The organism is Psychrobacter sp. AOP5-GZ1-6, from assembly GCF_052376345.1.
GTDB lineage: Bacteria > Pseudomonadota > Gammaproteobacteria > Pseudomonadales > Moraxellaceae > Psychrobacter.
Genome location: NZ_JBQSVP010000012.1, coordinates 1 through 45,339, shown reverse-complemented (window position 1 = coordinate 45,339; position 45,339 = coordinate 1). Strand labels below are relative to the sequence as shown.

Genomic DNA, 45,339 nt, shown 5'->3' with positions numbered 1-45,339 from the left:
AATCGTAAATGTATTAACAATCATGAAATTCATCCCACTCTCTATGACCCCTGCTGTCAAATCCGTATAGTTGAACTTGGGAGATTTTGATGACGCAGCCTGACGATAAAAATCAAACCACACCGGTCTTAGCGATCTATATCTCAACAGAACCAATCATTTTACTCTTTAAACCTGTTAATAGACCACTTAAAATAGACTGCTCTAATAGAAATACTTATAACAGACTGCCCCAGTACTATCAAAGATCAGCATGCTGAGACAATACGATAGCCTTCATTCGCTTTATTCTGCCAGTTAGATAAGGTTTGCATGGCTATGCCTAACTGCTTTGCAGTCGCTAAGATATTGTCATTCTTCTCTAGAATTCCTTCAGCATAGCTCAATGTCACTTTTGACAAATAATAAACAGCTTGCTATGATAAAAAACATCGTGGGTTTACGGCTACTTCCAGCGCGATGAAAAACAAAGACTGGTAAAACGCACAACTCCTTTTTGCTCTGTAAGGTGACTGTGTCGTTTCAATTTGACACAGACAGAGCAACAGGAGATTTCTTTATGACTACTTCTAGTCAATTACATCCAAACTTTAAACCTCTCAATCATTTTCCTCATACTCAGCGACTGAGCCTTATGAGCGCTTTCTGCTATTCCGCTTTTTTAAGCAAACCCATAAAACAGCTTCATAAACCTTTATCAGTCTCAGTCACTGATAGTCCAAGCTTTGTTAAAAATATGGCTTACCTTGGTCTTATTACTGTGCCCAACTGCTCTTAAGTTTGACACATAGCAATAAGACTAGCTAAGAATTTGAATGCACTCACCTCATTTAACCATCATTATTTAACAGGTAACCTTATGACAGCATTTACCGATAAAACCAACCAAGATGACAACACTAATAGCAAGCAAGATACGCACGTTGAAGACTGGATGATAGAGATATGGGACTGGATTGACAACCATAATATAGCAGGCAGCTCTGACAGCACCGTCCCTCGTGAACCTGAAGCGTTGCGCCAGTTAGAGCGACTGGATTTGGGATATGGAAAATCAACGAGTTATAGTTATATTGATAATAAGTCAGTATTACAAAGCGAAAGTGAGTCTACTGAGCCATTACCTAGCGCTATCGGCCATTTAAAAAATCTAAAGTACCTTAGGCTAAGAGGTTTTAATGAACTACCAGAAGAGATTGCTCAACTAGATAGCTTAGAGACACTGGTTTATATGAACTGCGCTTTCACTGAATTCCCAAAGGTATTGTGTAAACTAAAGAATCTTAAAGCTCTTAAGATTTTTTCAAAAAGCTTAGAGAGACTTCCTAATGAGCTTGGCAATCTATCATCGCTTACCCATTTTGATATGAGAGGAACGCAGGTTCAGGAGTTACCAGACTCTATTGGCAATCTAAGCAAGCTTACTAGTATTGAGCTGTATGCCAATGAATCGTTGAAAGCTTTGCCTGATAGTATTGATAATTTAATAAACCTTGAAAAACTAGAGATACGTGCTTCTAATTTCAAAACCCTGCCAAGCTCGATAGGCAATCTAAAGCAATTAAAAAGTCTTGGGCTCTATCATAATGGCCTACAAAGTCTGCCTGATAGTGTTACCAATCTAAAAGCATTGGAGCAGCTCGATGTCACGGAAAACTCTCTCTCGGATGTATCAGAAGCTGTCAGTCGATTTATGGCTGGTGTTGATGGTAAGACATGTTAGAAAGAAATACCACACAATATCGCAAGCTCAGTTTGAGGCTATTGCTCAGTCATTGAAATAAACTTCAACCGTCCAAGATTTGGGGGTAGGTTTTTTGATAACCAAAAAGCCTGCACCATTAGTCAAAGAAGTTTCCCATACTCATTTAAGCTACTATCGACTTCTCACGACAACAGATGACGTATAATACTCTAATGCTATTCAAATAAACTTCTTATTTATTTATACTTAATCCAAACTAGAGTCGACAAATACCAATCCTAGATGTTCGTGTATATGACAAGCAAACAAGCTGTAATGTGATACCATTCTTCGATAAATTTTTCATTCAATAAAACACTATCCAATCATAAGACTTATAACTATGGCACTTAAGAAAACCGAGATTTATTCTACCCTTTGGGCAAGCTGTAACGAGTTACGTGGCGGCATGGATGCGAGTCAATACAAGGACTATGTATTGACCATGCTATTTATGAAGTATGTGTCTGATAAATATAAAGACGATGTCTTTGGCGATATCGTGGTACCGGAAGGTGGTAGCTTCGATGATATGGTCGCGCTGAAAGGTGATAAAGAGATTGGTGAAAAGGTCGATAAAATTATCGCTAAGCTGGCGGAAGCCAATGGTTTGCGCGGTGTCATTGATGTTGCGGACTTTAACGATGAAGAAAAACTCGGTACAGGCAAAGAGCATGTCGATCGCTTATCGAAGCTGATTGGTATTTTTGAAGGATTGGATCTATCAGGCAACCGTGCTGATGGTGATGACCTACTAGGCGATGCTTACGAGTACCTCATGCGTCACTTCGCTACTGAATCTGGTAAATCAAAGGGTCAGTTTTATACGCCATCGGAAGTATCACGTATTTTGGCCAAGATTATTGGTGTTGACGACAATACGCCACTGGACGCGACAGTATATGACCCAGCCTGCGGTTCAGGCTCTCTACTGCTTAAAGTTAGCGATGAAGCACCACACGGCTTGACTATCTATGGTCAAGAGATGGACTTTGCGACTACCGCATTGGCAAAGATGAATATGATTTTGCATGGGGCAACAGGTGCTGATATCTATAAAGGCAACACTCTATCCTCTCCGCACTTTGTAGAAGGCAGTCAGCTCAAAACGTTTGATTTTATCGTAGCAAACCCGCCGTTTAGTAATAAAAACTGGACCAGTGGCTTAAACCCAGAGTCGGATGAGTTTGACCGCTTTACTTGGGGTATTCCTCCAGAGAAGAATGGTGATTATGCTTTCCTTTTACACATCATCAAAAGTTTAAAAAGCACGGGCGTTGGCGCAGTGATTCTACCCCATGGCGTGCTGTTCCGTGGTAACGCTGAAGCACATATCCGTCAGAACTTAATCAAACAAGGCTACATAAAAGGTATTATCGGCTTGCCAGCCAACCTATTCTACGGTACGGGCATCCCTGCTTGTGTCATTGTGATAGATAAAAACACAGCAGAGAGTCGAGCCAAAGGTGACGCGGGTCTGTTTATGGTCGATGCCAGTCGCGGCTATATGAAAGATGGTAATAAAAACCGTTTGCGTAGCCAAGATATTCATAAAATCGTCGATGTCTTTAATTCTCAAATCACTCTGACAGGCTATAGCCGAATGGTTAAGTTGGATGAGATCATTGATAACGACTATAACTTAAACATCCCTCGCTATATCGATGCCAGTATTGATGAAGATCAGCATGATCTGACTGCGCATTTAAAAGGCGGTATCCCTGTTGCCGACATCGACTCTCTAGAGTCTTATTGGCAGGTATTACCAAACTTACGCCAGACGCTATTTTCTGATTTGCGTGATGGTTATCGCGAGTGTCTCGTGGCATCGACTGAGGTCAAAGCGGCAGTATTGGCTCATCCTGAGTTTATTACCTTTGCTGAGCAAAGCTTAACGCCATTCAATGACTGGTGGCAAGCTATCCAGTTAAGTGAAATCACCAAAGGCGATAGACCTAAAGCGCTTATTCATAAAATTAGTGAAGACCTGCTAGCACGTTATGCTCATGCCCCACTGTTAGATAAATACGATATCTATCAAATCCTGATGGACTACTGGAGTGAGAGCTTGCAGGACGACATCTATGCTATTAGCCAAGATGGCTGGCAAGTAGGCGCACAGCTGCGCAAGTTGGTCGTGGCTAAGGGTGAAAAGCTTAAAGAAGAACCTGACCTGATTATCAATAAGGTCAAGTACAAAGCCGAGCTTATCCCGCCAGCGCTTATCATCGACCGTTACTATAACGATGAGCAAGCCCATATCGATGCGCTACAGGCTGAGCTAGACACCATCTCAAGTACCATAGCTGACTACGTTGAGGAGCATGGCGATGAGGAAGGCTTACTAGCAGATGCTGCTACGGACAAAGGTAGCTTTACTAAGTCTAGTGTCAACGCCCGTCTCAAGCTCGCCACCGATAGCGATGAAAAAAATGCACTCCATCAGTTGCTTTCTTACTTCGATACTGAAGCCAATACAAAAAAGGTATTAAAAGAAGCACAAGATGCGTTAGATCTAGCGGTATTTAAACACTACCCAACTTTGGATGAAACGGCTATCAAAACGCTATTGACTGATGATAAATGGCACGCCACGCTACAAGGGCGTATCGAAGATGAGATTGAGCGCATCACTGCCCAACTTGCCAATCGTATCAAAGAGCTGGATGAGCGTTATGCTGAGCCGCTATCGCAAATCGTCGATGAGGTGGAGACGTTAAGCCAAAAAGTACAAGCGCATCTGCAAGCGATGGGAGTGGCGTAATGAGTGAGGTTAGAATACCTGAGGGTTATAAACAGACTGAGGTTGGCGTTATTCCTCAGAATTGGGAAACAAAAAATATCGGTAAGGATGCCACCCTAAAAGCTCGTATTGGCTGGCAAGCATTAACAACAAATGAATATCAAAGTACTGGTAATTATTATTTAGTGACAGGTACTGACTTCAATGCAGGAGAGGTTCAATGGGATACTTGTTGGTATGTTGACGAATGGAGATACAAGCAAGATTTAAATATTCAGCTAAGAATAGATGATGTTCTAGTCACTAAAGACGGCACTATTGGTAAAGTCGGATATGTAGATGAGTTACCTAAACCTGCTACTTTAAATAGTGGGGTCTTTGTTATCAGACCTAAATACAATAGCTTTGTACCTAAATACTTTTTTTATGTATTAACATCAAATTTATTCAAAGAGTTCATTAGGAATATTACAGCTGGCTCTACTATTACGCACTTATACCAAAAGGACTTTGTAACCTTCAATTTCCCAGTACCACCAAAAAAAGAACAAACCGCCATCGCCACTGCCCTATCCGATGTCGATAATTTAATCGGCTCTCTAGAAAAGCTGATTGCGAAAAAAGAAGCCATTAAAACAGGCACGATGCAACAACTACTCACAGGCAAAACTCGCCTACCTGAGTTTGCTACTCGTGAGGATGGTAGTGCTAAAGGGTTTAAACAGACTGAATTGGGGCGGATTCCTGAGGATTGGGATTTAGTAGAGCTTAGGGATTTATTATCTTATGAGCAGCCTACTAAATATATTATTGATGGCAATGAATTTCTTGAAGATGGTACTACACCTGTCTTAACAGCTGGAAAGTCTTTCATCCTTGGTTACACTGAAGAAGCACATGGAATCTATAGAAGTCTTCCAACAATCATATTTGATGATTTTACAACTGCCACACAGTTTGTAAACTTTCCGTTCAAAGTTAAATCATCTGCAATGAAAATTCTAAAACCAAAGTCTACTTCTGTACCAATTCAGTTAATTTACTTATTGTTATCGAATATCGACTATAAAGTAGGTGATCATAAACGACACTGGATCAGTGAATTTAGTTCGTTGAAAGTTAGATTGCCTAATAGCTCAATTGAACAAAACGCCATTGCCACTATTCTCTCCGATATGGATGCCGAGATACAGGCATTGCAGCAGCGCTTAGAAAAAACCCGTGATATTAAACAAGGCATGATGCAGCAGCTGTTGACAGGCAAAGTGCGGTTGGCGCATTAAATTACATCGAACCTCATCCCGATTAGATGAATAAAAAACAAATACAATGAATAAGAAGGACTCTTCAAGCAATGACTACTTTTGACTCCACCAAAATACTCCTTAGCCAACTACTAAACGATATCAAGCTTGGAAAAGTTCAACTCCCAGACTTTCAGCGTGGCTGGGTATGGGATGATGATCATGTAAAAGACTTGCTAGTTAGTATTGCCCGCTCCTTCCCAGTAGGTGCCGTCATGCTCTTAGAGACTGGTGGTGAGGTCAGATTTCAAACTCGCCCTGTCGAAGGTGTCGAAAACTTAATAGATAAAAGCATAGAGCCGCAAAAGCTCATACTCGACGGCCAACAACGTCTCACCACTCTTACCCAAGCGATAGGGCTAACGACGCCAGTACAGACCCGCACTAGTAAAGGTAAAAAAATTCAGCGCCATTATTATTTTGATATTCGTAAGGCTATCGAGTCCGAGGACTATATCGAAGACGCTATCGTCGCCGTCGATGAAAACAAGCAAATCAAAAGCAACTTTGGACGTGATATCGATATAGATTTATCCACTATTGAAAAAGAATGCGAGCACATGATGTTCCCTTGTGATCAGATATTCAACTCCAATGTGTGGCAGATTGAGCTGAGTAAATACTTGACTATGAACACTGACAAGCAAAGCGATATGTTTGTATTCATGGAGTTTTTGACCAAGATCATTCACCCATTTACTACCTATCAGTTGCCCGTTATTGAGCTAAAAAAAGAATCTACAAAAGAAGCGGTATGCTTAGTTTTTGAAAAAGTAAATACAGGCGGCGTTCAGCTGTCGGTGTTTGAGCTGATCACTGCAAGCTATGCCGCTGAGGGTTATAACCTGCGTGATGACTGGCTTGGATCAAAAGATCGCAATGTAGAGTCGCGTAAAGCTCGCATTGGCACGCAGTTATTGCTAAAAGGCACTGAGGCCACTGAAATACTACAAGCTGTGACTATCTTGCATACCTTTGATTTGCGAAATGCTGATATCGACGCAGGTAAAACGGGCAAGCAACTACGCCCTGTGAGTGCCAAGCGCACCGATATGCTTAAGTTACCATTATCTGCATGGCAGCAGTACGCCGATAGTGTCGAGCAAGGCTTTAGACAAGCAGCCCAATTTTTACGCAAAGAGTATTTTTATGCTCGTAGTGAGCTGCCATATAGCACGCAAGTCGTTCCTCTAGCAGCAGTGATGACCAAGCTAGGTAATCGCTGGCTTGAGCCGAGAATCTATGAAAAGCTGGCTCGCTGGTATTGGTCAGGCGTGCTTGGTGAGCTATACGGGGGCGCTGTCGAAACTCGTATCGCTAATGACTTTGAAGAACTGCTACAGTGGTTTGAGGATGATAGCAAACTACCACGCACAGTGAGCGATGCTTTTTTTCAACCAGAAAGGTTACATAGCTTGCGCTCGCGTAATAGTGCAGCTTATAAAGCCATCAATATCCTGATATTACGTGAAGGTGCCAAAGACTGGTTTTGGAATGCCACTATCCAAGAGCTAGATGCCCAGCAGGAGCTCGCGCTCGATATTCATCATATTTTCCCAAGAAAATGGTGTGATGAGCGTAATCTAAATAGAGATATTTATGACAGTATTCTAAATAAAACCAGCATCTCGTATAAAGCCAATCGTAAAATTGGTGGCGATGCCCCTTCCGTATATTTACCTAAAATTCAAAATGAAAAACAAGTTGGCTTAGCAGATGAAGAGATGGATAAGCTACTTGCCAGCCACTCATTATCACCTGAGCTCCTACGTGCGGATGACTTTGACGGTTTTATAGCAGATAGACGCAATCAACTGATTGGACTGATCACTAAAGCGATGGGCAAAGAAGTTGAAGAGCAAGGTGAGTATGAGTAACTCTATGGAAGAGTCCCAAAAAGAGTGTCAGTACAAAAGTGAATCGCCTCACAAATTACATCAACAGATTATATCTGTAGCGAAACTGTTGAATGAGGACTCACTTACTATCCCTGAGTATCAGCGCCCTTATAAGTGGAATCAGCAAAATATTGCCAGTCTATTCAACGATATCAAAACCCAAAGTGACAAGCCTGCCTATCGACTGGGTACTATCGTACTGCATAGTTCTGAAAACGATGAGGGCAACATTGTTCTTAATATCGTCGATGGTCAGCAGCGCACCTTAACGCTTATGCTGACGGTCATGGCGATTATCAAATATTATAATCTTGATGACTCAAGTCAGCCTGAATCTGAGCAAACGATTCGCGAGGTATTAGGTAATCTTACTCAGAGCGTGCCAAAGCTGGCTGAACATCAAAAGTTTGCCAGTGATATCTCTGTCTATAATCTGCATACAAACTTTCAAGAGATACTACGCGTTATCAGCCGTGGTGAGCTGAGTATCGACCATATCGACTTTTTGCTACATAAGTGTCAAGTCGTCATCTTTATCTTAGAAGATGAGTCAGAAGCGTTTCAGTTTTTTGACTCACAGAACTCCCGCGGCAAAGAGCTTTATCCGCATGACTTGCTTAAGGCGTTTCACTTGCGTGAGTTTAGCGCTTATGATGAACAGCTTAATCCAAATATTAAAGCGCAAACGGTCGCTCATTGGGAAGGCCTAGCAGATGAAGATTTACATAGGCTATTTGGTCAGCATTTATTTCGAATTAAGCACTGGATAGATCATAAGCCTGCTCACAAATTTACTAGCCGTTATGTCGATAGCTTTAAAGGCGTATCATTACATAAACAAGATTTACCACATTATGCTAAAGCTATGATGATCACTCATCATTTCATCGATGACTATAATAGCAATATGCACCGTCATATCGATGCTCAGGAGATGAGCTACCCTTTTCAATTAGATCAAAAGATAGTCAACGGTCGGCGCTTCTTTGAGATGATTGAATACTACGATACGCTTATCACGCAAGCTAAAACGATTCATATAGATCGCATCTCAGATGACGAGGAAAGCGCTATTATCGCAACTATAAAAGAGCAAAAGTTAAATGACCGAGCTTCTAAAATTATTCACTTATTAGAAAATTATAGCGATAAAGGACGACAAGGAGATAAATATGCCCGTAACTTGTTTGATAATGCGCTGATTTATTATATCGACAAATTCGGTATGCAAGATTTATCACAGATTATAGAAATTGTGTTTATTTGGGCGTTCAAAATACGCCTAGAGCGCTATGCAGTAAAACTTGCAACGATGGACAACCGTGCGGTGAACGGTATGTTATTTAAACGTATTAAAGACGCCACCTTGCCTAAACAAGTCTGGCTTAGTGGTATTAGCCCATTGAAAGATAAAGATATACAACAGTCTAATAAAAAATCTGATAATAAGATTTACCAGTTGTTCAAGAATCTTAACTATTTGACAGATATTTAGAGAAAAAAATATAAATATGACAAACCATAATCAAAGCACAACTGAGCAAGTGACAGCACTCACGCCAAAACAGATGCTAGACGGTACAGCGCACTACCTTATTCCTATGTATCAGCGTAATTACGCTTGGGGTAATGAAGAGATTGAACAACTTATTGTCGATATCATTGATGCTCAAATTAACTCACAAACCTCAAGTAATCATAAAAACTATTACTTAGGTACTTTAGTAGTCTTCGAAAGATTACAACCGTCCTCAAAGCATAAATTATTTGAAGTCATTGACGGTCAACAGCGCTTTACTACTTTAAGCTTACTGGTTATATATCTGAAAAATCATTTTGAAGCTTTGGATAGCGACTATGATATGACATGGTATAAAGACAAAAATATCGAGTTTGAAAGCCGTCCAAAATCTACTGAGACTTTGGACTTGCTACTAAGCGACAACCTACAGAATTTTGGGCACCTCCGAGAGGATAAACTAAACCCTGCTATTATCAATGGCTATAACTCTATTAAAGAGGTGATGGAAAATAAATTTAATACCACCTCTTTTAACGAAAATCAAAAACCTAAAATCAGTATCCAAGAATTTTGTGATTATTTATTTGAATATGTGCAGATCGCTCGGGTCCCTGTACCTGATGAAACAGATTTAAATCATTATTTTGAAGTCATGAATAACCGAGGTGAGCAGTTAGAGAAGCATGAAATTATCAAAGCGCGCTTATTATCAGTAGTCGAAAAAGCAAATACAAATGAGATAGATGCTGTAGACAAGCAACCTATGAAAACCTTAATTCATGATACTTGGGAAGCTTGTGCCAACATGAATAAGTATGTGCAGTACGGATTTAGCCCTACCTTACGCGCTGAGATATTTACAAATAATTTGAACGTTTTAAAAACTAATAATTTCGAGGAATTACTAGATGTCTATAAGAAGTCTGCAAGTCAAATAGAGGATTTATCAAATACTGAGGAATCTTCTGAAGACTCGGAAAACAACCTAAATGTTAAGCCGAAGCTTCCCTCTCTTTTTGACATCCTTAAGGATAGCTTCTCCAATCCACCAAATCCTAATGATACTGCTGATAAAGATGATGATGACGGCAATAGCGAGACTTACTATAGCTTGGTCAACTTCTCAAGCTTCCTTCTACATACGTTAAGAATCATGATTAATATGCAATCATCAAGCCAACAAGATATTGCGCTTGATGATAAACAGCTGCTCACTCAGTTTGAAACCTTTATTATAAAACCATCAGTTTTACAAACTAATCAGAGCTTAGATGCTAATCAAGTTCTACATATTGATCAAAGTCTACAGAACAATAATAAGATAACGCCTTTGTCACAAGTAAAGACTTTTATATATGCTTTGCTGAAAGGTAAATTTATCTTTGATCACTTTATAATCAAGCGCAATATGCAGGACAGCAAAGGTCAGTGGACACTTAAAAAAATGACCAAGCGTGATGATAAAAATAATGGTTACTATATAAATAGCTTTGAAAAAGAGAATAATGACAAACTAGTCATGCTACAAAGTGCTTTTCATGTCTCAACGCCTACTACAAACTATAAGCACTGGCTCAATGCTGTTTTATATTATGCTTATGAAAATTATAAGCACAATGAGATTGGACTCAATAGCTTAGACTATTTGCATCATATAGAAACAATAGCTCGCGCCTTTATGTTAAGACGTTATTTAACAGATGAACCAGATGATTATCATCAAATCATTTATCAAACCTCAGACTTTAGCCAAATTTCGCTAAAAAATGATGAAAGTGACTTGTATCTTGATAGTCCAGTTATACAAATTAAGCGATACCTTAGATATGGCAGTATTCGGAATATTTTCGTATTCAATTATTTAGATTATCTACTTTGGAAAAAGGGTAACGGGCCTAAGTTTATATTTACTGCTCGAAGCTCTATAGAGCACTTTTATCCTCAAAATAAACGAGATGATAAAGTTTTTATAAATGACAAAAATACAGAGGATACGCTGCTCCACTCATTCGGTAATTTATGTTTGATTAGCCATAGCCTTAACTCACGTGTCAGCAATGATATGCCTGATGTTAAAGTAAAATATTTTTCGGATGGTAGAGATATTAAAGCTGGAAATATCGATAGCTTAAAACTACTCAAAATGATTCAGCGCATTGATAACAAAAAAGAAATTTGGGATAAAACAATGATCAAAAATCATGAAGATGAAATGTTAGAGGTTTTGATGCAAGGTCTTAATCTAATTTCAGAGGACGCTGAATCATGAGTAACGTCAGCGACATAGAAAGACTCACACAAAACCGTGTCGTACGATTCTTTACCGACACACTCGGCTACCGTTATCTAGGCGACTTCAAAGACCGACCTAATAACAAAAACATTGAGTCCGAGATTTTAGCGGCGTGGCTAAGCTCACGTAACGTCAGCCGTACGCTGCAAAATAGAGCCATAAAAGCTCTAGAAAAAGCAGCCGCTATAGGCAGTGGCGTTAAATTATACGATGCCAATAAAAAGGTCTATGAACTACTGCGCTATGGCATTAAGGAAAAAGAAGGTACTGGTGATCATAAAGAGACCGTCTGGTTGATTGATTGGGACAACATAGAGGTCAATGACTTTGCCATTGCCGAAGAAGTCTCCATCAATGGCGAAAATAAAAAACGTCCCGATATTGTCCTTTATGTCAACGGTATTGCACTGGGCGTGATCGAGCTTAAACGCTCAACCATCAACGTCACCGAAGGCATTCATCAGAACCTAGACAACCAAAAGAAAGAATTTATTCGCAGCTTCTTTAGCACTATTCAATTGGTTATGGCAGGTAATGATACCCAAGGTTTACGCTATGGCACGATCGAAACGCCTGAGAAGTATTATTTAGAATGGAAAGAAGCCAACCCCAATCATACGCCCCAGTCTGATTCTAGCGTACCGACGCATCTTACTTTAGCAAACGCTAACTTCACCGATCAGCCCTTAGACTTCTATCTATATCATATGTGCAATAAGCACCGATTTTTAGACATCATCAATAACTTCATTGTTTTTGATTCGGGTGTCAAAAAGACTTGCCGACACAATCAGTATTTCGGGATACAGGCGGCAAAAAAACACATTGCTCAGCGCAAGGATGGGATTGTTTGGCATACCCAAGGCTCAGGCAAAAGCTTGACCATGGTTTGGCTGGCTAAATGGATACGGGAGAATGTTACCAATAGCCGTGTACTCATTATTACTGACCGTACCGAGCTTGATGAACAAATTGAGAAGGTCTTTTTTGGTGTCGATGAATCAATATATCGCACCAAGAGCGGTGCTGATCTTATTAGCCAGTTAAATCAGCCTAACCCTTGGTTGCTCTGCTCCTTAGTTCATAAATTTGGTCGCGGCGGTGATGATGATAGCCATGACAGTAAAGACACAGACGACTTTATAAAGGAAATTCAAGCCAGCTTACCGTCAGACTTTAGCCCTAAGGGCGATTTATTTGTCTTTGTTGATGAGTGTCACCGCACTCAGTCTGGCAAGCTGCACAGCGCTATGAAGGCATTATTGCCAGAAGCGATGTTTGTCGGTTTTACCGGCACGCCACTACTCAAAAAAGATAAGAAGAAATCTATCGAAGTATTTGGACCCTTTATTCACACCTACAAGTTCGATGAAGCAGTTGCTGACGGTGTGGTATTGGACCTCCTGTATGAAGCACGTGATATCGATCAACAGCTTACCTCCTCTAAGAAAGTCGATGAATGGTTCGATGCTCATACTCGTGGCTTAACCAATATTGCTAAAAGCCAGCTTAAGCAAAAATGGGGAACCATGCAGCGGGTTCTGTCTAGCCAGTCGCGCATAGAGTGCATCGTCAATGACATCTTGCTCGATATGCAGAAAAAGCCAAGGCTTATGGATGGTCATGGCAATGCCATGCTTGTGTGCAATAGTATTTATCAAGCCTGTAAATCTTATGAGGCCTTTGATAACTCTTTCTTGAAAGGCAAAGTGGCAATTGTGACCAGTTACTTACCGACTGCAGATAGCATCAAAGGTGAAGAAACTGGCGAAGGCATGACAGAGAAGCTTTTTAAATATCGAATTTATCGCAGAATGATTGCTGATTATTACGATATCAGTGAACAAGAAGCAGGCTCTAAGGCAGAGGACTTTGAGAAAGCTGTTAAAAAACGCTTCATCGAAGAACCAGGTCAAATGCGACTGTTGATCGTTGTTGATAAACTATTGACTGGATTTGACGCGCCCTCTGCTACCTATCTCTATATCGATAAGAAGATGGCTGATCACAACCTCTTTCAAGCCATTTGCCGTGTTAACAGACTCGATGGGGCGGAAAAAGACTATGGATATATCATTGATTATCAGGATCTATTTCAGTCGTTAAACAGTACTATTTCTGATTATACGCAAGGCGCATTTTCAGAGTATGAAGATGAAGATATTGATGGGCTGTTAAAGAACCGCTTAAGTGCGGCAAAACAAAACCTAGATGATGCTCTAGAGATGGTCAGAGGACTTTGTGAGCCTGTTAAGTACCCTAGAAATACACAGGACTATGCCGCTTACTTTTGCCCTAGTGAAGATGTGACCGAAGCTGATAAAATAGAAAACGAACAACTGCGCCTCACATTATATAAAAGCGTCTCCAAGCTGATACGTTCTTATGGTAATATCGCCAATGAAATGTCTGAAGCGGGATATAGTGACCAAGAGATCAAACGCATCAAAGATGATGTAAAGCACTTTGAGTCCGTTCGTAATAACATCAAGCTTATGAGTGGCGACCATATCGATATGAAAAGCTATGAACCGACCATGCGTAGGATGTTAGACACTTATATTCATGCCACCCCTAGCGAGACTGTTATCGACTTTGAAGATTTAGGACTCATTGAGTTAATTGTCAATCAAGGGCCTGAAGCTTTAATCAAAGCCATACCTAACGATATAGCGAGTAACCCTGAAAACGTCGCGGAAACCATCGAAAACAACGTTCGCAAAACGATTGTCGATGAAAACCCCATCAACCCAAAATACTACGAGCATATGTCTGCCCTACTCGATGAGCTCATTGAGCTACGCCGAAAAAAAGCCATTGCCTACGCTGAATACTTGCAAAAGATACGCCAGCTAGCCTCTAAAGTAATCAATCCGACTGGCACAGCAAGTGGTGACTCGTATCCTGAGACTATTAACACTCCTGCTAAGCGCGCACTATATGACAACTTGGATCAAAACGAAGAATTAGCAGATAAAGTAGATGCTGCTATCCGTCTCCATAAACAGGCTGATTGGCAAGGTCATCTAATTAAAGAGCGGCGAATCAAGAATGCGGTACATCAGACCATCTCTAAGTATCAAGTTGATATCGATATCGAAACGTTAATTAATTTGGTGAAAGCACAACAGGAATATCAGTGATTGTTAAGTCAGCGCTTATTAAGATTGGTGAGTTAGATATACATTTAACTCGCAAAGATATTAAAAACCTACATATTAGCGTGATGCCACCTGATGGACAGGTCAGAGTATCTGCGCCTGATGCTATGACCGAGACGGCCATTCGGATGGCTGTCATCCACCGTATACCTTGGATTCGACGGCAACAGGCGGCGTTTGCCAAGCAAGAGCGCCAATCAGCCCGAGAAATGGTAAATGGAGAGACGCATTATCTTTGGGGCAGACGCTACCGACTTGAAGTGATTGAGAGCGATACACTCAAATCTCAGACGGTCAAACTAAAAAGCGGTAAGCTTATCCTAACCGTAAATAAAGGGCTATCTGATGAAGTAAAACTTAAGCTATTGACTGAATACTATCGTGGCCGACTAAAAGCTAGAGCACCTGACCTTATCAATAAATGGTCGAAGAAAACTGGTGTCACTATCAGCGATTGGCAGATCCAAAAAATGAAAACCAAATGGGGCAGCTGTAATATAGAAGAAGGAAATATACGGCTTAATTTAGATTTAGCTAAAAAGCCTATGCCCTGTTTGGAATATATCATTTTGCATGAACTGCTACACTTCAAAGAAAGGCAGCACAACGATAGATTTAAAGCTCTGCTCGACATTCACATGCCAGACTGGCGATCTAGACGAGATTTACTCAACCAAATGCCATTAAATCAGGAAAACTGGAAACATCAGAAATAGTACTTCAACTAAAGACGAATACTTAGGCTCCGGACCTCTACCTACCCTTCAGCATATAACGCCTTTAAACGAAAACAGTGTGGCTCATCAGTCATGCTTGAGCTGTAATATATGAACTTATCATCAATAGATAACAAATTTTCAACAGCTGCTGTTATATATGAAAGGGTATCTAGCGAAGGGCTTTCGATACTCTCTATGGTAACTAACAGTCCCTTAGCATGACGAGCTTTTATAAGTTGACTAACTAACTGCTGTGTAGCTGCCTTTACTGATTTCGATATAGATTCACCTGTGGCACTTGCTTGAATGAACTGGAATGAATTGCCACACTCAAACAGACTTTTGATATCCACAACATCTATACCGATGATGGTACTTGCAGAGTTTACATCAAGTATTCTAATGACATTATCTACTTCATCAGGCTGACATCTAATAACGCCCTCTATAATATCTAAGCGCTTAAATTCACTATCATCTATTTGCAAGCCTACTAAAAACCAAGCCTCTGACTTCTCTTTTAACTCTATTAGCGCCTCCTCATCCCAAGCATCACTGATGATAAAGCAACCAATAGCAGACTTTGGGTAATGATCCATGGTTTGTCGATATAGAACAGCACTAGGTATATCATCTCTATACGAGTCATCAATCTGATACTTCATGGTTATGCTCACTGATCATTAAGGAGTTTGAAGGTAGTCAAAAGTATCAAGCTTTGGCGAGATTTGACGGCAGTAGCGCGCTTGCACAGTCTCTAAGATATTTATCATCTGGCATAATTCGTTTATTGAAGTTTAATCCTCACTAAGGATTACATCATCTTTTAGGGTCTCGTTCGGTTTTATTCACTTAGATTGCTGATCATTGATTTGCTTTAACATTCTGATGGTATTTATATCGTAATTACCTGCGTAGAACTGATCCAAAAGCTCATTAAAAACTGAGCTATGCTTAAGAAACCGTAGAGATAAACTTGGTAAACTAAGCGTATTAATCGGCGTTTACCATGACTAAGAAATTAGGAACCTACAGCGACTAATTTAAAGCCGAAGCCGTCAAGAAGATAGCGGATAATAACGGTAATATCTCAGCGACTGCAAAGCAGCTTGAAATTGCGATACAAACGTTATCTAACTGGCAGAACAAAGCCAATCAAGGCAAGCTTGTCGGTACAGAATAATATGATCCTAATATTATGACTGCTCTTCAAGAAATAAACCAACTCAAGCGACAACTTAAAGTTGCCGAAGAGGAACGATAGATCCTAAATGAGGAGGGATAAAGCGAAGCACTGCTTTGGCCCGACGCAAGATGAGAGCTATGCTCGAATGAGGCCACGGCGTACTTTGCAAAGCACAGTTAGTCAGGTAAGCCTTTATCAAAGATAACCAGCACTTCTTTAGCATCACCACTATGTGCCGCATGCTAAGTGTCAAGCCATCAAGCTATTACGACTGGATAAATTGTGATATCAGTGACCCAGATACATCGTAAGCATTGTGAGCGACTGCATGCAAAGCTAATAGAGCAAGGCCATGACATTAGCTTGCACATATGGTCAGGCGTACTAAAGAAGAACATGGCATCAAATGCCGTCGCCACAAACGTTTTAAAGTCACCATGGACTCGAACCATAATAAAATGGTTTACCCAAACGTGTTGGATCAGCAGTTTGATGCTAATCGTCCTAATGAGTCTTGGGGTTTCTATTTATAAAATTTTTTTATTTCAAATCACTATCTTTTTTTATTTAGACCTAACATTTTCAATAGCACTCATTAATCTACGATTCGTTTCAAAGGTATCAATGAACATTATAGAGTGGCTAGAATCTAAGGAATCGACAGTTTGCTTTAGTTCTGCACTCATATCCACTACATCCCAAAAAGGATGAACAATAACAAATGCTTCAGAGCTAGGCCCACTGGAGTTATGCAACACAACCGGAAGGTTTAATGGACCTACACTGATAATATCTCGTTTATACGGATCTAGGCGTTTGATATCATGTGCAGCAATTTTAGCAAGCTCAGGCCAATCTTTAAGCTCAGAATACTTCGTGAAATCTCCATCTAAACCCACTCGATGTGTAGGATCAAATAAACATCTTAAAAAACTGAGTCCTAATCGCCAATCTAGTAGACCATGGTATCCCCTATTACCATAGCGTTGAATGCAACGATAGCAAGAGCGATGACATTCCTCACGATGCTTACTTTCAAAAAAACTGCCAACCATAGGGTCTGATAAATCATTTAACATTGAGTCTATAAGTTCTACAACTAGAGGTGATTTTCCCTCTATATTTTTTGTTAATCTTTGACAGAAACCAGCGCCATTTACCAATGTATCAGCTATCTGCAAGATGGGCCTCTCTTCACGAAGCCTAGGCTCAAGAGGTTCGAACTCATCTGGTGATATATCTAAAGCTAGAGAAGCCCTCTGAACTATAAGCTGTGTCGCACTAATAGCCGCAGCCCTTAAGCTTGTCCCTGAGCGTTCTAATTGAGGTCCCAGTCTATCCATAGATAAACCATCCGCGATTGACAACATGCTAAGGTTTAGAGCATCTGTGCGCTTTTTTGAAAATAGCTTTACTTTTTGTACTTCAGGTAATTCTGGTTGTACCTGCCAAAGCTTTGAATATTTTTGAGCTTTATCTAATAATATCGCTTGATTTGGAACCTTATCAATATTTAATTTAGAATTTCCTTGGCAATATACCTTATTCTGAATTCTGTGAACCATCTCGTAGCTTTTAGAGTTTCCATCTACATCTAAAACCCCTCTATTTCTTCTGATAATATAAGCTTCTTTACCAGTTGCAAGTGATAAGTTTGTTCCTACAACTTTTTCCATCTGCATAGGTGCAATAATCGCTCCAGTTTCCCGTCTTATCATAGGATGAGGAGGTTCAGTGCCGTCAGACACTCGCGGTCGAAAATCAGTTCTAAATGCACTGGGTGAATAGTAGATACTAAAAGCTTCTTGGGGTATCTGTTGTTTACAATCGTCACATTTGATTCCATTATCACTTTGGGCAAGTAGCTTTAGTGCACCACACGTAGAGCAGTCAGCAATGCTCACTTTATCATTCCACCACTCTGCTTTAGGCTCAGGAATGAGTTTAGCACCACCACGCCTTAGCTGGACAAAACCTAATTGATCAGTAAAGCCGATACTTTCATGAATTTGTTTATCTCGAATCACCACTTGTCCTGGAGAAAACTCATAAATAGCGATATCAATTTCGCGATCGACAGAATCCCATTCAGACTCATTTTCACCAACTGACTCTAAATTCAAATATAGATTTCTTACTCTGGTCGGCATGCCAAACATTGGTAACAATCCGTTCTCAGCTAAGAATTGAGCCAGTCCCATTTCACGATTGCTACCTTCTTTTTCTAAGACATTGATCTCATCGATCAGTTTATCAGTTGTTAAGTAAGTTAAAAGATCTTGCTCTCGATTTACTACCCCCTGACCTAGAGTATTAGCTAGTTTTTCAGCGATTGGCTGGGTCTCTCTAAGTGCAATTGTTAAGCGTTGCTTCCAGCCTTTGACTTCGTCGTAGTAGTCAGTCGTTAGGATAAACTCTCCATGTATATCAGATTTCATATTATCACCTGGATAATTGCTATCATCTTCCCCCCTTAATAGTTTGAAAGCTTCTGTAAGCCAAACTTTTCTCAATAAACGCAAGCTAATATCTATGTGCTCTACTGTTAAGAAAGGCGGTGGTGGAGCATCTCCTGTGATTGCTTCAGGATGGCGAAAATAGTGCATATCATGACTACGACCTCGGCACAATGTCATTGCCAGAGAAAATGCTTGTCTACGTCGTCCAGCACGTCCTACACGCTGTTGATAATTAAAACGTTGAGGCGGCATGTTAGCTTGGTATACAGCTTGTAATGCACCGATATCAATACCAACTTCCATTGTTGTAGTAACTGAAAGCAAATCAATTTCTTGAGCTTTCTCTTTGATTGGATTGCTGTTATCATCAATCGAAATACCCCGAAAGCGCCGTAATCGCTCTGCGGGCGATCTTGTTTGTCCTGTCAACTCCTCGCAACGCAATCTAAATACAGACTGATCATCTGCAAAGGCTTTATCTAATCTTTTAGATATGTAGTTGCGTTCCCTAAGCTGCTGTGATTTGAGATTAGGTTCAGTAGGCAAGTGTTGGTGACAACGCGTACATATACCTGTACCACGATGTAAATGAGCTCTATTACAGGTAGTACATTCATAAACTGGATCTTCAGGTTTAGCAAGTTGAATAAATAAACTTTCGATTCGTATAATGCCACCTCGATGATTAAGCTTTTCCATTTCTTTTAAAATATCAGTCATTTTATCTTCACTGATGCCAGAGGCTTGTAGAAAATGCTTCACTCTTCTACTACTTATAGAGTAACCGCTCACCCACTCTTTAATTGAGTCCTGCTTCACCCATTTGTTGGCTAATACACGATAATTATCTGCAAAAACCCTTAAAATCGCATTAAGCTCATCTGAGTTCTGTTGATGTTGAGCTTCAAAACAAGCGTAACCAATTCCTGTTTCTTCCAAAGCAAAATAGTTACGCGCAAAAATAACATCTTCAATCAAAGTTTGTTGTGCTTTCGCCACTGCATTTTTTGCATCTGTAGTTTTCGTACCGTCAATCTTGTCATCCCAATAGATTGTTCCGTCCTGCTTCTCTTCAAAATAACTAAACCACTCATTGTGATTAATTTTTTCTACGCCGGTGTCATCTGTAGGGTGCACACCTATAGCAGTCATCCCCGCAAGCAGTGGCTGAGCCTTAAAACCTGTCTCGATAATACCTTTTTCATTTGTCTCTAAAATTGCTGCTAATGGGATACGATCAGGACTTAACTGATTTCTTTTAATTTTCTTTATTTTGTTATCAATTTCATCTGCTAAATCATAGTCCCCTTTTTTTTCTGCTTCTTCTCGCCTGGCTTTTAGAGTTTCGACATCCTCAACCAGTGCACTATTGATTAGTGCATCCACCAGAATCCTACGACGAGTGTCATTATGGTGATGACGTTCAATATCAATGGCTGTTTTAGCTGCATCTTGACGACTATCAGAAAATGCAATCACTTTAGGACTATTACCAGCTTGTTTAAGCAGTTCAAGAACTTCAGTAGCCAGCAATTGCGATGTTTTAGCAAAACCAGTACGAAAACTACGAATAGGTGATTTACGATATTGCTCACTACGGCGTGAATAATCAGCCCCACACGCAGGGCAGCAGTTTGGTGCTGCAGTCTTCTTACGTTGTTTATCTTTATCAGATACATTAATCATGTCGAAGAGTTGTCCTGAGATAAAATTCGCAGGGTTAGTTGGACTAGTTGAACGTAACTGACCATTGTATGGATCTAACGACATAGGAGCCCACGATTCTTTGTCATTATCACCTCGTTTGGCTGATTCTCTAGATGGCCAAAATAGAACAAACTCCTCGTGACTTAGGTCTTCAATACCCGAACCAACGCCAAACTCTGGAAGTTTTTCAAGGTCCTGCGTTTGAGGGAGAATTTCAATTGGCGATCTTGAGTTATTACGAGAAGCTTTTCCACGTAGCCCTCCAATAAACTCTGTATTACATCCCTCACATAAAAATAATTCAAATAGCCGCTGGTTACCTTTAGAAGTCTGGATATGACTAGTACCACTCTCAACCGACAACCCTTCATAAGCAAGCTGACCTTGTTGCATCATGGGTGCGGCAAATAAACCCTCCAAGCTTCTTAAAAACAGGTGCTCCCTAAAGGAGATTGCCTCTGATCCCTCTATATCTCCTAACCCTCTTATGATCATTAAACCACGTAAAGCTTTATGTTCTCGACTTTCACCAAAAATCCTTTCTGCTAACGTTGATATTGAGCGAGCTTTGGTTTTCCCCTCTTCATCTGTACAACTTGTTGCCAGTCTAGCAGCAACTTCATTCACCATGTCACTGGTTGCGTGAGATTGAGACAATCCTAAGGCTATTTTGCAAGCATCTAGTAGTTTCTCTAATTGCTGATCTCTGTCTAATTTATTCGTTAGCTGACCTAGATAGCGGCCATCTGGTGTTAGATAGTCTACCACTGCTATAAACGGTCTAGTATCTATACATTGTTGAGTAATGGGTTTAGGTATATCAGTATTGCCTGAAACAACAGCTTCTGCCCAGTCCTCAGGCTTTTTAGCTCCTTTACTATGACTATCTACATAAGTTCCAAACGGTCCAAAGAAGTCATAAAGATACCCCAAGCTTTGATCACCTTCAGTACCATCCAAGGGTAAAGAAGCACTAGACGCTAATATACGCAGCTTATGGCGATACTCTGTACGATCCAACCCCAGTCGGTTAATTAAAGTACGAATGAGAGCGGCCATTTCGGTTCCTGTTGAACCGCGTATTAAATGCAACTCATCCAAAACCAAGAAGAAGTAAGCTTTAGGATCCGTTTCAAGCCATTGTTTAGTCTTATCGAAGATTTGAGCATCAACCTCCCTAGAAAGCATTGCATTCAACATTGAAATATTAGTAATCAGTAAATCCGGTGGCGTTTCTTGCATGTCCCATCGTGTAACAAGTTCTGACCCCGTAAGAGATGGAAATAAATAACGTGTTGTATCAGTCTCAGGATTACTCCTATCATACGCCAATGCCTTTTCTTGATCATTCGCTAATGTCATCAACGTGGTCTTAGTGCGTTTTACACGGCGCTTAGTAGCTGTTTTTTCTTTTTCATCATCTCGTCGTCTTGGATGATTCAAATAACCAGGAACAGGGCTTGCACTGGTATAACGGCCAAAGAATATCCGATTACCATTGGCTCTTTTGTCTAATACTTCTATAGCCTCTGGCGAGTCTAACATAGTGCGTAAGCGCACCATTTGATCTTCTACTAGTGCATTCATTGGATACAAAATTAATGCACGCACTGCTTGTGGTCGATTACTGTCTTCACCTTTTCGGTGGTACTCAAACCTACTTCCTTCACGCCACCATTGGTGTTGCAAATAATCTGCTGGTGGCGGTCCCCATTGCGTCGCTTCTGCCATCAATTCTGCCAAAATAGGCAATAAAAATGACTCTGTCTTGCCTGAACCTGTACCAGATGCAACAATACCAGGATGCCCACTCTTTAAACCGCGTTGCAGCATTTGCACTTGATGAGCATAAGGTGAAAATACACTCTGTCGTGATAACTCGCCTGTGGCTGGTTTGCCAGGGAACAACCCAGAAAACATCATTTCAATGATAGCTCGGCGTTGCTCACGATTAAATTTCTTTAATGGGTTATCCTGACACTCATCATCTAAACAATCTTCCAATCGAATATTTGTTGATTGATAGCGTAAAATAGGCTCAATAAAAGGTTCTGGCATTAAATTGCCTGATTGTCGTAACAAGCGCTGCCTTTCTTGACTTAAATCTTCACGGCGTAATCGATAAACTGTATCTAAATAAGAAAGATAAAGCTCTAAAATGTCGTTGTAAGCACCTATTGGATCTAGCATATTACCCTCTTATTTATCTAATAACTCTTTCAGCCATAGTTGACCTTTTTCAAGTATCTCAGAGTAGTTCTCGCTAGCTACAGATACCTTTTGATAAGCAAGCTGTGTACATCTTTCTTGAGCAATTGAAAGCCGTTGTAATAACCTTTTGTCATACTCAACTTGATTATCAAATTTAAGTGGCGTACTAAATCTTGTTAATTCTGGCCACAGACGCTCTTGATCAATGAAATTATCATCAATAGTCGCCATAACAAGTAAATTACTTGGTCTTTCAGAGCTATATAAGACACTTATTAGACTTGGCAACCATAAATCTATGGCCGTCCGTTGTAAGCCATCAAGCCAAACTAAATGATATTGATTTGGGTTCGCTACTGCCGTTGACCACGCTCTCGCAAAACCAGTCTTAGTTCCTTGGTTTGGTTGCATCCATAAGTCATCTAAATTTAAGATATTTGGACCTAAACTCTCTCGAAAAATCACTCCACCCGTAACAATTTCTGCGTATTTAGGTATGAGAATTTCTGCTGAAATTGATGGTAAAAGAACAAAATCACCTGAGCGTAAAGCACTATCAAATAAATTAAGCTCTAATTGTGATATAGCTGCTTTCTCTTCAAATGCTTGAATTTTGGCATGAAACTCTGAATTATCGATATATGGAATATCATCTCTTCCTGATCCTCTCGACCATGGTGGTGTAGTAGAATCTATAGGCTTAATCAGCCTTCCTTGATCATGCAGAGCAATTTTTAGACGTTCTACAAGGGATACATTTTCTTGATTATCTAATTCTTTAATATCACCAAGTGTTTGATTAAGATGGCCAATTTCTACTAGTAACTGTTGATTCAAGCTTGAAATCTTTTGCTGTAACTCATCTTGAACGACTTTTTTATTTTCTAATATGCCTTGTTTTTCCTGGATATTTTGTTTCAAGCTCTCTTGTTGTGATAACAAGTCTGTTAGCTCTGACCTAATCTCTTGTTCAATAATAGGTCGTATCTTTTGATGATAGGCACTACTTGCTGCTTGTTGTGCTATCTCCAGCTTCTGCTGAAAAGGTTGCATGTTTGATAGAGTATCGACTACTTGTTCTGGCTCTATTAAAGACCTAGCAACCCTTTGCTTATATCCTTCTAACCATTCATGTGTATCAGTCCAATTTTGTTGTTTTGTAATGTTGAGTGCACGATCTAATAGACTAACTAAATCCGCCCGTTGCTTTTTAGTAGTAGCTTTTAGATATTCATCATAATTTTTTAGCTTGTCCAATAAGTCATTTAATATATCGACGTCTAGCTTCCACGTTATTTCGCGAATGAAATCGCCAACAGTCACATCAGGGACCTCTATAAACTGTCCTTCAAAAGTCTCTCCATCAAAGATGGAACTGTCAAAAGAATAAACTTCCACGTCTCTTGTTTTAGCTACATAACGACCATTACGAGGATGGGACATGACTTCGACAATGGCACATTCTGTGTCAGATAATGCAACGATAACTTCATTTGGTTCTGCATCGATAGCATCAATACTTCCCAAACCAAACTCTACTAACTTATAGCGTATTTGTTCTGTACTCATATGTCTATAATCAATAACGACTGTGGGCTTCTTCCGTTCCTCAATAATATAATGATCATGCTCTTTATCGGATGAATAATTGTTATCATCACTTATTCTTGGATTTAATTTAACAGTAAAAATAAGAAATTGTTTTTCAGCTACGCCATACAATGAAGGAGCAAAAACTCTACCGACAGGCGCTAAATCACTAGTCAAGGTTTGTTTTTTCCATTTACCATCAACTGCTTTTGCAATACCACTGATTCGTGTGTGAGGTCGAGGTGTATAATCAACCTCACCAAAATACCATTGTTCTGACACTTGTTTTTCCTCTTTTTAAATGTAGCTTATTCGGCTACCGCGACTACGTTGCTTTGCAATTTCCAGAATAAGTTTCTTTGGTTTAACTTTATTGTTACCTTGAATAGCGTAGCCAAATATAGCTTGCAATGTGCTTAATTGCTCCTCACCCACACCATATTGATACTGCGAACATTTTGATATAAGAGCAGGACCAGATTGCAGGGCAGTTAATTGTCGTAACCATCTAGCAACTGGCAACGGCAAGTGGCCATTTAAGCTCTGTCCTTTTAATATTCCATTATCGTATATAAAAACCGGTTTTTTAATTTTCCTTGCATACTCCAAAATTGCAATATTGCGTTGCGTCGTAACAAATCCCTGATCTTCATCAATAGCGTATACGTCCCTATCATCATCACGTGTAAACCTTCTCAACATTTTAGCGTTAGATATATTGTGGTTTAATGGAATAAACAATCCTGGCTCAGCTTTCCAAATGCTGGATAATTGACGTCCCATAACGGTTCTATTTTCTACAGGCCAACATTTTGGAGCTGTTTTTGCGACAATGTTTTTACCAATTTCAATATTCCACTGAAGTTCTTCGGCTAGCTTCTTAATTTTGTCACCATGCAAACTTATAACAGGGACTGCCCACTCCAACTGAGCATTAATATATATTTCAACACCCTGTCTTATAGCTTCAACTTTGAGTATTTCTAGTTCTTTATGAGCGATAGCACCCTCAACGATTGCGGTTAAACTACCTGTTAATACAATCTTTGGGGCTTGCACACGCCAAACGCGTCCCCGCCAACGCCCACTAAGATCTTGCTCTAGCCACCCTGCTTCCTCCAAAGAGCGTAGCACATCCCAGACCATGTATTTAAATTCAGGTTCTTGAGGTAAAACTGTCTGTAAGATAGCAATAATCTCTGATTCTGATCGAGGGGATTGTGCACGAGCATATAATGCTTCTAATGCATCGCACAGGCGATTAGGGAATACACCTATTGACATTACATTTTGGGTTTCAAAAATCGGTGTACCTAACTGATAATTAAGTTCTACCGACGCTTCAAACCCATTTTTCCTTTGTGGCCATGAGTCATTGAGTGGTGCATTATTAAAAAATTGGATTCTTTTTAATGTAAGTTCATCATACCCATCAATTTGTCTTAAGTTCCATTCTTTATCAATCAAGTCATCATCAATGATCGTAACGATATTATCCTCAATTTGAACCTTTAATGCTGGGTTTGTACTAAATTTACTACTAGGTTCAATTTTAATAATGGGTAAGTATCCTGAACGTGCCAGCCACTTATTACGTCCTAGTGGTATCCCTCCTTCAAACTTCAATCCCTTTTCTGATGTATTTTGCCCCGCTACCCCTTGACCATAGGTTATCTCTAAGGCCTTTTGTAATGGCATATTTTCAGAATAACACCACCTTTCGGCAATGCTACAAGGATGTTGAAACCGCTCAATGATTTCAGGGCGATTGGCTAGAATAATAGCTGTATCTTCTGCTTGAGGCTTTCTATCCTCTTGTGTCCATAGACCACCATGACGCTCAAATAGAACAATACAGCCGTTATCTAATAAAGCTTTAATTTGTTTTGGTATCCGAGGCATTTCTAAGAATTGTAAAAAACCCCCTTGCCAAAAAGGCACTTCTAAATCTTGACGTCGATTTCCTTTTGCTAAAACTACTTCTTCTAACTCATCACCATCCCATCCACCAAATCTGACCGACACCGACCATAACAAAGTATGTTTTTTGGGATTCTCTCGATTAATCTCAGATAAAATACTAAGTATTAACTGCCAAAAGTGATGGTTCTCTATGGCTTGAATGCTTTCATAGCGTTTTTTTAGGTCAGATAATTCTTGTTGCATCAATACTGGTAATTCACCATAATAATCTTCATCTAGCTCGACCAATAAAGATATTGAACTTTCGAACGCTCTATAGCTTAGTTTTTTTAAAACATTTTTTAGTTGCTTTCGATCATCGCGAGAGGGGTAAGCTAACTTTACGGCATAGCCAATAACCGTCATATTCCCTATATCTTTAGGCAAAATAATTTTTCTATAACTCTTACCTTGCTGGACTTGATTACCTATCCATCTTGATAAAGCCAACCATAAACTATTAATTCCGCTTACACCTTGCTCGGCACCTTGGTCATCATCTAGCAAAGCTCCTAGTCGCTCTCGATATTGATTACTATCTCCCGCATTAGTAGTGGTAGCAGCCACAAAGCAAGATAATATCAAAAAATGAAAATTACTATAGGCTTTTGCTCCTTGAATCTCATCTACTTTAGTTGATAGAAAATCTCTTACTAATTTCCTAGTAAAAATTGACATGAATGCATTTTGAATATCCTCATCGGAGTATCCATTCATACCTATCGCATCTGCTAAGCCTGCTGGAGTAACGTCCAAATTAGTTAAGTCTGAATTGCCATATGGACCTTCTGTACTTAAATAATGTTGCTGTAGAGAAGTAATCCATTCTTTCTTTGTCAAACTAGCAAGAGTCGTTTGCATTGCTATGGTCACAGTGACTTATCCTTACATACTATTTAATAAATTCGCAACGTTCACTTCAATACTACCGTACTTCGACTTTCGTTTATACAAGGTTATGAGCTATGCTGAAGAAACCGTAGAGATAAACTTGGTAAACTAACGACTCGATAAGGAGTTTACAATGACCAAGAAAATTCAGAGCTACACTACAGTACGGAATTCAAAGTAGAAGCTGTCAAAAAGATATCAGATAATAACGGTAACTTGAGGGCGACTGATCGGCAATCGGCAGGTAGGAATAGCCGTGCAATTGGGAGAACAAAGCTAATGAAGTCAAGCTTACGGGCACTAAGCCGTAGGATCCCGCACTCATGGCCATTATAGAAGAGAATAAACGTCTTGAACGCAAGCTCAGCGCAAGACGAGCAATACATTCTAGATGAGGAAGGATAAAGCGAAGCACTGCTTCTTCCCAAAGCAAGATGAGAGCTATGCTCGAAGTCACGGCGTACTTTGCCAAGCACATATCATGAAATACGCCTTTATTGGTTCAAGAAAACACGACTGTATAGCACGATTGGTTATGTGTTACTTTTTGAGTTTAAAAAACGATATTATGATAATTTAATCCTGTTAGGTAGTGGTGGCAGTATTGCAAAAAACTATGAAATACAAAAGCGGTCGCAGTGAGCGCTCATAAAACAAGAGATGTATAAAATGAAAAAGTTGATGTTAGGGTTGGTTGCTATAATGATTTCGTTTGGGGCTAATGCCGAAAAATGGGACTACTCATCAGGTGATGATGATTTTGGCAGAAGTTTTGTGGCTGCGTCCATTGCTTCGGACAAGGACGGTTTTAGCATCGTTATCTCTAATATAATTGGATCAGGCTATGAGGTGTCTATTGGCATCCCTGATGAATACACTGCATCAGATTGTAGCCTCACTAAGTGCGAGATAACGCTATCAGCCAAGGATAAAAAATCTAAAACATTTTCGACAGAGATAGATGGGTTTGGCAATGGGTGGGTTGTAGAAGAACAACAAAAGGCATTCCTTGCTTATTTTGAAGGTAACAAAGCAGTTAGGTTGAAAGCGCCTGTTAATAAGATCTCAAAGACGGTCACTTTTACTCAAGAAAAGCGCCTAAGCTCTACAGATTTAGAAGCCAAAGGCAAAAAACGCAAGTAACCTAATGCTTATTGTGGGGGTATAACCTAGCCCTTTATTCAGGGAAATAAAGCTAGGTGATGCTTTAATAAAAACTCAATGATACTTGTAGCCTTCAATGGGTGTTGATAATCCTCTGATTAGAACTGTAGATTCAATCATATAACGGATTCTGTATTAGCTAGGCGCATACCACCCCCAGCAGAAATAATTATTTTACCCTTCAAACCTATTAATAGACCACTCAAAATAGACTGATATAATGGAACTACTTATACCAAACTGCTAAGCTCCTCATATTTACTAAGGCTAATTATGACCACATACATACTAGACACCGAAACCACAGGGCTGAGTGAGCCACACATGACTGAGGCCGCCTACTCTATTGTTGATGTCATTAATGGTAAGGTAAATGTATTGCAGGCACCAAGAGCGAAGCGCTTCAACCCTCTAAAAGAAATCAGCTTGGGTTCTATGGCAATATCTCATATCTGTGATGAAGATGTGGCAGACGAACCACCTCATACAGACTTCAGCCTACCTAGCAGTGTTGCGTATTTGATTGGTCATAATATCGATTTTGATATGGCTGTTCTTAAAAATGCGGGCGTAACTCATACCCCTAATCTGATTTGCACCAATGCAATGGCTAACTTCCTGCTTCCTACGCTTGAGAGTCATAAGCTAGTATCCCTCCTTTATCATTTTCATCGTGATATAGCGCGTGCTCAAGCAAGAGATGCACATGCTGCCATTGCTGACATTTACTTTACTGAGCTGGTGCTAGGTAGTTTGATTGATTTGGCGAATAGCCAAGGTCATGAGATAAATGATGTGGAAAGCTTATATGAATTTAGCCAAATGGCGCGTATACCTACGCATTTAAGTTTTGGTAAGCATAAAGGTGAGGCTATTGCAGATTTAGCGACTCATTCGGATGGTGCTGGATATTTGAAATGGCTATTGAAACAAGATACGGTTGATCCTTATTTGGCTAAAGCTTGTAAGAATGCTCTAGAGTAGTGTGCGTAAATATAAGTAGCATCAAGCTAGCGCTTTTATTATTCGCCTATTTTGCCTGTTGTATTCCCTTATATAATTGACGCCGACGCTCTTGCGCCGCGTTATAGCGATGAGCTTTAGCCAGCTCAATCTCTTCATGAGTTTGGATTAGTTCAGACGGCATCATCAGCGCCTCATCCATATTGATCGTATCGACATACATAGCATTACCTGTGAGAATTGAGCGCAATACTTTATTGGCATTAGTTTCATGAAGACTTTCAATCACAGCAATGCATCTATCAACATCTGCTAACTTTAGCTTAATCATCATTTGGGCATCGTAATAAGACTTAGAGTGGCCATTACTTGCTGCCAAACACCATAGAGCCACTAATATTTCAGGGCTAGCGACAGGTACATCAGCCACACTAAATATCTCTTTAGGTATGGGCTGACTCAATGTAAGACCTTTATGGGCGCTTTGGAATGAAAGTTCGAGAGGATATTTTTTAGTCTCATCACTTTCATCTTTGACAGCAATGATGAGCTGTTGGTAGGCATTCCATATAAAATCAATCTCATATTCTTTAAGAACGCTTTCAAGTTTATAGCAGTCACTTTCAGAGACCATGAAATTAATATTAGTGGTCGCACGAGAAGGTGCGTACTCTGAGTATGCAACCGTGCCTACGATGACATACTCAATGTTTTCTTCTAACAGAACATAGATGAGCTGTTTAAATAACTTTTGGTATTTATTCATTCGGCTATCTGATTCAAACAATCTTAAAAATGCCATTGACTCACTCATATCTACCCGCCAAGTTTTATATCATTTATCGTCAGTTGTTACTCATCATTCTAAAGAACTTTTAATATGCTTATTCTGTCGTTTTATCATCACATTAAACCATGCATTTTTACAGTCGACTCTTTTATCGGCCGACAACCAGATATCGCATTCAATCACTTGCGGTATTTTAGCTACAATGGTTTTCCAACGTAATTCATCCATATCACAAAAGAAGCGCTCCTCATCTACTCGCTCCCGTTCTCCATGTTTAAATGACAAGTACATCATCCCATCATCAGTAAAGGTATCTAACAACGAGTTAATAATGAAAGGTAGTTCGAGAAAAGGGACGTGTAGCAATGAGGCGCAAGCCCAAATGCCAGTGAACTTATTTTTCCAAGGCTGCTTTTCAATACCGCTAAAGTCTAAGTGGTGCCAATCAATTTTACTCGACATATGATGTCGCTTAGCCCACTGAATTAACTCGGCGCTGGCATCTATTGTTGTTACGTCATAACCCTGTTCAGCAAAGTAATTTGCATCTCTACCTGAGCCACAGCCCACGTCTAAAATACATTGCGTGTCTTTTAGAGGGAGCTGATTAATAAATAGCTCGTATAAATCATGCATATCTATGCTTACCGTTTGACAAGCAAACTCAACGGCATTTTCATCATAATAGTTAAGGGTGCTTTTGAACGATTGTTTGGTAATAAGGTGACATATCTATTTATCAGACTCTAAGCTGTGGCAGTGCATCAGGATTAATTGGCCGCAATTTTATACTTGGTTTTGGTGACCAGACCAAATCCTCATGTTCCACCGCTATTTGATAAGCCCACTGGCTAATCGTCTCTGAGCGTTGCTGGTTGGTTATAAAACCTATGGTTTTTGCTTCTTGCTCAATAGTATTTCCGTATTGTTGATTGCGTTTTAACCACTTCTCATAAAATAACTCTTCAGCAAGATAATCACGTTTGCTGTTGTTGCACCTATGATCAGTGAGTACAAAGTTGTGAGTGGTATCAATGGGGTATTTCGACCAAGGAATGAAATGAACGACCTCGATATTATTTTTTAAAGCTTTATGGCAATAGAAGCACTGCCCTTGTTGGGTGTCAATCAATATGGACTCTAATACTTTTAAGTTTTGTCTTGATTGATGAAATAGAAATTGTTGCAGGTCAATATCATCGCTAAAGTAAGGTTGATTGTGACGGTTTTTACGCACAAACTCAGTCCAGTATTGTTGGCAGAGTTTATGGATTATCTGACTGAAACGGTTAAAGCAATATACGATTCCAGGCATCAATACTATCGCGTTTGCTTTAGGATTATAAACATATAAAAATTCACGACTGACCTTATCTTGTGCACTTTGCAAATACTTTGCCGGGTTGTTTTTAATGGTCTGAGCAACCTCTTCAATCGTTGACTCCCACTTTTTAATATCACGCGTCCGAGCTACACTTATGCTGGTAGTTTTAGTCTCTTGTTGCAACTTCAGTATGCTAGTAATAACCTTAGCTTGACCCCCTGCATTACTCTGTTTCAATACAGATTCATCATCTTGATGTGAAAATGGTAGTGTTTGTGTCCAATAAAGCTGAACAAACTGCTCAGCTAGCTCTTCATAGGAAATACTGTACTCACTATTATCACTAATAGCTGATTCTATAGAAAGATTAGTCATCGCCATTAATAAAGCGAATTTATAAGTAGACGTGTAAGAGCTAGACTCAAGTAACCATTGAATGCGTCTTAGAAAGTTGAGCTGAAAGTCAGCAGAGGGCACAATAATAATCCTTTCAAAATACAGTAGTTATTTATGTGGGGCAACAAGAGCATGCTGATTTAAATATAAACAATTTTTGAAGCTTTGAAAGCCCTGTAGAAATAGAGAACGTAGCATAGGTTTCTTATTGACTCTTATCGCCAGCATACTTTTTAGAATACCACCAATTTTTTCATCTCAAATATAAAACTTCTTCTATAGCCTCTTCTTCAATTCCTAAGTATACTTTATATACTGAACAAACGATTAGAAAACATAACTTAGCGAGCTATTTATGTTAGACCCTTCCCTTTTAGAAGCTTATCAACAAACCAATTACTACTTTGGCGACACCTTACTTAATGTTGATAAGCGTTCCTCGAAAGTTGCCTTTCTTTTACAGCCATTTGCTCCAGCTGGCGGATTTTTTATCACGGCCTGGAACCCGCTAGGTAAAGAGCTTGCGCTTGAAGAGAACCAAAAATCTAATCAAACCTTAAAAGAAGAACTACTTAAACAAGATTTAAATGTGACTGACGGCTACGGTGAAAGTAAAGACGGTAAGTGGCGAGAAGATAGTTTCTTCGCCTATCCAATAGATAAAGAAACCAGTATAAAACTGTGTTGTGACTTCCATCAAAATGCGGTGGTATATGTTAATTATGATGGACTACCTGAGTTACTGCTAAATCCTGATATTTCTTGACTGAACTATTTAGTTAGAGTTAATCCTGGCACTTCAAAAAAACGCTTTGAATAGTTAAATACTAAAGCTAAATCCGCTTATAGTTATTCAGGCTTAGATACCCAAAGTAGTCTGCTGCTAAACTCAGACAGACCTCTTTTGTTTTATAAACTTGATTACAATCTACTTAGTTGCTTAAGGATTTACTACATGGGACTTGCAAAGTTTTTAGAAGACAACCTAGAGCGATTATATGAAAGCCTAGAAGAATCTAAGCGTCAGGTGAATGCTATTGACGAGGAGAGCTCTAGCAAAGACTTAGGTTTTATTAAAAACAAAATCTCTAAAGAGCTAGAGCTGGTTCAAGTAGAATATGAAAAAGTACTTAAAATTGTTACCGATCCTGACTTTGATGAAGTTATCGAAGTATATGAAGAAAATTTAAAGTTAGAAAAGCGGCTGAAAAACAAGCAAAAAGTCATAGATTTGTTACGTGAAGCAGTTGCAAAATATAGGTCTGAGTTTGAGTCAATACATGGCACAACAACCAATGTACTAGAGACTCTTCAAGATAGAGATAAAAAGATTGAGAACTTAAATAAAATAATTGAAAAACTAGAATATAGAATAGAAGAAACTAAATCTGAGATGATCACGGCTAAAAATCGTCGCAGTCACTATGAAAGTGTCTTTCACAATCAACTTATTATTAACCAGTACCTAACTACTGAATTGGCAGATAAAGATGAACGAATCTTATCATTAACTTCAATGTTAGAACCTAACCTTGAACCAGTCAATATACTTGAGAATAAAGATGATAAGATTTATCAACTCAAAAATGAACTAATGATGTTGGACGAGTGGTGTGAGATGTTGGAGTTAGACCTTGGTATGGAAGGCAAGCGTCCTGTTGAGATAGCAACAGACCAACGAATAGGAAAGAACAAGAAAAGAAAACCAGTCGCTCTACCTATCTACCATAACTTAGCTTATGAAAAAACTGAATTAGAGAATGAGTTGATCGAAAAGAGCAAATTGTTTGCAGAAGTAAATGATGAAATAAGCAGATTGAAAGAAGTTATTAAAAGGGGTCAGACGCATATCAGTAACCTAGAAAAAAGTAATGAACATCTTACGTCTGAACTAAAGCTAATTAATGAAGAAATTATTAGCACAAATAGTGAGGTTGAAACAGTCGTTAAGGAACGATTTGTCCGTATTCCAAGAGATAAAGTAGCATCGAACACTTATGAAAGAAAATCCACAACTAATGTTATAAGTAAACAGCCATTAAAAGCTAAGTCTAAGCCAAGAATAATAAGAACTCAACGTACAGATAATATTCAGAACCTTAATGTCAAAAAAGACTCTACAACTCAATATCTTGATTATTTAGAAAAGATAAAACGGAAATAGTGCTAAAGTACTCGATTACAGATTTAGCGACCCATTCGGATAATGCTGAGTATCTAAAATGGCTTCTTAAACAGGATACGGTTGACCCTCATCTAGCTGAGGCGTGTCAAATAATTTATCTATGACAATACCACTAACTATATAATGACTATTAAGATGTAGAACTATGGATATGCAAGAGTATAAAAATGCTCGATCACAATTAACCGAATGGTTAAAACGTCAACTGGTGGGACCCGCAACAACCACTACTAACGGAGACTTAATAGGCATATCTCCTTTGGATCGCTACCCTGTAGGGGTGCTCTACCCTATTGATAAAAGCGGCGATGGTTTAGACCCTGCTTGTGAAGATACGGACGACATTACTGTCAATAAGGCTGCTGAAGAGGGAGAGGATGAAATCTTCGTTAAACGTAGATATGTCCCGCCATCATCCATAGGATTCTCTTTTTTTGTCGCAAACAGCGACTGGCAGCTCCAAATAATTGCCCAGGCAAGTCGTTATAAACTTTCTAATGACTTATCGATAGACGATCAGGGTAAGATTAGAAAAAATGGTAAATTTGCCGCTACAAAGGAGCATCACTTTACTAGAGAGGTGCTAGGCGGAGATGAGTATGCCCTAACAGTTCACCGCGAAGGTGAATATCCTATCTTTCCCATGAAGGTTAATCAGGATACAGAGTATTTAGGCTCTATCAGTGTGTTAGAGTTTGCCCATGAGGACGGTAAAATAGTTACCGTGTCTATGGTTAACAAACAAACCATCCATAGCATCCAAGCTCAAGACCCAACTACTAGTAACGATTATTGGCAAAAAGTATTCAAATCTTTATTTGAAATTCAGTTGGACTGTTATATTGATAAAGGACGTATTGGGGAATATCCAGATGTCAGCTATCAGGACTTAAGCCAAGAATATCAAGAATTACACTTGCAGTATCAGCATAAAAAGGTCTATGCGATTGGCCACGGTGCTGCTGTAGATTGGACGGTACAGGAAGGTATAGTTCAGCGCATTTATTCTGATTTCCTACCCACTTATGAAGTCCCTAATATTACCGCTGCTATAGATATTGAGTCTGAATTCAATATCTTATCATTAGAGAACTTGTCTTTAATAAAAGACCATCGCGAGAGTATCTGTAAGATACTGACTGACTTTGTAGATGGTTACGTGGCTTGGATCAACAAGCAAACTACCAATGTTCACAGTTTCGAAGAGCCTAAAAAGCGAGTTGGGTTAGACATTATTGAGCGGATGCATATTGCTGAACAGCGTATGCGTCAGGGTATAGTACTGCTAAGAAATGATGATTATGTTTGTGAATCCTTTGGTTTAGCCAATAAAGCTATGATGCAGCAAATGCAACAATCTGGTTTTGAAATACCAGAATGGCGACCTTTTCAGCTGGCATTTTTTTTACTAAGTTTAGCCTCGTGTGTCGATGAGAATGATCGTCATAGAGAAGAGGTGGACCTAATTTGGTTTCCTACAGGGGGCGGTAAGACTGAAGCTTATCTAGCGGTTGCCGCTTTTGTTATCTTTTGGCGACGCCTAAAGTTTTCTGCCTCATCGGGAGGAACGGTTAGTTTTATGCGCTATACGCTGAGATTGTTAACTACCCAACAATTTATGCGGGCCTGTAGGCTTATTTGCGCTATGGAGCTTATGCGCCGTAGTGATTCGCGTCTTGGCTCAGAAGAGATTAGTATAGGATTGTGGGTGGGCTCTAGCAGTAGTCCTAATAACTTGAATCAAGCGCAAGATATCGTCGATAAAATTAAAAGTGGTAAGCAGGACGAAATCAGTAAATTTGTTATAACGGCCTGCCCTTGGTGTCAGGCACCATTTACGGCTATCGATGATAATGTAAAAATTACCTCACATTCTTTTAGTTTTTATTGCACCAATCCTCGCTGTGACTATGGCAAACACTCGATTAGTCTTCCATGCCACGTTGTCGATGAAGTGCTCTACGAACGCCCTCCTACCCTATTAGTAGGTACTCTAGATAAATTTGCCATGTTGGCATGGAATGAAAATACTCAAGCTTTTTTTGGCAAGCATGGCAACCGTCCTCCTGAATTAATTATTCAAGATGAGCTGCATCTTATCTCTAGTGCTTTAGGCTCAATTGCGGGTATCTATGAGGCTGCTATTTCCACAGTCATTGAACAAAAAAATATTTATCCAAAATATATAGCTTCAACTGCCACTATTAAAGAGGCTAGATCACAGGTCAATAAACTGTTTGCGCGCCAGCCTGCTATCTTTCCTCCGGCAGGGATTAGTTCAGACGACTCTTACTTTGCCAAAGTGGTCTCCCTTGAGCAAGAACCAGGACGTTTATATCTAGGATATCTTGCTCCCATGCTTAGCCGTCAAAAAAACTTAGCTCCTTTAGCCGCCGCTCTGCTTATGGCGCCTATTGTTCTTTTTTCAGAATCTAGCGATGCCGAAGCATTGTTGGATGCTTGGTGGACGATGCTGGTCTATCACGGCAGTTTAAAAGGAGTGGGTAACAGTCACAATAGCTTTAATATCTTGGTAAAGGATTTCTGCCAACGTTTGATGAATGAGTATCTACAAAACCAAGGCATTGACCCAAAACAAGCTGAGCAAGACCCTACCTATCGCTTGATGCAAAGTCGTCTACAACTCACTATCGCACAGTTGACGAGCAACTCTACCGCTCAACAAAATGAAACTACCTTCTCTCGTCTCGCACTTAAGCGGGATAATTCTGAGGCTATAGATATCGCTTTAGCCACCAATATGGTATCAGTAGGGTTAGATGTGAGTCGTATGGCCCTCATGGTTATTAATGGCCAGCCTATAACCACAGCTGAATATATCCAGGCTAGCAGTCGAGTAGGTCGTAGCAAGGTACCAGGTCTCGTCATTGCCAACTATTATAGGGATCAAAGTCGCAGCCTTTCTCACTATGAAAATTTTAAAGCTTATCATCAATCTTTTTATCGTCATGTCGAACCGACCAGTGTGACACCTTATACCTTTCAGGCCAGAAAAAGGGCGTTGCATGCAGGCTTGGTCATTGCCTTACGCCACTCGATTCAATCTTTAGCAAATAATAATGGTGCTGGAGCCTTTAATAAAGAAGACACTCACACTCAATCCGTTATCCAAGCCTATACCAGACGCTGTGTTCAAGCCGACCCAGAAAGACAAGCAGATATTGAAGCTAATATGGAACAACTGGTCAACGAATGGCATTACTTTGTAGAGACGCCTTCTATTAACCAAAAGTGTTATCAGGCTAAAGATAAAACTAAAGACAGCCTACTTTACCATCATGGTAAACCTAGAAATGGTGAGTGGGCGACCTTAAACTCTATGCGTAATGTAGAAAATACAGGATTGGTAAAATTAATATGAACAATGATAACTATCAATATTTGCCAGTTAGGCTATCTCACCTATTAACGCATTGCTCAGTCGGTTCGGTAGTTCGTGGGCCTGACTATCTAATGATTATTCAGGATATAAGACAATGGACAAATAGAGACGGCAGTTTGGGCACTCGCGAAATTATGTTTGTTGAGCAAGTTAAGGCAGCCTTGGGCATTGAGGAGTCACTTAGAGAACCTCCTATTGCGCAATTAGACAAACATGATAAGCCCGATGGTGCCTGTATCCCAGCTTCACGCTTTCCCGCTTGGATGTCCTGTAACTCCTGCGGATTAATGCACTATAAACCGTGGATGGATCAGCAGACGAATACGCCTATCTGTCAAGGATACAATAAGTACAATCAGCCCTGCAAAAAGCTATTAACCCAAGTATCTTTAGTGTTAGTCCATAGTGAAGGCCATGTTGCAGATTTAGATTGGCATTATTTAGCCCATAAAGACAGTAAAAATCCTGATCAAACACAATGTGGTAGAGCGCCTTTAAAACTAAAGTTGTTAAACAAAAGAACTATTGTATGCACCGTATGTAAGGCTAGTAATAATGTCAACTCTGGCTTGAGGCTTCCCTATCATGCTTGGATACAACCTTGGCTAAAGGAAAATCCATCAGAGTCAGATAGTAAGGAGCTTGCTGAAGTTATGGAGATTAACGATACCCGTATCCATAGATCAGTGACGACAAGTGCTTTAGTCATCCCACCAGAATCCCGTATCGAGCGTGATAGTGTAGTGGCAAAACTTTACTGCAGCCCAAGCCTGCGCGAAAAAATCACCTCTGCAAAGACCCCATTGCAAAAAAAATCCAGCAAGAAAAGATTGGCTACTGAGTTGCATTGTACTGTGGCAGAAATTGATGAGGCTATTTTTCAAATTGAGGACGGCTTCCCCTACATAGACAAACAAATAACCACTCTCAAATTACTTGAGTCAGAGTACCAAGCTATTTTAGACCCTATCCCCGATCTAAATGAAGACGAAGATTTCGTAACCAATCATCTTAGTGAGCAATGGCACTCGTTTTTGCAAAACAGAAATAGCGAAAGTATCAGTAGTAAATTAAATCAACTTATTACTAGCGTAGTAGAGATTAGAAAGCTTAAAGAAATCATGGTATTCAAAGGGTTCACTCGCGGAGGAGAGATGGGTGATGAAGAAGTTACCATTGTACCACCGGCGATAAATGAAGAAACTGACTGGCTACCTGCGCTTGAACTTTACGGTGAAGGTATATTTGTTGGTTTTAATGAAGATATAGTCGCAGAATGGGAAAAAATACCCGCTGTTCAAGCGCGTACTCAAGACTTTATTGCTCGATACGCTAAGACAAATATCCAGTTTGACCCTGATATTGCCATCTCTCCTAGATTCATGTTTTTACATGCCCTATCTCATCTATTAATTAAAGAGTTAGAAATTCAAGCGGGTTACCCTTCAGCTTCCTTAAAAGAGAGAATATATGCCTCGCAAAGTGAAGAGCTTACTATGGCAGGTATTTTAATTTATGTGGCTATTCCTGATGTAGATGGTACTTTGGGAGGCCTAGCAGAACTTGCGCAACCACAGCGCTTAGAAAAGATCATAAGTAAAGCTTTTGAGAAGGCTCGATGGTGCTCCTTAGACCCTGTGTGTGCAAGCCATGAAGGTCAAGGGGTAGGACTGTTAAATAAAGCCGCCTGCCATGCTTGTGAGTTATTACCTGAGACCAGTTGTTTTTGCGGCAATATTCTGTTGGATCGTATATTTATCAAAGGCAATAACGCTATTAACTTACCATCGATACTTACCCTTATCAAACCTAAATCATAATAATAAGGACCTATGAGCATGGCCCCTAGACGTTTTAAACTACCTGACATTGATGACTTGACCAAAGAGCAAGATGCTATTATTGACTTACCTTTGGAAGGACAGCATCTTGTGGCTGGTGGGCCTGGTACCGGCAAGTCTGTAGTTGCTTTAATGAGAGCACGGCGCTTAGCTAGAGAAAATCAGCCTTATAAATGCTTGGCTTATAACCATACTCTATTAAAATCTAATGAGCAGTTATTTGGTGAGGGTTTGCATAATGTGCAGTGGCAGAGTTGGCTGTATAAGCTCTACAGAGAGTTATTCTCTCAATCTGTTCCTAAGATAGAGCAGAAAAATGGCTTTTCCGAGATAGACTGGCAACAAGTCATTTCACAAACCGCTAGCTTTATGGATGATGAAAACAATCAAAGCGAAAATACCAACTATCTCTCTACTCTTATTATTGATGAGGGTCAAGATATGCCACCGCAGTTCTATGAAGCTTTAGTCAATTTATTTTTTGAAGATTTCTTTGTCGTGGCTGATCAAAACCAACAAATCAAGGAGGATTGCAGCAGTATCAAAGAATTGCAGACCATCATGGGGTTGGAGCCCGATGAGGTGCATATTCTTACAGAGAATTGGCGCAATACCTATCAAATAGCGAAGTTTAGTAGATGTTTTTATGTCGATAAAGCCACCCCTTCTCCTAAACTACCAGATCCAGAAGCTAGGTATGGCAATATTCCCTGCTTATACACCTATCGGTCAGACCACTTTCCACAACTGACAGAAAGTATTTTAATACAAGCTATGGACTATAGCGATAAGCTCATTGGTATCATTTGTCCAAATAATAAAGTTATGGATAAGTATCTTGAGCAATTACAAAGTCAACAACGACAGGAAGCAAGGTTTAATGAGGTTGTAATCAGTTATTACCGCCATGGTAAAGAAATGGAAATAAACTTCACTCAGGGGGGAGTCGCTTTAATCAACGCACAGTCGTGTAAAGGACTAGAGTTTGATACTGTCTTTTTAGCGGATATAGATGAACATAGAAACTTCAGCTCGGATCATGAGTTTATTAAAAAACGCTTCTATGTTATGACATCTAGAGCACGTGAAAAGTTATTCTTATTAAGAGAACAAGGTACCAATAATCCTTTGATGAATACCTTACTTCCAGACGACCCTACTATTTTGGCTACGCATACCTCATGGCACAGCAATTAGAATTATTTACCAAAACAGATAAGGATAAGCACAACATGTCCAATAAACAAACAAACTCTCTACCAAGCCAGTGGTATTTTGTGACGAACCATCAGAATTTATTGATGTACTTAGCGATGAATATTATCCATACAGCATTTGTAGGTGATAGAAAATACTATAAAGACAGCTTGGGAGACTACCCAGGTTGGATTCCTATTTTTGGTACTAGTGTCCCGCAATGGGCGCGAGACAACAGTATAGAAGAAAATAAAATACTGGAGCCAGTGCTATTAGAAATAAATCTAACCGATTATGTTGGTAATATCTGGATTTATTCTACGGTGGAAGCTCAATGGCGCTCCACCAGTATAGAACAGTTGCAAAACGAAGAGTATAGAGCAAATTTTGATACCACATTGGTATTAATACCGTCTATTCTGGCTACTGGTCTGATTAAATCTATCAAGCTACCCAATGATGAAACCAAAAAGAAAATAGTGGACAAGACTAAAGATACTAATGGAGTTGACCTCACACTTTATAAAATATCAACGAGTAAGCAGCTCTTTAAACCGAGTAAAAATAAATTAGAGAAGTCACCAGAGTCGGTTACGACTATAAATTACGACCCTTTACCTATCGACTACCCTTCAACCAACTCTTTTGCCGCTATATATGCACTTTTAAGCGTACTTGGTAACGTCAACGAACCCGCCTTACAAACTTTATTAACGCTCTTAAAGCATCCTATAACTGAAGAGTCTAATGATAATTCTGAAAACGAACCCAATGCTCCTTTAAACGATATTTTAGCAAACTTTTGCAGCTGGACTCTAAATCCAACTACCTTAATTCAGGATCCTGCTAGCGCAATTTTTATTGAAGTTTTAGAGATTATTATTCGGTCTAGTAACTCAGCAAGTTCAAAAAGTACGATTATTACCATGTTAGAGAACAAAGCTAGTGATGAAAATAGCAAACAGTTCGTTAAGGACTTATCTAGCATGGGCGGATTAGGCAATAAATCCTTTGATGACTTAATGGTTACTTATTCTGCCAGACCTTTGAATAGACTGCTCATTTCATTCTTCCATTCTGACGATTTAGATAGATTTTTTGAAATAGAAACTGCCAAACTGAACGAAATCGAGGTGGTGCTTACTGCAATTATGGTAGCCGCTAACTGTGGTTGGCTTAAGCTTCCTGACTGGATAAAGGGCTATGCAAATATGAATATAGCTATGTCTTTACTCATGGCACACTTTATACAGCCTATTATTTCTGACAATAATGAGATTACATTAGACTCTATTGAGGTTAAAGCTAAGCAACCTATTGAGTTTCCGTTGCCTATTCGGCATCATTTAAAATTGGCTTGGTATAAAAAACAGGAAGAGGCAGCAAAATTACTTATTCAAGAAAATGAGTGGGATTGTATTGACTACGAGGTTAGCTTTCCTAATGGTAGTTATAATTTCGAAACAACCGCAAAGTATTTAAAGGTGAAGTCTAAGGAAAAAATTACTATAAAAGAAATCATTGAGAAAGAGAAGTTTTTAGCCTTGATGAAAAGCTTAAAATATATTAAACCTAAAACTGAAAAGTCTATGCGTAGTAAGCTTTAATATGAAAATGGTACCTAACAGGGCTTATCCCGGTGACAGCAAAGCCGAGCTTAAAGTATTTGACCGTTTGACTCAGGCCTTTACCAATCAAAACGACGCTTACTACGCCCTACACTCTTTAAATCTAACTTGGCATGAGTACAAAAGATTTGGCGAGATCGATTTCTTAGTGATTTGCCCCTCTGGGCTTTACGTTTTGGAAGTAAAAGGAGGCCAAGTCGCTTGTGATAATGGGCAATGGCACTTTACCAATCGCTTTGGGAAAACGGATAAGAGTTTTGAGAGTCCTTTTCGGCAAGCCCAATCTGCGCTGCATGGTCTACAGCGCAAATTACAAGCGAACTTACCTCACGATATTATCAATCAGTTTAGTATAGGGTACGGGGTCATCACTCCAGACTGTAATATCACTGCGCAAGGAGCAGAATGGGAGGCAGAGGTACTTTGCGGCTCATTAGCTTATAGGGACTTGCAAGGATGGTTAAACAAACTATTTAAATATTGGTTATCTAAGAATAATGGACTTACCGCTAGTGAGGCAGCTATCACCCAAGTTGTTGAGTACTTAAGACCGAGCTTTGAAGCGGTCGTCTATAAAGGCGATATCATCAGCACTATCAGCGACAATATAGAGACTTTAACAGAAGCTCAATTACAGCTGACCAATATTATTGTTGCTAACCCTCGAGTCTTATGTACGGGTGGTGCAGGTACCGGTAAGACTTTTATGGCTGTTAGACTTGCCATGCATTGGGCCCAGCAAGGCAGAAAGACGGCCCTTGTCTGCCACTCCTCTTGGCTACAAAGCTATTTGCAATACCATTACTCCCACCCCAATTTAATTATACAAACAGTTGAAGGTATTCAGGCATCTATACGGCGTAGCCAATTGGCTGTTGAAGTACTGATAGTGGATGAGGCCCAAGATATATTAAATGAGGAGGTAGTCACGACTTTAGCTGAGCTGCTTGATGGCGGGTTAGAATATGGTAGGTGGTGCCTATTTATGGATATAAACCAACAAAGTGGCCTTTGCGGATATACTGATCTAACAGTATTGGATAGGCTGCAAGGATATCAGCCAGCGACCGTACCGTTGACGACCAATTGTCGCAATACGCAACAGATTTTGCAAACGCTCAAAGAGTGGCTCAATGCAGATATGGGGGTTACAGGAGCAGGAGAAGGCTTGCCGGTAATCAGTAAAGATTTTGATAATATTGCTGATCTAATCTGCCAAATAGACAAAGACATAGATAGTCTGATTAATGCAGACGTCATTGACTATTCTCAAATAACCATCCTCCTATCGTCTACCTTAGTACATGCCTATCCCGATATTGAAAGAGACATATTAAAAAGCAGCTTGGCGCAGAATTACACTATTAGGCGCTGTGACAACTACTCTATTGGTCACTTTCCTCCTGCAGCTATTAGCCTATTGGAGAGCGCAGAATTTAAGGGTCTGGAGAATGATATTGTTTTCTCTCTTGGACATCGAAACGATCTGGTCGATAATAAGAATGAAGCTTATGTGGCTATGAGCCGTGCCCGCTCTATGTTATACGTATACTCAATATAAGCACGCTATTCACTCTGATGATTCTTAAATACTATAACCTTACTAAGTTAGAAAGGCGGTGCTATAAAGGCATTTGCCTTTGGTTTTGCTTCGTCATTAGCCATGGTAAAGGGTGGCGGTACAAAATCATTTTTGACAGGTGGCTCTACAGATGCAAACGGCGGCGCTACAAAATCATCTTTCTTTGTCTTAGTACTGACCTCTATTGTCTCTTGCTCTGGCTGCGTTGTAAAAGTATCAGTTGCATCCGATAAGACTAACATCTTATCTGCTCTAACCTCTGTCGTATACTTATCTTGACCATTAGCATCCTGATACTTACGCGTGCGCACACTCCCCTCTATACAAACACTCATACCTTTTTTTAGTAGTTGGGCGACCTCGCCTAATTTATTAAATAAAGCTACACGGTGCCATTCGGTATTTTCTTGCTTCTGCCCCGTGCTCTTATCCGTCCACTGCTCACTAGTGGCTACAGAGATATTAGTTACGCTACCACCGTTACCGAACTTGTGAACCTCAGGGTCTGCCCCCAAGGTACCAATAATTATCACAAGATTAACTCCTCGCATACACTGTCTCCTTTACACTTATTTTGAACGCTGCTAATCCTTTTATATTAGTCGATTATTGATCATAATAAAGCGTTATATATGATTTTCAATTATTTTATTGATGCAACAGTTGTGCTAATAAGATGCTCCATTAACATATATACAGTAGGCTAGTAGCTTTATATATTAGCAACTTTTGGTTTCGTATAATTTTTAGTAATAGCAGGTTAAGTAATAAAGCAAGTTAGTTGTACCATCTTTTTAGTCTCGGACACTTCAATAAAGCCAAAAATGAACCGCCCCAATTATCTATCTGTAGCACCATCTTTATTATTAATAGTAATTAATTGGTATTAATAGCACGACAGAAATCTAATCTATAACTAAATTATTATCTGTAATAATACCATTAGTATTACAAGATGCTTTCTCTAGGTCATATAACGTACTGTTAAACTCATAATTCTTATTCAAGCGTTTTCTGTAGTCCCATGGTGCTACTACATCAAGCTTAGCCCATAATCCGCGACTTTCAGTACGTGCAGTTACCTCAGCGTTAGAGTAAGCTAAGCGATCGTATTCAATTTGGTTTTTTTGATAATTTTTATAATGCCATGCAGCTCCTTGCTGCAACTGATTTAGATTGCAGTCTTTTCCATCTGCAACTACTTTTCCAACTACACGTTTGTAAAAGTCTCTTTCCTTCCATTCGATACTAACATTAGTGTTATTAACACATTCTTGTAATTTTTCAGTGCTATAGGCACCATGACTTTGCTTGGATTCTGGCGCATCGATGCCAAATAAACGTATACGCTCTGACTGCCCATTAGGTGTTATAACCTCCAAAGTATCACCATCAATGACTCGAACATTCATAACATCTAGTACAAAGTCTGAATGCTCACATTTAATAGGATTATTTTGAGTACCTGCAATAGGA

At 39.6% G+C, this 45,339-nt stretch carries 27 protein-coding genes and 2 pseudogenes; 19 read left to right on the top strand and 10 right to left on the bottom strand.

Annotated elements, in window-relative coordinates; translation table 11 throughout:
- Positions 1-248: 248 nt before the first annotated feature.
- Positions 249-401, bottom strand: a complete 153-nt coding sequence (locus tag ACT3RN_RS03270; RefSeq protein ID WP_444518481.1) for a hypothetical protein — start codon at positions 399-401, stop codon at positions 249-251.
- Between the two features lie 458 nt (positions 402-859).
- On the opposite strand from ACT3RN_RS03270, the gene ACT3RN_RS03265 reads away from it, so the two are divergent.
- From ACT3RN_RS03265 to ACT3RN_RS03230, 8 genes are all read left to right on the top strand, one after another.
- Positions 860-1,723 (top strand): leucine-rich repeat domain-containing protein, encoded by an 864-nt coding sequence (locus ACT3RN_RS03265; RefSeq protein ID WP_444518480.1) that lies wholly within the window; start codon positions 860-862, stop codon positions 1,721-1,723.
- Between the two features lie 364 nt (positions 1,724-2,087).
- Positions 2,088-4,508, top strand: coding sequence for a type I restriction-modification system subunit M (locus ACT3RN_RS03260; RefSeq protein ID WP_444518479.1), 2,421 nt, complete (start codon positions 2,088-2,090; stop codon positions 4,506-4,508).
- On the top strand, positions 4,508-5,770 hold the full coding sequence (locus ACT3RN_RS03255) for a restriction endonuclease subunit S (RefSeq protein ID WP_444518478.1): 1,263 nt from the start codon (positions 4,508-4,510) through the stop codon (positions 5,768-5,770). The genes ACT3RN_RS03260 and ACT3RN_RS03255 overlap by 1 nt, the downstream gene beginning before the upstream one ends.
- 71 nt (positions 5,771-5,841) lie before the next feature.
- Positions 5,842-7,668 carry a GmrSD restriction endonuclease domain-containing protein gene (locus ACT3RN_RS03250; RefSeq protein WP_444518477.1) on the top strand — a complete coding sequence of 609 codons (1,827 nt, stop codon included), beginning with the start codon at positions 5,842-5,844 and terminating at the stop codon, positions 7,666-7,668.
- Positions 7,661-9,184 carry a DUF262 domain-containing protein gene (locus tag ACT3RN_RS03245; protein ID WP_444518476.1) on the top strand — a complete coding sequence of 508 codons (1,524 nt, stop codon included), beginning with the start codon at positions 7,661-7,663 and terminating at the stop codon, positions 9,182-9,184. Before ACT3RN_RS03250 ends, ACT3RN_RS03245 begins: the two co-directional genes overlap by 8 nt.
- A gap of 16 nt (positions 9,185-9,200) precedes the next feature.
- Positions 9,201-11,480 carry a DUF262 domain-containing protein gene (locus ACT3RN_RS03240; protein ID WP_444518475.1) on the top strand — a complete coding sequence of 760 codons (2,280 nt, stop codon included), beginning with the start codon at positions 9,201-9,203 and terminating at the stop codon, positions 11,478-11,480.
- Positions 11,477-14,647 (top strand): type I restriction endonuclease subunit R, encoded by a 3,171-nt coding sequence (locus ACT3RN_RS03235; protein WP_444518474.1) that lies wholly within the window; start codon positions 11,477-11,479, stop codon positions 14,645-14,647. Before ACT3RN_RS03240 ends, ACT3RN_RS03235 begins: the two co-directional genes overlap by 4 nt.
- The gene (locus ACT3RN_RS03230) at positions 14,644-15,381 is read left to right on the top strand and encodes a M48 family metallopeptidase (RefSeq protein WP_444518473.1); all 738 of its coding nucleotides are present in this window, start codon (positions 14,644-14,646) and stop codon (positions 15,379-15,381) included. The genes ACT3RN_RS03235 and ACT3RN_RS03230 overlap by 4 nt, the downstream gene beginning before the upstream one ends.
- A gap of 41 nt (positions 15,382-15,422) precedes the next feature.
- Here the strand turns inward: ACT3RN_RS03230 and ACT3RN_RS03225 are convergent, their stop codons facing one another.
- On the bottom strand, positions 15,423-16,049 hold the full coding sequence (locus ACT3RN_RS03225; RefSeq protein WP_444518472.1) for a hypothetical protein: 627 nt from the start codon (positions 16,047-16,049) through the stop codon (positions 15,423-15,425).
- 344 nt (positions 16,050-16,393) lie between these two features.
- Between ACT3RN_RS03225 and ACT3RN_RS03220 the strand changes: the two are divergent.
- Both ACT3RN_RS03220 and ACT3RN_RS03215 read left to right on the top strand, forming a co-directional pair.
- Positions 16,394-16,645, top strand: a pseudogene (locus ACT3RN_RS03220) (transposase); the annotation flags it as partial.
- A 74-nt stretch (positions 16,646-16,719) separates the two neighbouring features.
- Positions 16,720-17,088: pseudogene (locus ACT3RN_RS03215) on the top strand (IS3-like element ISPar1 family transposase); the annotation flags it as partial.
- Positions 17,089-17,133: 45 nt separating this feature from the next.
- Here ACT3RN_RS03215 and ACT3RN_RS03210 read toward each other — a convergent pair.
- The 3 genes from ACT3RN_RS03210 to ACT3RN_RS03200 are packed head-to-tail and all read right to left on the bottom strand — an operon-like array spanning position 17,134 to position 27,372.
- A complete protein-coding gene (locus ACT3RN_RS03210; RefSeq protein WP_444518471.1) occupies positions 17,134-22,926 on the bottom strand; it encodes a DEAD/DEAH box helicase in 5,793 nt (1,930 codons plus the stop codon).
- 9 nt (positions 22,927-22,935) lie between these two features.
- Positions 22,936-24,819: a hypothetical protein gene (locus tag ACT3RN_RS03205; protein ID WP_444518470.1), complete on the bottom strand. Its 1,884-nt coding sequence runs from the start codon at positions 24,817-24,819 to the stop codon at positions 22,936-22,938.
- A 15-nt stretch (positions 24,820-24,834) separates the two neighbouring features.
- Positions 24,835-27,372, bottom strand: coding sequence for a hypothetical protein (locus ACT3RN_RS03200; RefSeq protein WP_444518469.1), 2,538 nt, complete (start codon positions 27,370-27,372; stop codon positions 24,835-24,837).
- 687 nt (positions 27,373-28,059) lie between these two features.
- On the opposite strand from ACT3RN_RS03200, the gene ACT3RN_RS03195 reads away from it, so the two are divergent.
- Positions 28,060-28,533, top strand: coding sequence for a hypothetical protein (locus ACT3RN_RS03195; protein WP_444518468.1), 474 nt, complete (start codon positions 28,060-28,062; stop codon positions 28,531-28,533).
- Positions 28,534-28,827: 294 nt separating this feature from the next.
- Positions 28,828-29,538, top strand: a complete 711-nt coding sequence (locus tag ACT3RN_RS03190) for a 3'-5' exonuclease (RefSeq protein ID WP_444518467.1) — start codon at positions 28,828-28,830, stop codon at positions 29,536-29,538.
- A gap of 46 nt (positions 29,539-29,584) precedes the next feature.
- On the opposite strand, the gene ACT3RN_RS03185 is transcribed toward ACT3RN_RS03190, so the two are convergent.
- The 3 genes from ACT3RN_RS03185 to ACT3RN_RS03175 form a co-directional block, all read right to left on the bottom strand.
- Positions 29,585-30,331 carry a hypothetical protein gene (locus ACT3RN_RS03185; protein WP_444518466.1) on the bottom strand — a complete coding sequence of 249 codons (747 nt, stop codon included), beginning with the start codon at positions 30,329-30,331 and terminating at the stop codon, positions 29,585-29,587.
- A gap of 45 nt (positions 30,332-30,376) precedes the next feature.
- Complete coding sequence (locus ACT3RN_RS03180; RefSeq protein WP_444518465.1) at positions 30,377-30,943, bottom strand: class I SAM-dependent methyltransferase; 567 nt, start codon at positions 30,941-30,943, stop codon at positions 30,377-30,379.
- A 103-nt stretch (positions 30,944-31,046) separates the two neighbouring features.
- A complete protein-coding gene (locus tag ACT3RN_RS03175) occupies positions 31,047-32,108 on the bottom strand; it encodes an HNH endonuclease (RefSeq protein ID WP_444518464.1) in 1,062 nt (353 codons plus the stop codon).
- Positions 32,109-32,382: 274 nt separating this feature from the next.
- Between ACT3RN_RS03175 and ACT3RN_RS03170 the strand changes: the two genes are divergently transcribed.
- The 7 genes from ACT3RN_RS03170 to ACT3RN_RS03140 all read left to right on the top strand — a co-directional run bounded on the left by ACT3RN_RS03170 (position 32,383) and on the right by ACT3RN_RS03140 (position 43,842).
- Positions 32,383-32,793, top strand: a complete 411-nt coding sequence (locus tag ACT3RN_RS03170) for a DUF3293 domain-containing protein (RefSeq protein WP_444518463.1) — start codon at positions 32,383-32,385, stop codon at positions 32,791-32,793.
- Between the two features lie 189 nt (positions 32,794-32,982).
- A complete protein-coding gene (locus ACT3RN_RS03165) occupies positions 32,983-34,191 on the top strand; it encodes a hypothetical protein (protein WP_444518462.1) in 1,209 nt (402 codons plus the stop codon).
- Between the two features lie 166 nt (positions 34,192-34,357).
- Complete coding sequence (locus ACT3RN_RS03160) at positions 34,358-37,594, top strand: helicase-related protein (protein WP_444518461.1); 3,237 nt, start codon at positions 34,358-34,360, stop codon at positions 37,592-37,594.
- Positions 37,591-39,435 carry a DrmB family protein gene (gene drmB, locus ACT3RN_RS03155; protein WP_444518460.1) on the top strand — a complete coding sequence of 615 codons (1,845 nt, stop codon included), beginning with the start codon at positions 37,591-37,593 and terminating at the stop codon, positions 39,433-39,435. Before ACT3RN_RS03160 ends, drmB begins: the two co-directional genes overlap by 4 nt.
- Before the next feature lie 18 nt (positions 39,436-39,453).
- Positions 39,454-40,653, top strand: coding sequence for an ATP-binding domain-containing protein (locus ACT3RN_RS03150; RefSeq protein ID WP_444518459.1), 1,200 nt, complete (start codon positions 39,454-39,456; stop codon positions 40,651-40,653).
- The gene (locus tag ACT3RN_RS03145; protein ID WP_444518458.1) at positions 40,638-42,260 is read left to right on the top strand and encodes a hypothetical protein; all 1,623 of its coding nucleotides are present in this window, start codon (positions 40,638-40,640) and stop codon (positions 42,258-42,260) included. Before ACT3RN_RS03150 ends, ACT3RN_RS03145 begins: the two co-directional genes overlap by 16 nt.
- Position 42,261: 1 nt before the next feature.
- Entirely contained in the window at positions 42,262-43,842 is a 1,581-nt protein-coding gene (locus ACT3RN_RS03140; RefSeq protein WP_444518457.1) for an NERD domain-containing protein, read from the top strand.
- A gap of 47 nt (positions 43,843-43,889) precedes the next feature.
- On the opposite strand, the gene ssb is transcribed toward ACT3RN_RS03140, so the two are convergent.
- Both ssb and ACT3RN_RS03130 read right to left on the bottom strand, forming a co-directional pair.
- Positions 43,890-44,414: a single-stranded DNA-binding protein gene (gene ssb, locus ACT3RN_RS03135; RefSeq protein WP_444518456.1), complete on the bottom strand. Its 525-nt coding sequence runs from the start codon at positions 44,412-44,414 to the stop codon at positions 43,890-43,892.
- 354 nt (positions 44,415-44,768) lie between these two features.
- A partial coding sequence (locus ACT3RN_RS03130; protein ID WP_444518455.1) for a thermonuclease family protein occupies positions 44,769-45,339 on the bottom strand: 571 nt, incomplete at its 5' end.

Excerpts from the sequence above, each read along its gene's own strand:
- ACT3RN_RS03160 (WP_444518461.1), top strand. The coding sequence starts at position 34,358 with ATGGATATGCAAGAGTATAAAAATGCTCGATCACAATTAACCGAATGG.
- ACT3RN_RS03265 (WP_444518480.1), top strand. The coding sequence starts at position 860 with ATGACAGCATTTACCGATAAAACCAACCAAGATGACAACACTAATAGC.
- ACT3RN_RS03170 (WP_444518463.1), top strand. The coding sequence starts at position 32,383 with ATGTTAGACCCTTCCCTTTTAGAAGCTTATCAACAAACCAATTACTAC.
- ACT3RN_RS03250 (WP_444518477.1), top strand. The coding sequence starts at position 5,842 with ATGACTACTTTTGACTCCACCAAAATACTCCTTAGCCAACTACTAAAC.
- ACT3RN_RS03150 (WP_444518459.1), top strand. The coding sequence starts at position 39,454 with ATGGCCCCTAGACGTTTTAAACTACCTGACATTGATGACTTGACCAAA.
- ACT3RN_RS03180 (WP_444518465.1), bottom strand. The coding sequence starts at position 30,943 with ATGCATGATTTATACGAGCTATTTATTAATCAGCTCCCTCTAAAAGAC.
- ACT3RN_RS03245 (WP_444518476.1), top strand. The coding sequence starts at position 7,661 with ATGAGTAACTCTATGGAAGAGTCCCAAAAAGAGTGTCAGTACAAAAGT.
- ACT3RN_RS03240 (WP_444518475.1), top strand. The coding sequence starts at position 9,201 with ATGACAAACCATAATCAAAGCACAACTGAGCAAGTGACAGCACTCACG.
- ACT3RN_RS03145 (WP_444518458.1), top strand. The coding sequence starts at position 40,638 with ATGGCACAGCAATTAGAATTATTTACCAAAACAGATAAGGATAAGCAC.
- ACT3RN_RS03210 (WP_444518471.1), bottom strand. The coding sequence starts at position 22,926 with ATGCTAGATCCAATAGGTGCTTACAACGACATTTTAGAGCTTTATCTT.
- ssb (WP_444518456.1), bottom strand. The coding sequence starts at position 44,414 with ATGCGAGGAGTTAATCTTGTGATAATTATTGGTACCTTGGGGGCAGAC.
- ACT3RN_RS03255 (WP_444518478.1), top strand. The coding sequence starts at position 4,508 with ATGAGTGAGGTTAGAATACCTGAGGGTTATAAACAGACTGAGGTTGGC.
- ACT3RN_RS03185 (WP_444518466.1), bottom strand. The coding sequence starts at position 30,331 with ATGAGTGAGTCAATGGCATTTTTAAGATTGTTTGAATCAGATAGCCGA.
- ACT3RN_RS03225 (WP_444518472.1), bottom strand. The coding sequence starts at position 16,049 with ATGAAGTATCAGATTGATGACTCGTATAGAGATGATATACCTAGTGCT.
- ACT3RN_RS03140 (WP_444518457.1), top strand. The coding sequence starts at position 42,262 with ATGAAAATGGTACCTAACAGGGCTTATCCCGGTGACAGCAAAGCCGAG.
- ACT3RN_RS03190 (WP_444518467.1), top strand. The coding sequence starts at position 28,828 with ATGACCACATACATACTAGACACCGAAACCACAGGGCTGAGTGAGCCA.
- ACT3RN_RS03260 (WP_444518479.1), top strand. The coding sequence starts at position 2,088 with ATGGCACTTAAGAAAACCGAGATTTATTCTACCCTTTGGGCAAGCTGT.
- ACT3RN_RS03235 (WP_444518474.1), top strand. The coding sequence starts at position 11,477 with ATGAGTAACGTCAGCGACATAGAAAGACTCACACAAAACCGTGTCGTA.
- ACT3RN_RS03165 (WP_444518462.1), top strand. The coding sequence starts at position 32,983 with ATGGGACTTGCAAAGTTTTTAGAAGACAACCTAGAGCGATTATATGAA.
- ACT3RN_RS03195 (WP_444518468.1), top strand. The coding sequence starts at position 28,060 with ATGAAAAAGTTGATGTTAGGGTTGGTTGCTATAATGATTTCGTTTGGG.
- drmB (WP_444518460.1), top strand. The coding sequence starts at position 37,591 with ATGAACAATGATAACTATCAATATTTGCCAGTTAGGCTATCTCACCTA.